Here is a 57671-nt window from a genome sequence, read left to right as displayed (position 1 = left end):
GGCTCCTTGAGCAGGGAAAGCGTGGGGTCTTGCATCAGCGGATGGCTGTCCATCACCCCCGGCGACTTGATCACCGGAAACGCCCGCTGCACCCAGCGCAGCAACTCGATGCCAGGGCTGTTCATCAACAGGCGCACCTGGGGATACAGCCACAGCAGACGGTCGACGTTATCGTTGGGCTCGTAGGCCACATCCCCGAGGCCGTCGTTATTGCGGTCCCAGCCCAGGTAGTCGCTCCAGTAATTGCCGCGACCATCTGCCGACCATTCCTGCAAGCGGGTGGCCACGTACTTGACCTGGCGCTGGTTGCCGACAAAGGCATTGTTGGCAATCCGGTTGTCCTCGGAACCAGCTGTGAGGTGAATGCCCACCGCGCTGCGCCCGAAGTGGTTGTGTTCGATGCTGTTGAACAGCGAGTTGTAGATAAACAACGCCTTGCCTTCGGCCCCGGTGATCATGGTGTCGCCGGTTGTGCCGTCGCGCACGTCGTTGACCACGTTGTCGCGCAAGGTGGAATAGGTGATGTAGTTCATCAGGATCCCGTAGTTCTGATCCTCCTCGGAGCGATTGCCGATTACCGTCAGCTTGCGGCTTTGCATCAGCGCATAGCCGGTGCGGGTGCGGCGGGTGATATTGCCGAGTACCTGGTTGTCATTGGCGAACATGTAGTGGATGCCGTAGCGCAGGTCTTCCAGGGTGTTGCCTTGCAGCAGGTTGCCGTTGGAGGTGTCGATGTAGATGCCATCGCGGGCATCGCGCACCTGGTTGCCGATCACCCGCGCGCCTTTGACTGCGTACAGGTGGATGCCATTGCCCCGGTCCTGGGAGCGCATGGTTGGGTCGCCCTGGATCTGGTTGTCGATCACGCTCACATCCGCCGTGCCATCGACCCACACGCCAAAACCCTGGCCGCGCAGGCGGTTGTTCTTGATCAGGGCGCCGTGGGCCTTGGGCTGGATGAAGATGGCCGCGTTCATCGCGGTGAGGTCATGGCCCCAGTCGAGGAAGGTGCAGCCCTCGACGGTGACGTCGGCAGCGTTGATCAGCAAGCCATTACCCAGGCCCTGGCTGTGGATCACCGCACCGGGTTCGCAAGTCAGTTGCAGGGGTTGGTCGATGCTGAAGGAGCCCTGGTAGTCACCGGCAGGCAGGCGCCAGTGCTGCGGGCCTGCGGCGATCAACGGCAGGTCGGTAATGGGCAGTACAGCAGCGCCGGCGGCGGCCGAAAATAGCAGCCACACACACCCGGTCCATAACGTGCGGGGTCGAGCCACGGAGTCTTCCTTTTGATCAAAGCCCAATCTGTGGAGCGACACAGATCTGGTGTGAGAGCTGGCTTGCCTGCGATGGCGGTGTACCAGCCACCAAAAACAGTGGCTGAACCGCCGCTATCGCGGGCAAGCCCGCTCCCACATTGGTTGGTGCTCGCCGTTAAGTGCGCTCGACCAACATCCGCCCCACCATCTCCATATGCAGCGCATGGCAGAACCAGCTGCAGTAGTACCAATGCAGCCCCGGTTTGTCGGCAATGAAGGTGATGGAAGAGGTCTGCTGCGGGCTGATTTCCATGCTCACGCCATGGTTGGTCATGACAAAGCCGTGGGTCACGTCCTCGATCTGGTCGATGTTGGTGATGGTCACAGTGACCTCATCGCCATGCTTGACGGTGAACTCCGTCAGGCCATAGGTCGGCGCCATGGACGTCATGTACACCCGCACTTTCTTGCCGTCGCGGATCACCTTGTTATCGGTCTCCAGCTTGATCCCGTCCTTGGCCGCAATGGCCACGGTTTCGGCGAAGAAGGGGTCGTTGCGTTCCCAGATTTTCTTGGTCTTGATCTGGTCACGCCGCGCCATGACACAGTCGTGGGGTTCGGCGAAGGTCGGGCCGTCGTGGACCAGTTTCATTTCATCGCCCGAGATGTCGATCAACTGGTCGTTTTCCGGGTGCAGCGGGCCGGTCGGCAGGAAGCGGTCCTTGGAGAATTTGCTCAGGACCACCAGCCATTGGCCGTCGGCATCCCGGGTCTCGGTGAGCGAGGCGTGGTTGTGGCCGGGTTGGTAGTGCACATCGAGCTTCTGCTTGATGTAGTTGACCTTCTCGCCGCCGTAGGCACGGATGGCTTCGGCGATGTTCCACTTGACCACCTGGCTGTCGATAAACAGCGTGGTGTAGGCAAAGCCCCGGCCATCGTAGGTGGTGTGCAGCGGGCCCAGGCCCAGCTCCGGCTCGCCGACCACCACGCCGCGCGGGTCTTTGATCTTGTCGCTGAACAGGTCGTCGAGCTTGTCGATGGCAATGATGGTGCAGGTCGGCGACAGCTTGCCGTTGGCGATAAAGTACTTGCCGTCCGGCGAGGTATTGCAGCCGTGGGGGTTCTTTGGCACCGGGATATAGCGGGTGAATTCGCTGTCCTTGCCATCATCGCCCTTGCGCCCGTCCACCACCGGCACCTTGACGCCGTCGAGGTTGATGAACTTGCCGGCCTTGATCGCCGCCTCGATGCGCGGGATGTTGAACACCACCACCCAGTCGCGCTCGTTGCGCATCATGCCGCCCAGGTCGGAGGCTTTCTCCGAGTTGTAGCAGGTGGCCGCCGCGTATTTGCCGGTGTAGTCCATGTCGGCGTTGTCGAGGTTGCCGTCAACGATGACCTGGAAGGCCATTTCCATCTTCTCGGCGTCGATCGCGTTGAACATGGTGAAGCTGTTCTTGTCCTGCAGGTCGAAGGTGTGGCCGTCATTGGGGTGCGGGATGATGAACTCGGCGTTGCAGAACACGTACTTGGTGTACGGCACCTTTTGCAGGCGCAGGCCGTGGATCGCCTGGGCGTTGGGCACGGTGACGATCTTGTCGCACTTCATGATGTCCAGGCGGATCCGCGCCACGCGGGTGTTGGCCTTGTCGTTGATGAACAGGTATTTGCCGTCGTAGCGGCCATCGGTGGTGGACAGGTGCGGGTGATGGCAATCGCCGTTCTGGTACTTGGCGCCCTCGCCCAGGATGCGCTTGCTCTCGTTGGTGAGGCCCCAGCCGGTGGCGGAATCGACGTTGAACACCGGGATACGCATCAGTTCACGCATCGACGGCACACCGAGTACCCGCACCTCACCCTGGTGGCCGCCGCTCCAGAAACCGTAGTACTGATCCAGCTCCCCTGGGCCCACATGAATCTTCGACTTGGCTTCCTTGGCCGCCGCCGCAAAGGACTCGCGGGTAAACACCGTACCACCGAGGGCCGAGGCCCCTGCCAGCACCGCGCCGGTGACTGCGCCGGTGCCAAGGAAGCCACGCCGGCTCATGCCTTCAGGTTCCGGGGTGGCCCCGGCTTTTTTCGATTCGCTGTCGTTCATGATGTGCTCCAGATGGGAAAAGTGAGTGCCCAAGGCCGTCATTCAGGCACCGCCACCTGCACCACCGGGATCAATTGCCCAGTGACGGGTGCGGCCTTGTTGCGTTTCTTGCGCTGGTTGATCAGTGGCGGGCATTTGTGGTCGTTGTGCCAAGTCATCTGGCAATCCAGGCAGTAGTGGCATTCATTGGCGTTGATATGGCCGTCGGGGTGAATTGCCTGGATCTCGCATTCCTTGGCGCACAACTGGCACGGATCGCCACACTCTTTGCGCCGTTTGAGCCAGTCGAACAGCCTGAACTTGCTGGGGATCGCCAGCGCGGCGCCCAGCGGGCAGATGTAGCGGCAGTAGACTTTGCGCGTGAACAGGTTGATCACCAGCAGCGCCACCGCGTACAGCACGAACCACCACTGGCGGTCGAAATGCAGGGTGATGGCGGTCTTGAACGGCTCCACTTCGGCAAACCGTTCGGCGGTGGCCATCGACTCCAGAGACAAGCCAAACAGCCCCAGCAGGATCAAATACTTGATCGCCCACAGCCGCTCATGCACGGCAAACGGCAGCTCGAACTGGCGTACCTTGAGCCTGCGCGCCGCCTCGTTGATCAACTCCTGCAGCGCCCCGAACGGGCACAACCAGCCGCAGAACACACCTCGGCCCCACAGCAGGATGCTGGCGGCGGTGAATACCCAGAGCATGAAGATCAGCGGGTCGGTGAGGAACAGCTCCCAGCGGAACTGCTGGAACAGCGCATGCACAAAGGTCAGCACATTGACCACCGACAGCTGCCCCAGGGCGTACCAGCCGATAAACACCACGGTAAACAGCAGGTAGCCACGGCGTACCCAATGCAACAGGCGCGGGCGCCGGGCCAGGCTGTCCTGCAAAAACAGAATCACCGTCAGCAGTACCAGGGCGGCGCCCAGGATCAGGATCTGCACGTGTTTCTGGTACCAGATCGTCAGCCACATCGGCCGATTCGCTTCGTCGATGGCAGCCTGCTCGGCGGCAGTCGGCAACGGGCGCTCCAGGTACGCCTCGGGCATCTGGTAGGGCAATTCAAAACTGCTGAAGGTGCCGCTGACCGGGCCGGTCTGGCGCCGTACCAGCAGCTCCAGGGTCCAGGCCGAGCCAGGGTCGAACCCGGCTTGGGGGCGCACGATAAACACCGACATCTCGTCGAACTCGGGTATGCCCTCGGCGAACACGTCATACAGGCGCTGGTGGTCCATATCGCGGAAGCTGATGACATTGCCGAACTGGCGCAATTGCACCCGATCAAAAATCCCGCCGCGCACGTAGCCCGAGCCCTTGAACGAAAACAACCCGCGCCCCAGCACCGCGATGGCCTGCTCGCTGGGCTTGAGGCCCTGCATCAGCACCCGGTATTGCGCGTCTCCCAACAGGTTGCGGCCGATGGTCGGCGCGTTGAGATCGGCCACATACAGGTCAATAAAGGTCTCGTCGACCTGCCCCGGCGCCGCCACTTCCACGCCTTCGGCCTCGGTGCCCTTGAAGGCCGCGTCTACTTGCCCGCGCGTCAGGTGCAGGCGGCGCAACGCGCCGTTGCCGGTCAACTGCGCCCAGTTGGCCGGCTCGAACAGGTCAGCGCGCACCAACGCGACTTTCTGCGCGGTACTGGCCTTGTCCTCGATCAGCTTGAGCGACACCGCCACTTCGTGGGCGGCGCGCATGATCACCTCATTGACCACCATGGCCGTGACAGTAGCGCCGGCCACCGCATCCACGGTCACCGCCTGGCTGTCGCTGGAGTGCCCCACCACCACCCGTTGCTTGACGTTGATCCCGCTGTAGCGGGCGGTGAAGTCATGCAGCTTGGCCTCGGGAATGCCGATCAACAGAATCGGCTCGTGGTGCTCCAGCACATAGGCATCACGGATCACCCCGGCCCGGTCGAGGATCACCTGGGTGTTGATCGGTTTGCCGGAATACGCCGGGATGTCCACCACGTCCAGGCTCTGGAACACATAGCCGATGACCGCGCCTTTGGCCAACAGCGTGCGCACCTTGAACTTGCCTTCGGCGGCGGAAATGGCGTCGGTCTGCGGGAAAATCTTGTCGATGCGCTGTTGTTCAATCGCGCCGTAGGACTTGGCCTGGGCCGGGCCGGCCAGGCTGAACAGCAGCACCAGGACAACCAACCAGGTGACGGGACTTGCGGCCAGGGTAGCGAGGGCCGAGGGCTTGGTGCGGTTCATGGGCTCACTGACTTCAACGGCCGGAATATGAAGTCGATGGTAGGTGGCAGCTGGCCAGTGAGCCCTTGATTGAAATCAAGTCTGGGGGCGGTGCGGCGTTTGGGCGCTGGCTACATACCCAACCACTGCGGCAGCGCCAGTGAGATAAACGGCACGTACGTCACCAGGATCAGGAACGCCAGGAGAATCATCAACCATGGCATCGCCGCGCGGATCGTCTGGCCCAGGGTCAGGCCGGTCACCGCCGAGGTCACAAACAGGTTCAACCCAACGGGCGGATGCACCAGGCCGATTTCCATGTTCACCACCATCACAATCCCCAGGTGAATCGGGTCGATGCCCAGCTTCATCGCGATCGGGAAGAAGATCGGCGCCAGGATCAGCACAATGGCCGAGGGCTCCATAAAGCTGCCGGCAATCAACAGCACCACGTTGACCATCAGCAAGAAGCCAATCGGCGTCAGCCCTTCGGAAATGACCCAGGCCGTGATTTCCTGCGGGATCTGTTCGGTGGTCAACACATGGGCAAACAGCATGGCGTTGGCGATGATGAACATCAGCATGATCGACAGGCGCCCAGACTCCAGCAGCACCTTGGGGCAATCCCTCAAGCGCATGTCCTTGTACACAAACAGCGCGACAAACGCCGAGTACACCGCCGCCACCGCTGCGGCTTCAGTGGGGGTGAACATGCCGCTGTAGATACCGCCGAGGATGATCACCAGCAGCAACAGGCCCCAGAACGCACGGCGCGCACAGCCCAGCCACTGGGCAAAGGTCGCCCGGGGTTGTGCCGGCAGCTTTTTGATCCTCGCCACGATGTAGATCGCGATCATCAGCATCAGGCCCAGCAGCAAGCCGGGGATCACCCCCGCCATAAACAGCTTGCCCACCGAGGTTTCCGTCGCCGCCGAATACACCACCATCACGATGGAGGGCGGAATCAGGATGCCAAGGGTCCCGGCATTACAGATGATCCCCGCGCCAAACTCCTTGGGGTAACCGGAGCGCACCATACCGGCCACGGCAATCGACCCCACCGCCGCCACCGTCGCCGGCGATGAACCCGACAGCGCAGCAAACAGCATGCACGCCAGCACCGCCGCAATCGCCAGGCCGCCACGGATATGGCCGACACAGGCGTTGGCGAAGTCGATCAAGCGTTGCGCCACGCCGCCGGTGGTCATGAACGCCCCCGACAGCAGGAAGAACGGAATCGCCAGGAAGGTGTAGGCATCACTGGTTTCAAACAGCTTGATCGCCAGGGAGCTTAACGAGTCCTGGCTGAACATCAGGATCGACATCGCCCCCGACAACCCCAGGGAAATAGCGATGGGCACGCCGAGAAACATAAACACCAACAGCAGCAAAAACAGACAGAGAATGGCCATCAGTCACGCTCCTTATGGCTGCCGGCCAACTTGCTGGCTTCACCGGCTTCATCGGCCAGCCCCAACCCGACCTGGCGGTGGGTGAACAGGCGGTAGAAAATTTCCAGGTAGCGGATCAGCACCAGGGCGAAGCCGATCGGCACGATCAGCGCGATATGCCCGACCTCAAGACCGAAATGGTCGAGGTCTTCAGCCCCGATCCCGGCCGCCAGCACCGCACTCACCCACTTGTAGCTGGCCACCATGAACAACCCGGCGTAGGCCAGGCAGCACAGACACGCGAGCATCCCCAGCAGGCGCTGGACCCGGCGTGGCGTCAGGCGTACCAGGGCATCCACCCCCAGGTGGCCGGCGGTGCGCACGCCATAGGAAATCCCGAAGAAAATCAGCCAGCCGAACATCGCCTTGGTCAGCGCGACGCTCCAGGTCATGTCCTGGGCCCAGGTCATGGTGCCGTCACCCAGGGCGTTGAAAAAACCGCTGCTCCAGGCCCACTTGTCAGCCAGGGCAAAAAACAGGGTGTAGATGTTGTTGAGCATGACGTAGACAAACGTCACCAGGGTCATGGCGGCCAGCAGGAAGGCGATAAAACCTTCCTCCAGGTGCTCCCAGACGCGCCTTAGGGATTGCATGGCAAAACCTCACGAAGCAGAGATGAGTGGTCGGGGTGGTAACCGGGTCAAAATGTGGGAGCGGGCTTGCTCGCAAAAGCAGTGGGTCAGTCAACATCAATGTTTGCCGGGCCGACGTCTTCGCGGGCAAGCCCGCTCCCCCATTGGATCTTGGTACACCCCGAAATCATTGGTTGGACGCGTCTGCGGCCTTGATCAGGTCAGCGCCAATCGGCCCCTCGAACTTCTGCCATACCGGGCGCATGGCTTCGCGCCACAGCTGGCGTTGCGCGGGGGTCAGTTCGATGATTTCACTGGTCTTGGCGTCGACGATCTTCTGCTTGGCCGACTGGTTCAGCGCTTCGGCCTGTTTGTTCACCTCGACGGTGACCTCGCCCATGATCTGTTCCAGGCTGCTGCGGATATCCGGCGCCAGGCCGTTCCAGAACTTGGCGTTGGTGATCACCATGTAGTCGATCAGGCCGTGGTTGGATTCGGTGAAGTACTTCTGCACCTCGTTGACCTTCTGGCTTTCATAGTTCGACCAGGTGTTCTCGGTGCCGTTGACCGTGCCGGTCTGCAAGCCCTGGTAGACCTCGGCAAAACTCATCTTGCGCGGGTTGGCGCGGATCGCCTTGAACTGTTCCTCCAGCACGCTGGAGGCCTGCACGCGGAACTTCAGGCCGCGGGCATCCTTGGGCTCGTGCAGGGCCTTGTTGGCCGACAGTTGCTTGAGGCCGTTGTGCCAGTAGGCCAGGCCGAGGATGTTCTTGTCCTGCATCGACGTCAGCAGTTGCTTGCCTTCAGCGGCCTGGAACCGGTCGACGGCGGCCAGGTCGTTGAACAAAAACGGCAGGTCGTAGATCTGCACCTGCTTGGTGTATTGCTCGAACTTGGCCAGGGACGGCGCCAGCATTTGCACGTCGCCCAACAGCAGCGCTTCCATCTCCTTGCCGTCACCGAACAGCGACGAGTTGGGGTACACCTCGACCTTGACCCTGCCCGCCAGGCGCTCTTCAGCAAGTTTCTTGAACAGCAGCGCGCCCTGGCCTTTGGGGGTGTTTTCCGCTACCACGTGGGCGAACTTGATGATGATCGGATCAGCCGCCTGGGCCAGGCCTGCGGTAAACAACGTGGCGGCGCACAACAGCGCCCGAGAAAGCTTGAGCATGGGTATCACCTTTTTATTGTTGTGGTGGTTTCAGGCAAGGTGCCTGATGTGAGGCATGTAGTGAATTTCAAATTTTTAAACCCTGCGTTCGGCCAAGCCGAACACCAGCCTTGGGAGCAATACCTATCCAGTGTGGTCACTGGCTTGGTTTGTCAGGGCTGTGCCGCCAGCAGCCTTTGGGCCCGCAGTAACACCGGCGCATCCACCATCTGCCCATCAATCTGGTAGGCCCCTGCCCCATGGGCGCCGGCCTCTACCACCCGTTGTGCCCAGGCCAGGTCCGCCGCGCTTGGCGCCAGGGCTTCATGGATCACCGACACCTGCTTGGGATGGATGCACAGCGCCCCGGCAAAGCCCATTTCATAGGCATGCCGGATCGAATGGCGCAGGCCCTCCGGGTCGTCGATGGCCGGGTGCACACCGTCCAGCGGTGCCACCAGGCCGGCGGCGCGCGAGTGCACGATCAGCGCCAGGCGCGCCTGATCGAGGGCGAAATTCGCCGCCGCCGAGTGGCTGCTCAGGTTCAGGTCCAGCGCCAGGTCCAGGCCACCAAACGACAGGCGCTGCACTTGCGGCGCATGGGCGATTTCTGCGACCGCCAGCAGGCCTCGCGCGCTTTCGATAATCGGCCAGATGACTTTGCCGGTGGCGGCCACCACCGCCACCTGGGCGGCACTTTCCACCTTCGGCAGCAGCACCCCGGCCACGTTGCCGTGGGCCTTGCAGAACGCCACATCGGCAAAGTGCTCGGCGTGTTCCGGGGCATTGATGCGTACCCACACACAGGCATCGGGGTTGGCCGTTAAAAACGCACCGAGGTTATCCCGGGCCTGGCGCTTGAGCGGTTCTTCCACCGCGTCTTCAAAATCCACGATCACCGCATCGGCACCACTGGCCAGCGCTTTGGCAAAGCGCTCCGGGCGGCTGCCCGGCACGAACAAGGCAGAACGAATCAAAGGCATCACTGAACTCCTTTTTAGATAACGCCGCGCGCGCGCAGGTTGTCGATGGCCTCGCCCGAGTAGCCAAGCGCTTGGAGAATCCCCTGGCTGTGCTGACCCAGCCCCGGTACACCGTCCATACGCGGGGTAAACGCGGCGTTACGCGCCGGTGGCAATAACGACGGCAACGGCCCGGCCGGGCTGTCGACGTCACGCCAGCTGTCGCGGGCCTTGAGTTGCGGGTGGTCCCACACGCCTTGCATATCGTTGACCCGCGCACTGGCGATCTGCGCGTGTTCCAGGCGCTGGATCACGGCTTCGGTGTCGAGTTGGGCAAAGCTGTCGACAATGATCTGGCGCAGCACTTCGCGGTTGGCCGAACGCTTGAAGTTGGCCGAGAAGCGCTCATCCGTCGCCAGCGTCGGGGTGAGCAGCACCTTGTCGCAGAACGCCGCCCATTCGCGCTCGTTTTGCAAACCCAGCATCACTGTGCCGCCGTCGCCCGTGGGGAACGGCCCGTAGGGGTAGATCGTCGAATGCGCCGCGCCAGCACGCGGTGGCTGCGGGGCACCGTCGAAGGCGTAGTACATCGGGTAGCCCATCCACTCCACCAGGCTTTCCAGCATGCTCACGTCAATGCGGCTGCCCTTGCCGGTCTTGCCGCGCAGCAGCAGTGCCGACAGGATGCCGCTGTAGGCGTACATGCCGGCGGAGATATCCGCGATGGAACAACCGGCCTTGGCCATCTGCTCGTCACCAGGGCCACCGGTCACCGAAAGAAAACCGCCTTCGCTCTGGATCAGCAGGTCATAGGCTTTCTTCTTCTCGTAGGGCCCGCCGTCACCGTAGCCGGAAATATCGCAGACAATCAGCCGTGGAAAGCGCGCCTGCAGCGCCTCGAACGACAGCCCCATACGCGCCGCCGCGCCGGGCGCAAGGTTCTGCACCAGCACGTCGGCATCGGCCAGCAAGGTGTCGAGGATAGCGCCGGCCTCCTCCTGCTTGAGGTCCAGGGTCAGGCTTTCCTTGGAGCGGTTGGTCCACACAAAATGCGAGGCCAGGCCGCGCACGCGCTCGTCGTAGCCACGGGCAAAATCACCGCTGCCCGGGCGTTCGATCTTGATCACCCGCGCCCCCAGGTCGGCCAGTTGGCGGGTACAGAACGGCGCAGCAATCGCGTGTTCCAGGCTGACCACGGTGATGCCGTCCAGCGGTCGTTGATTAGCAGTCATGACAATTCCTCAAAGCCAATGGGCCATGGATACGGCGCTGCGCAGGTTCCAGACTTTTTCGATCAAGGCGCTGGCCTGGGCCGGTGTGCGGGCGCCGCTGAACTGGCAGAGGCGCTGGAACTTGTCCGCCAACTGCCCACGGTCCAGGGTGTTGCCGGGGTCGCCCTTGGGTTCGTCAATCGCGCCGTGCAACGTGCGGCCATCGACGCTGGTAACGGTGACGCGGCCCAGCCAGCGTTGCGGATAGGCATCGTCGACTTCGCGGTCGAGGCGCATGCTGACCTTGTCGCGGAACGCAGCGACGGCCGGATCGCTCAGGGCCCACTGGTGAAACTCAGTGAGCCCGGCCTTGCCATGCACAGCAATCAGGCCGAGCACGGTGCCCATGGAGAATTTGGCCTGGTGTACGGTGGCCGGCACTGTCACGCGGCCGAGCACATCAATGGCGCCTTGGTAGACGCGGGTTTCGACCTTGGCGATATCCGCAGCGGCCAGCCCTTCGCGCTGCATCAAGTCCAGCAACGCGTCGGCGGCCGGGTGGGTATGGCGGCACGAAGCGTGGAACTTGAACGAGGTTTCCAGCAGCGCCCAGCGGCTACCGAGGCCCGCGGACAATTTGCCCGGCTCGGCGTCAGTGGACATGCCGGCCGCCAAACCCTGGTCGCCTTCGAGGATATTGCGCGCACCGCTCAGGCCATCCGCCGTCAGGTACGCGGCCAGCAAGCCATCCGCGGCAGCCTTGGCAGTGTGCAACTGCTTGGAATCAGCCGCATCGCGCAGGAACTCCCAGAGCCCGGCAGCCTGGGTGCCGGCGCTGCCGAGCAGGTTGATGAATTGCTCTTCGTTGAAGTCCAGCAACTTGCCCACGGCCACCGCCGCCGCCAGGGTGCCGACCGTGGCCGTGGTGTGGAAGATGCGGTAATGGGAACGGCCCATGAACTCGCCGATGCGAATCCCGGCCTCATAACCGGCCACCGAGGCCAGCAACAATTCGCGGCCGGATTTGCCGAGGTCTTGCGCGGCGGCCAGGGCGGCGGGAAACACCACCGTCGCCGGGTGCAGTACCGAGCTGTTGTGCAGGTCATCCTGCTCCACCAGGTGCGACGAGGCGGCGTTGACCAACGCGGCAAAATACGCGCTGCTGCTGCCACCGTTGACGATTATCTGCGAAGGCCCGGTGGCCGGGCCCATCTTTTGTGCATAGCGCTCAAACAAGGGAATCGGGTGCGAGCCTTGGCTGGCCAGCGCCGAGGCCAGCCAATCCAGATACAGTTCTTCGGTACGCGCCAGCACCGCGTCGGGCAATTGCGCGTCATTCAACTCGGCGAGGAACCGGCACAAGGCTTGGGTATGGCTCATGCTCAGGCCCTCAGAAGCTGCGTGGCAGCTCGAGCAGATGCTCGGCCACGTACGACAGGATCAGGTTGGTGGAGATCGGCGCCACCTGGTACAGGCGCGTCTCGCGGAATTTGCGCTCCACGTCGTACTCGCAGGCAAACCCGAAGCCGCCGTGGGTTTGCAGGCAGGCGTTGGCCGCTTCCCAGGATGCCTTGGCTGCCAGGTACTTGGCCATATTGGCACTGGCCCCGGCATTGGCGCCGCGGTCGTATTCCTCGCAGGCACGCCAGCGCATCAGGTCCGCCGCCTCGATTTCGATATGGGCTTCGGCAATCGGGAACTGCACCCCCTGGTTCTGCCCGATGGGCCGGCCAAACACCACGCGGTCGCGGGCATAGGCGCTGGCCTTTTCGATAAACCAGCGGCCGTCGCCGATGCATTCGGCGGCAATCAGCGTACGTTCGGCGTTGAGACCGTCGAGGATGTATTTGAAGCCCTTGCCCTCCTCACCGATCAAGCTGTCGAGGGGCAGTTCTAGGTTGTCGAAGAACAGCTCGTTGGTCTCGTGGTTGACCATATTGGCGATGGGCTGCACGGTCAGGCCGTTGCCGATGGCCGCGCGCAGATCCACCAGGAAGATCGACATGCCTTCGGACTTTTTCTTCACCTCGGCCAGCGGCGTGGTACGCGCCAGCAGGATCATCAAGTCAGAATGCTGCACCCGCGAGATCCACACCTTTTGCCCGTTGATCACGTATTTGTCGCCGCGCCGAATCGCGGTGGTCTTGATCTTGGTGGTGTCGGTGCCGGTGGTGGGCTCGGTGACGCCCATGGACTGCAGACGCAGTTCGCCGCTGGCCAGCTTGGGCAGGTAGAAGCGCTTTTGCGCCTCGCTGCCATGGCGCAACAGGGTGAACATGTTGTACATCTGCCCGTGGACGGTGCCGGAGTTGCCGCCGCAGCGGTTGACCTCTTCAAGGATCACCGAGGCTTCGGCCAGGCCCAGGCCGGAGCCGCCGTATTCCTCGGGAATCATCGCCGACAGCCAGCCGGCGTCCGTCAGGGCCTTGACGAAGGCTTCGGGGAAACCCTTTTCTTCATCGACTTTGCGCCAGTAAGCGGCGTCGAATTCAGCGCACAAGGCACGCACGCCTTCGCGGATGGCGTTGAGTTCTTCGTTGTCATTGGGGTTCATTAACGGCTCTCCGCCTGTTGTTCTTGGATTATTCGAAATGCACTTCAGCCTGCTGCGCCAAGCCAGCAGCGTTACCGGCCCACAGCTGTGCGACACCTGACGCCGTCACCCGCCCGCCCACCTCAAACGGCTGCGGCGCAATCAACGGGCGCACGCCGCGATAGGCAAAACGGCGCAAGGTGGCTTCGGGATGTGTCCGGCAGAAGGCGCGCAGGCTCAAGGTGGCGATCAGCGGCCCATGCACCACCAGCCCTGCATAGCCTTCACTGCCGGTCACGTAGGGGTAGTCGTAGTGGATGCGGTGACCGTTGAAGGTCACGGCGCTGTAGCGGAACAGCAAGGTGGGCGTGGGCTCGATCACCTCAACCCACTCGCCCCGGGCCAGGGCATCGCCGCTGCCGGCCTTGGGCGGTGTGGGCTCGCGGTAGACGATGTCCTGTTCCTCACGGATTGCCAGGCGGCCCTCCTGGGAGTAGTCGTGGCGCACGGTGACAAACAGCAACGAACCGCTGCGCCCTGTCTTTTCCTCGACCTGGGTGATGGTCGACACGCGGGTCGCCGACTCACCGGCACGCAAGGCGTGCAGGAACTCGATACGCCCACCGGCCCACATGCGGTTGCGGTTATCGGCCGGCGGCAGGAACCCGCCACGGGCCGGGTGGCCGTCGGCGCCCAGGGCGGTTTCCGCCAGCGGGTCCTGGAAGAAGCACCACTGCCATAGCGGCGGTAAATCTGCTCCGTCGTCCGGCACCGCCTCGCCGAAGGTGGCGGCAATACGCTTGAGTAGGTTACGGCTCAAATGGTCGTGGGCGGTTTCGCTTCGGCCAATCCAATCAGTGGCGCTCATCGGGGGCAGGTCCTCGGGCAGTGAGTGTCTGCCCCGGATCATGCAAGCGCCTGGCCGTTCTGAGAATTTGCATTTCAATAAACCAGCGTTCGGTTATGCTGAACGCCGCTATCCTCACCTGGGAGCCTTGCATGCACTTCGACCTGGCCGACCTGCGCCTGTTTATCCATATCGCCGAATCCCCCAGCCTGACCCAGGGCGCCAAGCGTGCGTTCCTCTCGCCGGCAGCCGCCAGTGCACGGATCAAGGCCCTGGAGGGCCAGTTGGATACGCGCCTGCTGTACCGTGACAGTCGCGGCGTGGAAGTCACCCCGGCCGGTGAACGGCTGCTGCATCACGCGCGACTGATCATGCGCCAGGTCGATTACCTGAAAAGCGAATTCACCCAATATGGCGCCGACTCAGCCGGGCATATCCGCATCTTTGCCAATACCACCGCAGTCACCGAGTTTCTCCCGGAAATCCTCGCCGGCTTCCTCTCCCAGCGCCCCGGCGTAACGGTCGACCTGCAAGAACGCCTGTCCCGTGACATCGTGCGCGGGGTGCTCGACGGCACCAGCGACATGGGCATCATCGCCGGGCCCGTGCAGGCGCCGGGCTTGCAGGTCTTGCACTTCAGCACTGACCACCTGGTGCTGACGGTGCCGGTGGGCCATCCCCTGGCCAACCAGCCGTCGGTGACCCTGGAGCAGACCCTGGCCTATCAGCATATCGGCCTGCACGAGGGCAGCACCTTGCTCAGTTTCTTGCGTGAACACGTCGAGCGCCTGGGCAAGCAACTGTCCCTGCGCATCCAGATGTCGAGTTTTGAAGCGATCTGCCGGATGGTCGAGGCCGGGGTCGGCATTGGCATCATCCCCGAGTCCGCCGCCGTGCGGCACAGCCGGACCATGCAACTGGTGACCATCAAGCTTGATGAAAGCTGGGCGGTGCGCGAACGCAGCATCCTGGTACGCGAACTGGATGCCCTGCCGGGCGCGATCCGCGCACTGATTGCGACCCTGATGCCAGCCGCTTAACAGTCTTTGACAGTTTCCCGACAAAGCTGTCAAAGACCCCTGCCCACGCCGTCCCTAGGATTTGAGCCTTCCTTGGAATGACGAAGGCCATCATGCGTTCAAAAACGATTTACCTCGCTGCCACTTCTGTGTGCCTGATCACCTGCACCCAACTGTCAGCCGCCGCCGACTGGCAATACAGCCTGCAAGCCGGGGCGGCCAACCTGCCGCGTTACAGCGGCAGCAATGAGCGTATGACCGCGCCATTGCTGGGCGCAAACGTCGTCAGCCCGTGGGGGATTTTTCTCGATACCAACAAGGGGCTGGGCTGGGGTTATGAGGATGACAACCTCAGTTTCAGTGCCTATGTCGGCGCCAGCACTGCGCGCAAGGACCAGAAGAAAAGCACCAGCCTGGGCTCCGACCGGCTCAGGGGCATGGGCCAAATCAAGTCGCGACCGCAGTTCGGTGTGAGTGCCAGCTACACCTTGGGCACGGCCGTGCTGGGCGCGACCCTGGAGCATGCGCTGGAGCAAGACGATAAAAAAGACAGCGGCAAGGCGTTTACCTCCCTGGAGCTGAGCATTGGCACCAACCTGTATGACGGTGACTACGGCACCGTGGACGCCAGCCTCAATAGCCTCTTTGGCGATGGCAACTATGTGCGCACCTGGTACGGCGTCACCCCCGGCCAGGCCCAGCACAGCCGCTTTCGCGCGTATGACGCCAAGGGTGGGATGGTCAGCCGGGGCTTGAACCTCGATTGGAGCGTGCCGCTGGGCGACCACACAACGTTCTCTACCTTGCTGGATGTGCAGTATTTGTCGGGGGATGCCGGCAAAAGCCCGATTGTGGAACGCCGGATGCAAACCTCGGTGATGGGTGTGCTGAACTACAGCTTTTGATTTGCAAACCCGATCAGACAGGGGGGGGCTGGCTTGCCGGTCGCTCCATTGCTGCGATGGTCATTCGCTCTTTTTGGGTTGTTGGGGGGGGGTGTACATATCCGTTGCTGCGGTCACGGCGGCTATTGGTTCCGCCCTTACGGCGGGTCACTTTCGAAGAGCGCGAAAGTAACCAAAGCGCTTTTGCCCCACCACTCGGTGCCTCGCCTAGGCTCGGCATGCCCGCAGTCAGGCATTGCTCCGTGGGCCCGCCGCGATCGGCCATCCCTGGCCGTGTCGCGGCTACCCCGGCATCCATGCCGGGGTGCCCACTGCGCAATACCTGCCTGCGGCCATCGTGGTTTAACGGGGCGCCTGAGATCAAGATCAAAAGCCAGATCAAAAGCAGAGCATCAGCAACAGCAAAGCCGGGGTGCGAAGCTGCATTACCCTGTGGGAGCTGGCTTGCCTGCGATGGCGGCCCATTAGATCGCCACAGAGTGTCAGGTACCCAACGTCATCGTTTACGACCATCGCAGCGAGGCGGCGGCCCGACTAGCCAGCCCCACATTTACAACCTTCATGAGTTTGCAAAAGGTTAGTCGGCGTACGCCCAGGTCATCCGGAACGACGCCCCGCCCCACTGCGAATCCAGCACCTGCACCTGCCCGCCATGCCACTGGCTGACCCGCTGCACCAGCGCCAGGCCCAGGCCAAAGCCGCCGGTGCGGCGGTCGCGACTGGCGTCCAGGCGCATAAAGGGTTGGAAGATTTTCTCCCGGCCGTCCTCGGGTACGCCGGGACCGTCGTCGCAGACGCGTACTTCATAACCACTGCCGAACTTGACCAGCGACACCTCGACCCGATGCTCGGCGTAACGAATGGCATTGCGCAGCAGGTTGATCACCGCGCGTGCCATAAACCGCGGTTCGATCTGGATGAAGTCGACTTCACAGGTGCCCAGGGACAGTTGCACGCCTTCGGCCTCGGCTTCCAGGGCCACGCTGCCGATCACACTGTCGAGCCAGCTGTGGGCCTCGATGTTCTCGCGGGTGACCTGTGTCGCGCCACGTTCAAGGCTGGCGTAGGTCAACAGTTCGGAAACCATGTCCTCCAGTTCGCCTAGGTCGGCGTACATATCGCCGATCAACGCGCGGCTCTGGCGCGGATCGGCCTCCTGTTTGAGTTGGTCGAGTTCAAACGACAAGCGTGCAATCGGCGTGCGCAGTTCATGGGACACCGCATTGGTCAGCTCACGCTGATTGGCGATCAGGTGTTCGATGCGCTCGGCCATCTGGTTGAAGTGCCCGGCCAACTCGCGCACGCTCGAGCGCCGTGGCAGGAGGATGCGCGAACCCAGGTCATTGTCACCAAATCGCTGGGCCGCCAGGCGAATATGCTCCAGGTCGCGCCAGTGCGGGCGCACCCAGAAATACAGGACAATCGCCAGGCACAGGCCCAACAAGCTATAGGCCCACAGGTACAGCCAGCGCGGCTCCACCGGCAGCTTGATCTGAAGCAGCTGCGCGCCACCGTCGATTTCGGTGATGAACTCCATAAAGTCGCCGCGCACCACCAGCTTGCCGTCAGTCAGCAATTGTTGCTCGCGGGAGGTGAGTGCCGCAGCGTCCCGGGCAATCAAGGCCAGGCGCAGGCCATAGTGCTGCTGCAGCTCGGCCAGGCGTGCCTCGCGGGCCACGCCAGCCGGCAGCGGGCGCAACTGCTCCACCAGGCCGTAGGCCGGGCCGCGCATGGCTTCGCGGTTGTAGGTTTCGTTGGCTTCGGGCAGCAATTCGTCGAAGGTGTAGTTCACCAGCCAGATTGCCCCGGCCAGGCCCAGGGCCAGGATGATGTACAGACGCAGAAACAGGCGCAGCATCGGGCTAGGCCTCCCAGGCAAACGGGTTGAACAGGTAGCCCTTGCCCCAGATGGTCTTGATGCACACCGGCTCGCGGGGGTTGTCATTGAGCTTGTTGCGCAGCTTGCTGATATACACATCGACACTGCGGTTGAGCCCATCGAAGGCGATCCCGCGCATGCGGTTGAGGATATCGTCCCGCGAGAGAATCTTGCCCGCGCTGCTGGCCAGCAGCCACAGCAGCTCGAACTCCATGGTGGTCAGGTCGATCTTCTCGTCACCCAGGCTTACCCCCCGACAACTGCGGTCAATCGCCAGTTGGCCGAACGCCAGGGAACCACGCACCGTCGGCTCCGGCAGATGGCGGCGCTGCAAGGCGCGCAGGCGTGCCAGCAACACCGGCGGCTTGATCGGTTTGATCACATAGTCATCGGCGCCGGATTCCAGGCCGAGGATATGGTCCAGGTCGTCTTCCTTGGCGGTGAGGATCACGATGGGGGTGTCGGACACATTGCGGATCTCGCGACACACATGCAGGCCGCTCTGGCCCGGCAGCATCAGGTCGAGCACGACAATCTTCGGTTTGAACGCCAGGAACACCGCCAACGCCTCATCGCCCCGGTGCACCACGCGCACTTCAAAGCCATGCTGTGACAGAAAATGCGCGATCAGCCCTGCCAGCTTCTCATCGTCCTCAACGAGTAGGACCTTGCCCAGACCCAGGTTTTCCATACGTTCTCAGTGTGCAAAAGCGGATTGAAGAGCGAGCATTATAGGTGGCAAGCTGTCCGGCAAAAGCGCCTGGCCAGCAGCGGCTGACGAAGCTTCATGTTTTTAAGAGTTTTTAACAATTAGCCTGCAATGTTTAACGCCACCCACAGGGAGTTGTATGCGCAAGGATTACCTGGCGTTCTTTGTTTCGCTGTTCCTGTCCCGGCTGGCGGACCAGATTCTGCTGTTTATCGTGCCGCTGATCGTATTTCAGACCACCAACAGCGTAGCGTGGGCCGGGCTGGCGTTCTTTATCGAGTCGCTGCCGCGATACCTGGCGTTCCCGGTGTGCGGGGCATTGTGCGACAAGTTTTCGCCCGTGCGCATCCTGCATATCAGCCAGGCCTACCGGGCGCTGGCATGCCTGGTGGCCGTGGCGCTGTACGCGATGTTCGGCGGCATCCATTGGCTGGTGATCCTGTCGGCGCTGTGTGGAGTGCTGACGACCCAGGGCATCATGGCGCGAGAAGTCGTCATGCCGCATATTTTCAAGCATTACACCTACGCCAAGACCCTCTCCTACTCGCAAATCGCCGACCAGAGCGGCCTGGTGCTAGGGCCACTGATTGCTGCGCTGATGCTGGAGGTGTGGGCCTGGCATTGGGTGGTGCTGGGGATTGCCGGGCTGTTTGTGCTGGCAGACCTGGCAATGCTGGTCTGGCAGCGCACTACCACGGTGAATCTCGAAAACCACGCGCAACACCGGGATATCTGGCTGCAACCGCTACGCATCGCGCTCGGGCATATCCGTAACCTGGCGGAGCTCAAGCGCATTATCGCCCTGGCAGTCGGCGTGAATTTGATCATTGGCGTGACGCTGGCCACCTCCGCCGCCATGGTGACCGGCCTCTACGCGGCCGACAAGGATGCCTATGCACTGCTGCAGGCCGCCGGCGCGGTGGTGACCATCGTCATCCTGTTTTACCTGGCGCGCTCGAGCCTGGCGTTGAAAGTGCTGGGCGGGCTGTCGTATTCGGTGATTGCGCTTGGGGCATTGATCATGGCGATCAGTCCCAACCTCTGGCTGTACACCCTGGGCTTTCTGCTGGTCACCGGTTTCGACAAGATGTTCAACGTGTACATGCGCAGCACCCGTCAGCGGGTCATTCCCGTGCAGGATTTCGGCAAGACGGTGGGCGTGATCACCTTGTTCAATAACCTCGCGCAGCCATTGGCGGGCCTGGCAATTGCCGTGCTGGCGGCACCTTTTGGCACGCAAACGGTGATCCTGCTGCTGACCGGGATCACCGCGCTGATCGGCGTGGCCGTGGCCTCAGGCTGGCACGCCACTGTGAAAGCGGAACTCGATATCGGGTGATTCGATCAATTCCTGCTCGGCCGCCCTCACCCGCTCGATGACCTGGGCAACATCCTTGGCATCGCCGTATTGATAGGCCAGCTTCAGATAGCCCTGGAAATGCCGTGCCTCGCTTTTCAGCAGACCAAAGTAGAACTTGCCGAGTTCTTCGTCCAAATGCGGCACCAGTGCTTCGAAACGCTCGCAACTGCGCGCTTCGATAAACGCCCCGACCACCAGGGTGTCCACCAGCTTCACCGGTTCGTGGCTGCGTACCACCTTGCGCAAACCCGAGGCATAGCGGCTGGCATGCAGCTGGCGCAGCTCGATCTTGCGCTTTTTCATCAGGCGCATGACTTGCTCATGGTGCACCAGCTCTTCGCGGGCCAGGCGCGACATCATGTTGATCAGGTCGACATGGGAGTGGTACTTGGCAATCAGGCTCAAGGCCGTGCTGGCGGCCTTGAATTCGCAGTTTTTGTGGTCGATCAGCAGGGTTTCCTGGTCGGCCAGTGCGGCCTGGACCCAGGCATCGGGGGTGCGGCAACCGAGGAAGTCATGGATTTCGGGCAGGTTCATCGGACTCACGAGCAAAGGGTCACAAAAGGCCGCCGATTATACCGACCCCGCCGCAGACCACCAGTCACGGGGCTTGATGTGCATCAACATGCTGTACGGCGGGCAACAACTATAGTTGTTCGAAGCCTTGCCCTTCCCACCCTTGGAGATCTCGCTCATGAACGAAATTGGCAAAATTCTGGTGATCATTGAGCCCGAACACTCGGAAAGCCTGGCCCTCAAGCGCGCCAAGCTGATCGCTGGGGTGACAGGCGCTCATTTGCATCTGCTGGTGTGCGACAAAAAGCATGAGCATTCGGCGCTATTGGCCTTGCTCAAAGAGCAATTGTCGGCCGATGGCTACAACGTCACAACCGAACTGGCCTGGAACAACAACCTGCACGAAACCATCATCGGTGTGCAGCAGGCCGAAGGTTGCGCACTGGTGATCAAGCAGCACTACCCCGACAGCCCGCTGAAAAAGGCCCTGCTGACGCCGGCGGACTGGAAACTGCTGCGCTTGTGCCCGGCCGCTGTGCTGTTGGTCAAGACCGCGACCCCATGGACCGACGGGGTGATCCTGGCGGCCATCGACGTGGGCAACCTGGATAACGAGCATAAAGACCTGCACGCGGCCATCATCGACCATGGCTTTGACATCGCCAGCCTGGCCAAGGGCCAGTTGCATGTCATCAGCGCCCATCCCTCGCCCATGCTGTCGGCAGCCGATCCGGTGTTCCAGCTCAAGGAAACCATCGAGGCGCGCTATCGCGAGCAGTGCAAGGCGTTCCAGGCCGAATTCGACATTGACGACAGCCGCCTGCATATCGAAGAAGGCCCGGCGGATGTGCTGATCCCCCATACCGCCTATAAGTTGAGGGCGGCCGTCACGATCATTGGCACCGTGGCACGCACCGGGATTTCCGGGGCGCTGATCGGCAATACGGCGGAAGTGGTGCTGGATGCGCTGGAGAGCGATGTGCTGGTGCTCAAGCCCCAGAGCATCATCGACCACCTGGAGGAACTGGCCAGCAAGGCACAGTGAAGATCAGACATGTGCGAGCGGGCTTGCTCGCGATAGCGGTGAGTCAGTTGATACATCCCTGACTGAACTGGCGCTATCGCGGGCAAGCCCGCTCCCACAAGGGATCTTGGCAGGGCAGAATATTTTGACCACACCCCAGCTCCCACAAGGGATCTTGGCAGGGCAGGATATTTTGGCCACACCCCAGCTCCCACAGGGGATCTTGGCAGGGCAGGATATTTTGGCCACACCCCAGCTCCCACAAGGGATCTTGGCAGGGCAGGATATTTTGGCCACACCCCAGCTCCCACAGGGGATCTTGGCAGGGCAGGATATTTTGACCACACCCCAGCTCCCACAAGGGATCTTGGCAGGGCAGGATATTTTGGCCACACCCCAGAACAAAAGTGGGAGCTGGCTTGCCTGCGATAGCGGTGGGTCAGTTGATAGATGCCTGACTGACACGCCGCCATCGCGGGCAAGCCCGCTCCCACATGTTGATCGGCGACAGTCAGTGACCTAGTGCATCCTTGAGGAAGCCAGGGGCGATATAGCGCTGGTAATGCGCCTCGGACAGGATAAAAAACTCCCGATCAATGGCATCACGCAGTTCCGGCAGGTTCCAGTCGCGAAACTCCGGCATCAGCACCATGCCATAGGCTTCCAGGTTGTTGATCACCCGCGCGCCCCGGGCGATCAACTGGTAGGCCCAGCAGTATTCGGACTGGTGCGGCACAAAGCGGATTTTTCGCTGTTCGAGTTGCCAGCGCAGCCGTTTGGGGTCGAATACTTCCAGCTTGCCCGCCATGACCTGCACCAGCAGTTGCTCAAGCCGCAGCCATACTGCGCGTTTTTCTTCCTCGCCATAGCCGTTCCACTGGATCACTTCGTGGTGGAAACGCTTGCAGCCGCGGCACACGAGATCGCCGTAAACCGTGGAGCACAGGCCGATGCAGGGGGTCTTGATGGTTTGGTTGGGCATGGGTGACAACGCACAAATCAGCGAAACAGTGGCCCATGTTAGCCCTTTGTCTAAGGTTCATCACCCTGCAAACTTGCTGCGGCAACTTACCTTTAGAAATTTTTTGCCGTAGAATCATCCGGCCTTGTAAGGCGCCAAATAATCCGTTGGAAGCTGTTTTCAAAGCGTCACGAGCACAGTCGTTCCTTCAGAACGGTGTTGGCGCTGGTTATTTACCCTCCAAATGACCAGCACCAACCCTCATCAGCTCCGTTCTGCAGGCGTAAAACTTTGAAAGCAGCTTCTGTGAGAAATGCCGGCAGCGCTGGCTCTACGGCCCAAAAAGCCCCCGAGCGCATGCGTGCCGTGCATGTCTGGATGAGCGTCCCGTGGGACCACTGATGAGGGTAATAACTGTGCTTGAAGCCTACCGCAAACATATCGAAGAGCGTGCAGCCCTGGGTATCGTTCCCCAGCCGCTAAACGCCGAACAAACCGCAGGCCTGGTCGAGCTGCTGAAAAATCCCCCGGCTGGCGAAGAAGAGTTTCTCGTTGACCTGATCACCAACCGCATTCCACCAGGCGTTGACGAAGCTGCCTACGTCAAGGCCGGTTTCCTGTCTGCCCTGGCCAAGGGCGAAGTGTCTTCCCCCCTGATCGACAAAAAGCGCGCGGTTGAACTGCTTGGCACCATGCAAGGCGGCTACAACATCGTGACCCTGGTCGAGCTGCTGGACGACGCTGAACTGGCCGCCGTTGCAGCTGCCCAGCTCAAGCACACCCTGCTGATGTTCGATGCATTCCACGACGTCGCGGAAAAAGCCAAGAACGGCAACACGCACGCCAAGGAAGTGATCCAGTCCTGGGCCGACGGCGAGTGGTTCAAGAACCGCCCGACCCTGGCCGACAAGATCAGCCTGCGCGTGTTCAAGGTCACCGGCGAAACCAACACCGACGACCTGTCCCCTGCTCCCGATGCCTGGTCCCGTCCTGACATCCCGCTGCACGCCCTGGCCATGCTGAAAATGGCCCGTGAAGGCATCGTGCCGGACGAGCAAGGCAAGACCGGCCCGATGAAGCAGATCGAAGAAATGCGCGGCCAGGGCTTCCCGATCGCCTACGTCGGTGACGTGGTCGGTACCGGTTCGTCCCGTAAGTCGGCAACCAACTCGGTACTGTGGTTCTTCGGCGACGACGTCCCGTACGTGCCTAACAAGCGCGCTGGTGGCTTCTGCTTCGGCAGCAAGATCGCTCCCATCTTCTACAACACCATGGAAGATGCTGGCGCACTGCCAATCGAATTCGACGTCACCAACATGCACATGGGCGACGTGATCGACCTGTACCCGCATGCTGGCAAAGTCTGCAAACACGGCACCGACGAAGTCCTGACCACCTTCGAAATGAAGACCCCGGTCCTGTTGGACGAAGTCCGTGCCGGCGGCCGTATCCCGCTGATCATCGGCCGTGGCCTGACCGACAAGGCTCGCGCTGAGCTGGGTCTTGGCCCTACCGACCTGTTCAAGCTGCCTGAAGCACCTGTCGACACTGGCAAGGGTTTCACCCTGGCCCAGAAAATGGTCGGCAAGGCCTGCGGCCTGCCGGAAGGCAAAGGCGTTCGTCCAGGTACCTACTGCGAACCGAAGATGACCACCGTGGGTTCCCAGGACACCACCGGTCCAATGACCCGTGACGAACTGAAAGACCTGGCGTGCCTGGGCTTCTCCACCGATCTGGTGATGCAGTCCTTCTGCCACACCGCGGCCTATCCAAAGCCGATCGACGTGACCACCCACCACACCCTGCCTGACTTCATCATGACCCGTGGCGGTGTATCGCTGCGTCCAGGCGACGGCATCATCCACAGCTGGCTGAACCGCATGCTGCTGCCGGACACCGTGGGTACCGGTGGTGACTCCCACACCCGTTTCCCGATGGGCATTTCGTTCCCGGCCGGTTCTGGCCTGGTAGCGTTCGCCGCAGCCACTGGCGTAATGCCACTGGACATGCCTGAGTCGATCCTGGTGCGTTTCAAAGGCAAGATGAAACCTGGCATCACCCTGCGTGACCTGGTTCATGCCATTCCTTACTACGCAATCCAGTCCGGCCTGCTGACCGTTGAGAAGAAAGGCAAGAAAAACGCCTTCTCCGGCCGCATCCTGGAAATCGAAGGCCTGAACGACCTGACGCTGGAGCAGGCATTCGAGCTGTCCGACGCCTCGGCCGAACGTTCGGCTGCCGGTTGCACCATCAAGCTGTCGAAAGACTCCGTCACCGAGTACCTGAACTCCAACATCACCCTGCTGCGCTGGATGATCGGTGAAGGCTACGGTGATGCGCGTACCCTGGAACGTCGTGCCCAAGCGATGGAAGCCTGGGTTGCCAACCCTGAGCTGATGGAAGCCGATGCCGACGCCGAATACGCCGAAGTCATCGAGATCGACCTGGCCGAAATCAACGAGCCAATCCTCTGCGCGCCAAACGACCCGGACGACGCCCGTCTGCTGTCCAGCGTCGCTGGCGAGAAGATCGACGAAGTGTTTATCGGTTCGTGCATGACCAACATCGGTCACTTCCGCGCTGCCGGCAAGTTGCTGGAACAGGTCAAGGGTCAGCTGCCAACCCGTCTGTGGCTGTCGCCGCCGACCAAGATGGACGCTCACCAACTGACCGAAGAAGGCTACTACGGCATCTACGGCAAGGCTGGCGCGCGCATGGAAATGCCGGGCTGCTCGCTGTGCATGGGTAACCAGGCACGTGTTGAGCCGAATTCGACCGTAGTGTCGACTTCGACCCGTAACTTCCCGAACCGTCTGGGTGATGGCGCGAACGTCTACCTGGCATCGGCCGAGTTGGCGGCAGTCGCCTCCACCCTGGGTCGCCTGCCGACCGTCGAAGAGTACATGGGCTACGCAGCGAAACTGGACACCATGGCCAGTGACGTCTACCGCTACCTGAACTTCGACCAGATCGCCGAGTTCCGTAAAATCGCAGCAAGCGCCAACATTCCGGTGGTTCAAGCCTAACGGTGTGTTGATGTGAAGAACGCCGCGTATCGCAAGATACGCGGCGTTTTTTTATGCCTGGAAAAACCTGCCGGGCACTGGCTGTCGACGGCCTTTCTCCAACGACCTACCAGATCAGGTAGTTGTCCCGCCGCGCCTTGAAGGCCGAAACTCTCCACACCCTGATGCCCGCGTCATGGGATCCGCCTGCTTTGGATGTACTCGCGCTGTATGCCGTACGACTTCTAATAAAAACAGCCAAGCCTCGTCGTCGATGCCCGTACCCGGTGGCAGGGGCGCTCTCACCCGTTTTTAAGTGCTTAATGGAGGTGTGTTATGTGGCGCAATCAATATGTGATCAAGAACGTCTTCAAGGACTATGCGGTGTCGGTGGAACAAATCGGCGATGCCCCCGATAAAAAGAATGTGCTGCTGGTCAATGGCGCCATGGCCACAACCTCGGCCTTTGCCCGTACCAGCAAGTGCCTGGCCGAACACTTCAACGTGGTGCTGTTTGACTTGCCATTCGCCGGAAACTCCCGGGCTCACAACCCGAATCGGTGCCTGGTGACCAAGGACGATGAAGTCCAGATCCTGCTGGCCTTGATCGAAGGCTTCAATATTCACCATCTGGTTTCCGCATCCTGGGGCGGCCTGTCGACCTTGCTGGCCCTCGCCCAGAAGCCGGACAACGTCGAAAGCTCGGTGGTGATGTCATTCGCTCCCGGCCTCAATGGTCCGATGCTCGACTACGTCAGCGGCGCCCAGGCACTCATGGCCCGGGATGACAACGCGGGTATCGGGCACTTGCTCAACCAGACGCTGGGCAAGCACCTGCCGCCCCGCCTCAAGAGTGCCAATCAACAGCACATGGCGCAGTTGATCAACGCCGAGCAGCATCAGGCGCGATTCCATATCGACCAGGCCCTCAAGCTCAATGAAGGGGCGTACCTGCCCCAGCTTTCGAACATCGACAGCCACGTGCACTTTTTGAACGGTGCCTGGGACGAATACACCAGCGCCATGGACGTGCAGCGCTTCAAGCAGTACATCCGCGACTGCAGCTTCTCCACGGCCGAGAGCAGCGGGCACTTTCTGGATCTGGAATCCAGGGCTGCGGCCAACGGCGTGCACCGCGCGTTGCTCGGCCATTTGCTGACGCATCGCGACGCCCGGCCAGAGGCGTTTTGCATGTCGCCTCCTCACCGAGCGCAGTTGAGCTTCGCCTGAGCACTTTTGAACAAGGATGTGGATGATGCGAGTAATCATGATTGCCATCGGTTCGGCCGGTGACGTTTTTCCCTTTATCGGCCTGGGCGCGGCACTGACCCTACGCGGTCATCAGGTAACCTTGTGCAGCATGCCGGCGTTTCAACGCACCATCGAGGCCCGGGGCCTGGACTTCGTGCCGTTATGCGATGAGGCGACCTACAACGCTGCCATGGGCGATCCCCGCCTGTGGGATCCGAAGACTTCCTTCAGCGTGTTGTGGCAAGCCATCGCAGGCCTATTAGAGCCGGTCTACGATTATGTAACCGCGCATAACACTGACGATATAGTAGTGGTCGGCTCGCTGTGGGCCCTAGGTGCACGTATTGCCCATGAAAAATACGGTTTCCCTTACCTCTCGGTCCAAGTGTCCCCTTCAACCCTACTGTCGGCACATTTACCGCCTGTACACCCCACTTTCAACGTATCACGCCGCCTGCCCTTGACGGTGCGCAAATTGCTCTGGCGCGGGATCGAATACCTGAGCCTGGACCGGACCTGTGCCCCACAAATCAATGCACTGCGCCGCAAACACGGATTGCCGGGCGCGGTGAAGAACATCTTCAGCCAATGGATGCATGCCCCCCAAGGCGTGATTTGCCTGTTCCCCGAATGGTTCGCCCCCGTCCAGCAAGACTGGCCGCAGCCCCTGCACATGGCCGGCTTCCCACTGTTCGACGGTGGCACCCTGGGGCTCGATGAACAGACTCGGGCCTTCCTCGATGCCGGACCGGCCCCCGTAGTTTTCACCCAAGGTTCCACTGAGCACTTTGACCAGCAGTTTTATCGCTTTGCCCTGGAAGCGCTGCACAGGGTCGGCGCACGCGGTATTTTTCTGACCAGTGATCGGCCGGTCACCAGCGATTTGCCGCCCACGGTGATGCAACGTCCGTTTTTGCCGATGAGTTCGCTGCTGCCCCGCGCAGCCGGGCTAGTCCACCCCGGCGGCATTGGCGCCATGAGCCTGGCGCTGGCTGCCGGCATCCCACAGATTGTCCTGCCGATCGCCCATGACCAGTTCGATAACGCCGAACGACTGGTGCGCATGGGGTGCGGAATACGTCTTGCCCTGCCCTTGGACAGACAAGACCTGCAAGGGGCGATCACAGCGCTGCTACACGACACCCGATTGCAACAGGCCTGTGCTCGGGCGAGCAGCCTGATGCCCGCCGATGCGGCGTCCTGTGAAACAGCGGTCAAGGCCATTGAACAGTGCCACGCGCACCATTCAATACCTCGCCTGCGCCAAGCGTCATAAACACCGGCCTCTTGGGCAAAAGTGCCGTGCCAGAGCCGTCGGCAAAGCACCGGAAAAGTTTGACAGAAAGATCACGTGGGCTAGATTGCCAAAGGTTCCAGGAATCGAGGCGACTGTCCATGGAGAAGGAAAACGACCTCATCCGCTGGTGGAATCGCTTGCGGATAGAGATGCTCAAGCAACAGGGAGGAGCACAAGTGTTCGCGCTGCTGGAGCGGGAAGTGTTGCAATTGGGGTTCGAGTATTACGCCTATGCCGTACGCCACCTGACCCCTTTTACCCGACCAAAAACCGAGATTCACGGCTCTTACCCCGAAAGGTGGCTGGAACATTACCAGGAGCAAAACTACGCGGCTGTCGATCCGTCGATCCTCAGTGGCTTGCGTTCCACCGAGATGGTGCTGTGGAACGACGCACTGTTTGAAAACAGCCGCAAGCTATGGCTGGAAGCTCGGGATTGGGTCTGTGCATCGGCGCCACGCTGCCGATTCGCAGCCACGATCACTCGCTGCGGGTACTGTCCGTGGCCCGGCGCCAGGATCCTATTTCGCGGGCTGAAAGCGACGAGATTCAATTGCGCCTGCGCTGCATCCTCGAACAGGTGACGCTGCGCCTGACAGATCTGGGCCATAGCGAACGCGCCCACCCGTCGGTCTGCCTCAGCCTGCGTGAGCGGGAAATTTTGCAGTGGACCGCCGACGGCAAGAGTTCAGGCGAGATCGCGCTGATCCTGACCATCTCCATCAACACGGTGAACTTTCACCTCAAGGCCATCCAGAAGAAATTCGGCGCAGCCAACAAGACACTGGCGGCTGCCTATGCCGCCGCACTGGGCCTGATCTAGGCCCGACGATCACGATAAGGACATCCAATGATCAGCATCATCACCCGCCATCACCATGAACTGTCTGCAGCCCTTGAGGACGACCTGGGCCGCTATCGACACGAAGTGTTCATCGAGCAACTGGGTTGGCAGCTGGACTCCACCCACGCCCGGCCCCAACGTGAATTCGATCAGTTCGACCAGGCCGACACGCGCCATATCCTCGCCCTGGACACAAAAGGCCAGGTCTGCGGTTGCGCACGGCTGTTGCCGACCACCCAACCTTATCTGCTGTCGGAAGTCTTCGGGTTTCTGTGCGACCAGCCAAGCCCGCGCAGCCGTGACACCTGGGAAGTGTCGCGCTTTGCCGCCCGCGCCCTGGAGAAAGGTACCCTACCGATGCGCGTCTGGTGGAACAGCCTGCACCATGCCTGGAGCCACGGCGCCAATCAGGTGGTGGCAGTGACCACTCCGGCGCTGGAGCGTTATTTCCTGAAAAATGGCGTGCAATTGAGTCGCCTCGGCGCCCCGCAACGCGTGAACAACGACCATGTGGTAGCACTGAGTTTTCCGGCCTGGCAGAAAAACGGCCGAATCGCGCTGCACGCTGATTCGGCCGTTGCCTAGCTAGAGATATGAGTAACGCCGAGGTCGCCGGCGCTGATCACATCAAGGGATCAGCGAGTAAATCAGCGAGGAGATGGCGACCAGGCCGACCAGGGTCACGAACACATTGGACATCTGCCCACGGTACTTGGCCATGGCCGGCACCTTGCGGATCGCGTACATCGGCATCAGGAACAGGATCGAAGCAATGATCGGCCCACCCAGGGTCTCGATCATCCCCAGGATGCTCGGGTTCAGGGTGGCGATGATCCAGCACACCACCAGCATAAAGCCAGCAGTCATGCGGTCCAGGGCCTTGGCGCCCGGGCGGCGGCCGCTCTTGACGATCAGGCCCTTGAGGCCTTCGCTGGCGCCGATGTAGTGGCCCAGGAAGGACTTGGCAATCGCCACAAACGCAATCAATGGCGCAGCAAAGGCGATGGTCGGGTTATCGAAGTGGTTGGCCAGGTAAGACAGGATCGACAGGTTCTGCGCCTTGGCTTCGGCCAGTTGGGCCGGTGACAGGGTCAGCACACAGCTGAACACGAAGAACATCACCATCGCCACCATCAACAAGTGGGCACGGGACAGGATCTGCGAGCTGCGCTCTTCGGCGTGGGCGCCGTACTGGCGTTTCTGGTCAACGGCGAAGGCCGAGATGATCGGCGAGTGGTTGAACGAGAACACCATCACCGGAATCGCCAGCCACAGGGTGTGCAGCAGCGCCGACGGTGCCGGAACGGTGCTGGCCGTGCTGAGGATGCCGCCATTCCAGTGCGGAACCAGGTACACCGCCAGAAACAGCAAGGCAACAATAAACGGATAGACCATCAGGCTCATGGCCTTGACGATCACCTGCTCGCCGCAACGCACCACGGCCAGCAGGCCCAGGATCAGCACAAACGACAGCAGCGCCCGTGGCGGTGGCTCGATGTGCAGTTGGTGCGACATAAAGCTTGCGACGGTGTTGGTCAGCGCCACGCTGTAGATCAGCAGGATCGGGAAGATCGCAAAGAAGTACAGCAAGGTGATCAAAGCACCGGCCTTGATGCCGAAATGCTCTTCAACCACCTCAGTGATGTCCGAGCCCGCACGCCCCGACAGCACAAAGCGGGTCAGGCCACGGTGTGCGTAGTAGGTCATGGGGAACGCCAACAGCGCGAGGATCAGCAACGGCCAGAAGCCGCCCAGGCCTGCGTTGATGGGCAGAAACAAGGTGCCGGCGCCAATCGCCGTGCCGAACAGGCCAAGCATCCAGGTCGTGTCCTGGCGGCTCCAGCCCGTGAGGGTTACAGGTGTCGTTGCGTAGCGTTCATCGACGCTATTGGCCTGATCATTCATCCGCTCGGTTCTCCACTTTCATACGATCGCGGCGAGTCAGAAAAACCTGACAGGCAGCGCCACGACCGTAACAGGGGCGCGATTGTCCGGGATTCACTTGAATAAGCAAAGACTTAGCTGAGGAATGGTTGTACGGAGCAGAGCCAGTCGATTGACCACAAATTGTTGGAATCAGGAACGTTACGCCCCCATCGCCCACTCAATGCAAGCTCTACTACAAAACCTGGAGATTCAAGCATGACGACTTCAAGCCTGAACATTTTCAACGCTGGCCAGTTGGTCGATAGCGTATCGACCCACATCGCCGATCAAATCGCCGCCCAAGACAAGCCCAAGCAACAACAGTCTGACACCTTCACATTCAACGGCATTGAATACGCCGCCGCGCCCAAGCCTCGCAACACACTGATACCCACCCCGCGAATCGGCTAAAGATTGGCGAAACTGAGGAATGGGGGTGGCGCAAATGCGTTTAATCAGGCAACAACCCTATAGATAGCCGCCCCTTTAAACATAAAATTTATATACCTATCGCAATTTATATCTCACCAGCTTACTTGTAGGAATTCCCCTACTTCACAGCGAGCATTTGAATATTTTTTAAATGATTGCCCGTGGATTTGTTACAAACATATACCCAGGCATTGATAGCACCTGCCAGCACATTTATATTCCGTCACTGCCGGGCCCAAGCAATACCCAACCAAATACAAGAATAAAAACCCACGCCCCATGTAGGAATTATCTAATGCGAAAATGCCATGCCGTTTTTACAGGTCTACTTCTCGCTGGACTGCTCGCTCCACTTTCCAGCCAGGCACAATCGACAAACTCCGACATCCGCGCACTCGCTTCTTCGCCCCAGTGGCTGACCACCAAAGTCTATATAGCAGGCGCCCCGCAAATTGACGTCAAGGACAAGTATCCGGGCGTGGTTGGCATCTCCATGTGGGACCCCGAGCGTAATCGCTATGAGTTTTTCTATGCCGACACCGGGCTGTCAAAGTATGACCATGGCGGTGGCGGTTACTTTCTGGTCACAGGCGACAAAACCACCCATATCCTGGTACCAGACAAGGGCCCTGCCAGAACAGTGGTCAGGCGGCTTGAGGTCCTCAACAACCAAGAGTTCACCTATTCGCGGGAAGTGCCCCGGGACATGGTCGAGACCAACGAGAAAGTTCGTATCTACGTGGTCCATGCGCCTTACAACGGGCCGATCAAAACCTCCACCTCCCACTGAGTATTCTTGACCTGCCAGATACCATCAGGCTTTGACTACGTACTTCAAAAATCCATAAAACAATAAAAAGACGCCTCTTATGAAAACTCAACTCAAGTCGTTATTAATATCCACCGTATGGTTGTCCGCCCTTCTTTCCAGCGGCGCCAATGCGCAACCCTCAGCCCCCGCGACAGCAAAAATACCGCACGCCACACCCGAAAATGCAATTATGTTGACGGTATTTCTCAAACATGATCAATCCCGCCCATTAAGCGAACTAAGGGCGCAACTCGCCAAGCAGGATTTCTACAAAGTATTTCCACCGGAGGGAGTAGAAGTCGTCAGTTGGAACATCACCATGGGAATCGGCCAAGTCATCGTCCTGCGCCTACCCGCCTCTCGGTTGTCAGCGGTCAATCTGGCACTGGAAAATGCTGCATGGGGCACCTACCGGACCGAGTTTTTCCCCACCTATGATTTCCGGGAAATCGCCCAGGCAGAACAGAACAAGGTACGACAAACCCAGTAACGCCCCCCACGGATGCCCAGCGTCTGCAGCCTGCGCCGACGCTGGCATCCCCATGCCAAGGCCTCCCATCGAGGAATCATCTTTCATCTGCGGGCATTCGTACTACAAAAAATACCGCATACTCCAGAGATCAAACCCCACAACAAGAGCTGCCCCATGCCCGCCACTGTTCTGGTCCTGGTTGAAACCATCAATGAATACCTGCCCATCATCGAGAGCAACGACTTTCATGTGATTCTGGCGCCAACCCCCGCAGAACGCGCCCAGGCGATCAAGACCCATGGCGGGCAGATCCGTGCCGTGCTGACCCGTGGTCCACTGGGGTTGTATGCCGAGGAGATCGCCGCCCTGCCACTGCTGGAAATCATCTGCGTGATCGGTGCCGGCTATGAGCATGTCGACCTGCAGGCGGCGAGCAATCGCAAGATTGTGGTCACCAACGGTGCCGGGGTAAACGCGCCCTCAGTGGCCGACCACGCCATGGCCTTGTTGCTGGCGCTGGTACGCGGCATTCCCCAGACAGACGCGGCCGTGCGACGTGGCGAATGGCCCAAGGTGATGCGCCCGTCCCTCGCCGGCAAACAGCTGGGCATCCTCGGCCTCGGCGCGGTAGGCCTGGAGATCGCCAGGCGCGCCGCCCTCGGGTTTGGCATGGAAGTCAGTTATCACAACCGCCAGCCCCGCGATGACGTGGACTACACCTACTGCGCCAGCGCCGTGGAACTGGCGCGTAACTCGGACTTCCTGGTGCTGGCCACCCCCGGCGGCGTCGGCACGTACCACCTGATCGACCGCCAGGCCCTGGACGCCTTGGGACCCCACGGCTACCTGGTGAACATCGGCCGCGGCAGCGTGGTGGTGACCGCCGACCTCGTCGCCGCCCTTGAGCAACGCCGTATCGGCGGCGCGGCCCTGGATGTGTTCGACGACGAGCCCCAGGTGCCCGACGCCCTCAAGCGCCTGGGCAATACGGTGCTCACCTCCCATGTCGCCGGCCTGTCGCCCGAAGCGGCCCATGACACCGTGCAAAGGGTCGCCGAAAACCTCGTGGAACACTTCGCCGGGCGCCAGGTACTCACACCGGTTGCCTTGCCCCCGCCCGAAAAATGACCGATCAGGCACGCTGATTGTCGTCCAACACGCTAGCCTATTAAGCCACCACAGCCTTGTGGCAGGTTGGCTGTGCGCATTAGATTAGCCAATAGTCCAAGGCCTCAAGAATAAGCAAAAGGGATAAGCATGGCGCTCAATGACCAATCCACCCAGATTCGCCCAGGCGAAGAACTGGATGCCAGCCTCATCGACCCCTACCTCAAGGCCCATATCCCAGGCCTGAGTGGCAGCGCCAGAATCAGCCAGTTTCCAGGCGGCGCCTCCAACCTGACCTACCTGCTGGAATACCCCGAACAGGAATTCGTCCTGCGCCGCCCGCCGTTTGGCCACAAGGCCAAGTCGGCCCATGACATGGGCCGTGAGTTCCGCATCCTCAACCAGCTCAAGGATGGCTTCCCCTATTGCCCCAAAGCCTACGTGCACTGCACCGACGAATCGGTGATCGGCGCCGAGTTTTACGTGATGGAACGGGTCAAGGGCATCATCCTGCGCTCGGACCTGCCGCCGGAGCTGGGCCTGGACGCGGCGCGCACCGAAGCCTTGTGCAAGAGCTTTATCGACAAGTTCGTCGAACTGCACCAGGTCGACTACACCGCGTGTGGCCTGGCCGACCTGGGCAAGCCTGAAGGTTATGTGCAACGCCAGATTCGCGGCTGGAGCGAGCGCTACGAAAAAGCCCTGACCCCCGACGCCCCGAAATGGGAAGCCGTGCGTGCCTGGCTCAACGACAAGATGCCGGACGATCATCCGACCTCGAGCATCGTGCACAACGACTATCGCTTCGACAATGTGATCCTCGACCCCAACAACCCGATGCAAATCATTGGCGTGCTGGATTGGGAGCTGACCACCCTGGGCGACCCGCTGATGGACCTGGGCAACAGCCTCGCCTACTGGATCGAAGCCGCCGACCCGGCGCCCGTGCAACTGATGCGCCGCCAACCGAGCAACGCCCCCGGCATGCTGACCCGCCGCCAGTTTGTCGATTACTACGCCGAGCGCTCCGGCATCCAGATCGACAATTTCGACTTCTACTACACCTACGGCCTGTTCCGTCTGGCCGGCATCGTGCAGCAGATCTACTACCGCTTCTTCCATGGCCAGACCCAGGACAAACGTTTCGCGCAGTTCATCCACATGAACACGCTGCTGGAACAGATGAGCCTGAACGTCATCCACAAATCCACCCTCTGACCCGACAAGGAACCACCATGTCCAAGACTCATCTGTTCGACCTCGATGGCAAGATCGCGTTTGTTTCCGGGGCCAGCCGTGGCATTGGTGAGGCCATCGCCAAGCTGCTGGCCCAGCAAGGTGCCCACGTGATTGTCTCGAGCCGCAAGATCGACGGCTGCCAGCACGTGGCCGATGCAATCATCGCCGCCGGCGGCAAGGCCACGGCCATTGCCTGCCACATCGGCGAGATGGAGCAGATCAGCGAGGTGTTTGCGGGCATTCGCCAGCAGTTCGGGCGCCTGGACATCCTGGTCAACAACGCCGCGACCAACCCCCAGTTCTGCAACGTGCTGGACACCGACCTCGGCGCGTTCCAGAAAACCGTCGACGTGAACATCCGTGGCTACTTCTTCATGTCAGTGGAAGCCGGCAAGCTGATGCGTGACAACGGTGGCGGCAGCATCATCAACGTGGCCTCGATCAACGGCATTTCCCCGGGGCACTTCCAGGGCATCTACTCGGTGACCAAGGCCGCCGTGATCAATATGACCAAGGTGTTTGCCAAGGAATGTGCGCCGTTCGGCATCCGCTGCAACGCCCTGCTGCCGGGCCTGACCGACACCAAGTTTGCCTCGGCCCTGGTGAAGAACGAGTCGATCCTGAACATGGCCCTGGCCCAGATCCCACTCAAGCGCGTGGCCGACCCCAGCGAAATGGCCGGCGCGGTGCTGTACCTGGCCAGCGATGCCTCGACCTACACCACGGGCGTTTCGCTGAATGTGGACGGTGGCTTCCTCTCCTGACCCACGCTTGTGTGGGAGCGGGCTTGCTCGCGAAGACGTCGGCCTAGCAAACATTGATGTTGACTGACCCACTGCTTTCGCGAGCAAGCCCGTTCCCACATTTTTGATCGGCGCGGCCTGTACATACGAGTAACCTTGGCAGAATTGGCCGCCTCGGAATGAAACATGGAACTGCACGTCGTCATCCAGGGCCGCAAGGACCTGGCCGAACAGCTTTACCAGCAACTGCGCGACGCGATTGAATCAGGACGCCTGGCCGCTGGCGCGCAGTTGCCCCCCAGCCGCTTGCTGGCCGAGCAGTTGGGGGTGTCGCGCAAGACCGTGTCCGACACCTACACCACCCTGACCTACGAAGGCCTGCTGATCGGCAAGATCGGCCGTGGCACCTTCGTCACTCCCCATGCGCTGCGGCCAAAGGGCCTGCAAAGTGCGGCCGACCTGGCCTGCGCCGCCAACCTGGCCAAGTGGCAGGCCCTGCCCTCGCCCATGCGCCATCCGACACGCGAAAGCACGTTGCGCTGCGAGTTCATCGGTGGCGCCACCACCCGCAGCCTGTTCCCCCAGGACGAATGGCGACGTTGCACCCAGGACGCTCTGCGCCGCATTGCCAAAAACAGTGGTTTCTACGGCCAGCCCGAGGGCTTGCCGGCCTTGCGCAATGCGATTGCCGGGCATATCGCCTTTTCCCGTGGGGTCAACTGCCGCGACGACGACATTGTGGTGTGCAACGGTGCCCAGCAGGCACTGGACCTTATCGCCCGCGTGGTGCTGGAACCGGGCAGCATCGTCGCCATGGAAGACCCCGGCTACGCCCCGGCGCGCCTGCTTTTCGAAGCCATGGGCGCCACGGTGGCCGGCGTGCCGCTGGACGCGCAAGGGATCCAGGTCGAGTTGATTCCCGAAGGCACCCGACTGATCTACGTCACCCCGTCCCACCAGTTTCCATTGGGTATCCCCATGAGCCTGCAGCGCCGCGAAGCGCTGCTGAAACGGGCGCTGGCGCTGGGCGCAATTGTCATCGAGGACGACTACGACAGTGAGTTCCGCTACGAAGGCCGCCCCACTGACGCCCTGCAAAGCATGGATACACGAGGCATCGTCGCCTATGTCGGAACCTTCTCCAAGACCCTGCTCCCAGAGCTGCGCCTGGGCTACACGGTGCTGCCACCGGCCATCCGCGGCGCGGTACTCAAGGCCAAGCAACTGAGCGACCAGCACAGCTCGACACTGCCGCAATGGGCCCTGGCCAAGTTCATCAGCGAAGGCTATCTGCTCAAGCACATCCGGCGTTGTCACGCGGTCTACACCACCCGCCGCGAACGCATCCTCAGCCGCCTGGCCGGCGACCTGTCGCCCTGGTTCGAAGCCGTGCCCAGCGTGGCCGGGTTCCACTTGGCCGCACTGTGCAAAGTGCCCGTGAACATCCCCCTGCTGATCGAACGGGCGCGCCAGGTGGAAGTCGGCCTGTATCCACTGGACGTGTTTTTCCATCAGGCGCCGGTGCGTAGTGGCTTGATCTTCGGCTTCGGCGCCATCGAGACCCTGGATATCGACCCATCCCTGGACAAGGTGCGCGATATCCTGTTGCAGATTGGCTGAGGAGTAAGGAGGCCCTGCCAGTTCAGGACTCAGGGGCGCCTGAACTGGCGGCGCAGGTCTTCAATTGGCTGCCGACAGGCGCAGCCTTCCAGGTGGTCATTGACCATCCCCATCGCCTGCATGAATGCATACATCGTCGTCGGCCCGACGAATGTCCAGCCGCGCTTCTTCAAGGCCTTGGACAAGCGTACCGACGCCGGCGACGTCGGGTTGCCCGTCCAATAGGCCATGTCCACCACCGCCGGGCGCTCGTCGGCCGCCGGCTCGAATGCCCACAACCAGGCCGCCAGCGAGCCGTATTCATCCACCAGCTCGCAGGCCCTGCGCGCATTGTTGAGGGTCGAGAGGATTTTCGCCCGGTTGCGCACAATGCCAGGGTCGGCCATCAAGCGCTGGATATCCTGCTCGGTGTACTGCGCCACCCGGCGAAAATCAAAACCCTCGAACGCCCGGCGAAAATGCTCGCGCTTGCGCAGAATGGTGATCCACGCCATGCCGGCCTGGAAGCCTTCCAGGCAGATTTTCTCGTACAGCGCCCTATCATCGGCAACCGGTACACCCCATTCGTGATCGTGGTAATCGGGGTACTCGGCAGCGGCCGTTCGCCATGTACAACGGGTCAGTCCCGTTTCATCGGTTGTCAGTCCAGGCTTGTCCATGCATCACCTCAGCAGCCAAGCCGGGGATGATAAGCGAAAAATTTTCCAGACCGCCAACCGCTCAAGCATCACGGTTACCGAGCAACTGGTAAGACCGGACAACCTAAACAGCCCCTCCCCCCCTTGTAGTTTGCAAAAAACCGAGCGTAGACTGGCCGCGCACTGGACTTACCGGTAAGACCACAACAATTAAGCCCTGGACCCACCAGGGCACCGAATAGAGATCCTTCCCATGCTCAGATGGTGCTCGCGTTCGATTTTCCTGCAAGTCGTCATAGGCCTGATGCTCGGCATCGCGTGCGGCTTGGCCCTTCCCGAATTCTCCTCACAACTCAAACCCCTGGGTGACGGCTTTATCAAGCTGATCAAGATGCTGATCGGCCTGATCGTGTTCTGCGTGGTGGTCAGCGGCATTTCCGGTGCTGGCGACCTGAAAAAAGTCGGGCGCATCGGCCTCAAGTCGGTGATCTATTTCGAAATCCTCACCACCATCGCCCTAGTACTGGGCCTGGTGCTGGCCTTCAGTACCGGGATCGGTAGCGGGGCCAATATCCATCTGGAACAGCTGTCTTCCGCCGGCCTCAATGAATTGGCGGATCGTGGCCAACATATCAAGGGCACTAGTCAGTTCCTGATGGACCTGATCCCCAACTCGGTGATCGGCGCCTTTGCCGACAACAACGTACTGCAAGTGCTGTTGTTCTCGGTGCTGTTCGGCAGTGCGCTGAACCTGGTAGGGGAAGCGGCGTCGGGCATTTCACGACTGATCAACGAACTGAGCCATGTGATCTTCCGCATCATGGGCATGATCGTGCGCCTGGCGCCCATCGGCGTATTCGGTGCCATCGCCTTTACCACCAGCACCTATGGCCTGGATTCGCTACAGCACCTGGGCAGCCTGGTGGGTCTGTTCTACCTGACCTGCATCGCGTTTGTCGCGCTGATCCTGGGCGCGGTGATGCGCCTGTCGGGCCTGCGCATGCTGCCGCTGCTCAAATACCTGCGCGAAGAGCTGCTGATCGTGATGGGCACCGCGTCATCCGATGCAGTGTTGCCACAGATCATGCGTAAACTGGAGCACCTGGGCATCGGCAGTTCCACCGTCGGCCTGGTGATCCCCACCGGTTACTCGTTCAACCTCGATGGTTTCTCGATCTACCTGACCCTGGCCATTGTGTTTATCGCCAACGCCACCGGTACGCCGTTGTCGATGACCGATCTGCTGACCATCCTGCTGGTGTCGCTGATCACCTCCAAGGGGGCCCACGGCATACCGGGTTCAGCCCTGGTGATTCTGGCCGCGACCCTCACCGCCATTCCCGCCATCCCGGTGGTGGGCCTGGTGCTGGTGTTGGCCGTGGACTGGTTTATGGGGATTGGCCGTGCACTGACCAACCTGATCGGCAACTGCGTGGCGACCGTGGCCATTGCCCGCTGGGAAAAGGACATTGATCTGCAACGGGCCAACAAGGTGCTGGAGGGGCAGCAAGGGTATGCGTTCCAGGCCAAGAAGCCGGTGTTGCCGGCTCACCAGGAGTTCTAGCGCAGATCGAGTGTGGGAGCGGGCTTGCTCGCTCCCACCGTTAATCGTCGCCATTTTTACCGTTTGTGTTTGCAACATAAGGAGCCCGGCGTGATCAGCACCTCAACCGTCGTCAATTCAGTCGTAGAAAAACTACGCGCCGCCCTGGCCCGAGGCCAATGGCGGCGTGGCGAAATGCTCCCCGGCCAGCGCGAACTGGCCGAACAATTGGGCATCAGCCGCCCGAGCCTGCGCGAAGCCGTGATCGTCCTGGAAACCCTCGGCCTGGTGCGCTCGATGCCCGGCAAAGGTGTGGTCGTGCTGGAAACCAGCGTCAACGAGCCCCAAGCCCATGATGCCGTGGCCGACGCCAGCCTCGCCGACATCCTGCAACTGCGCTACACCCTGGAGCCGTTTATCGTCGGCCTGGTGGCCCAGTCCATCACCAGCAAGGAAATCGGGCAACTGCGCCTGACCCTGATGGACATGCGCGAAGCCCTGGACGCCAACGACAGTGAAGCGGGGATGAACGCCTACATCGCCTTCCACGAAGAACTGTTCGCCCTGACCTCCAACCCGATCTTCCAGAACGTGGTGCAGCAGACTAGCAACGCCCTCAAGCAAAGCGCCCAGGTGTTGCGCAACTCCCCCGAACACCTGGCCGAGCGCCTGCAGGAAAACGAAGCGGTGGTGCGCGCGATCCGCAGCAAGAACAGCGCCCAGGCCAGCGCCGAAATGCGCCGCCATATCCTCAACGAAGGCCAGCGCATGGGGACCGCCCTGAACATTCCCGACGACCATCTCGGCAACTGACTCTGGAGGCTGGCCATGAGCGCTCATGCCCTGCAACGCACTAACGTTGTCACCGCCCCGCCCCCCATGCGCCTGGTGCCCGGTAAACGGCCCTCGGTGGATGACCTCTACCCACGGCTGTTCGATGCCATCCTCGAACAGCGCATCGTGCCCACCAGCCGCTTTACCGAAGAAGGCCTGGCCGAACAATTTGGCGTCAGCCGCAGCGTACTGCGCCGGGTCCTGGCGCGCCTGGCCGAGCAGCAAGTGATCATCCTGCGCCCCAACCTGCGTGCCCAGGTGGCGGCGCCCGATGCGCAGCAGGTGCAACACATTCTCGAGGCGCGGCGCTTGATGGAAGTGACCGTGGTGCAATTGGCGTGCGCACAGGCCAGCCCCGGCCAGGTGCGGCGCTTGCGTGAACTGGTGGCGCGCCAACGGGCGTGCGTCGAACAGGGCCAGCAAGGCCCGGCCATCCGCCTGTGTGGCGAGTTTCACCTATTGCTGGCGAGCATTGCGGGGAATCGGCCACTGGCGCAGTTTCTCAATAGCCTGGTGCCGTTGACCTCGCTGGTCATTGCGCAACAGGGAACGTTCGCCGGGACCTGGCGTGAGCAGTCGGCGATGATCGAGGCACTGGAGCGCAGGGATGGGGGCACGGCCGTAAGCCTGATGACCCAACATCTGGATCATCTGCAAGCACAACTCTCGTAAGCCAATGGAGATTCAACTGTGGGAGCTGGCTTGCTTGCGATGGCGGTGGGTCAGCCGCCAGCAACAGTGACTGGACTGCCACTATCGCGGGCAAGCCCGCTCCCACAGGGGATCTGCGCGGCGCAGAGAATGTTGGTACCACCACAAATCAAATGTGGGAGCTGGCTTGCCTGCGATGGCGGTAGATCAGTTGCCAGAAACAGTGACTGGACTGCCGCTTTCGCGAGCAAGCCCGCTCCCACAGGGGATCTGCGCGGGGCAGAGAATTTTGGCCCCACCACAAATCAAATGTGGAAGCTGGCTTGCCTGCGATGGCGGTGGATCAGCCGCCAGCAACAGTGACTGGACTGCCGCTATCGCGGGCAAGCCCGCTCCCACAGGGGATCTGCGCGGGGCAGAGAATGTTGGCACCACCACAAATCAAATGTGGGAGCTGGCTTGCCTGCGATCGCGGTGGGTCAGCCGCCAGCAACAGTGACTGGACTGCCGCTTTCGCGAGCAAGCCCGCTCCCACAGGGGATCTGCGCGGGGCAGAGAATTTTGGCCCCACCACAAATCAAATGTGGGAGCTGGCTTGCCTGCGATCGCGGTGGGTCAGCCGCCAGCAACAGTGACTGGACTGCCGCATTCGCGAGCAAGCCCGCTCCCACAGGGGATCTGCGCGGGGCAGAGAATGTTGGTACAACCACAAATCAAATGTGGGAGCTGGCTTGCCTGCGATGGCGGTGGGTCAGCTGCCAGCAACAGTGACTGGACTGTCGCTATCGCGAGCAAGCCCGCTCCCACAGGGGACCTCACTGGCGCAGAGAATGTTGGTACCACCACAAATCAAATGTGGGAGCTGGCTTGCCTGCGATGGCGGTGGGTCAGTTGCCAGAAGTAGTGACTGGACTGCCGCTATCGCGGGCAAGCCCGCTCCCACAGGGGACCTCACTGGCGCAGAGAATGTTGGTACCACCACAAATCAAATGTGGGAGCTGGCTTGCCTGCGATGGCGGTGGATCAGTTGCCAGAAGTAGTGACTGGACTGCCGCTATCGCGGGCAAGCCCGCTCCCACAGGGGACCTCACTGGCGAAGAGAATGTTGGTACCACCACAAATCAAATGTGGGAGCTGGCTTGCCTGCGATGGCGGTCGATCAGTTGCCAGAAGTAGTGACTGGACTGCCACTATCGCGAGCAAGCCCGCTCCCACAGGGGATCTGCGCGGGGCAGAGAATGTTGGCACCACCACAAATCAAATGTGGGAGCTGGCTTGCCTGCGATGGCGGTGGGTCAGTTGCCAGAAGTAGTGACTGGACAGCCGCTATCGCGGGCAAGCCCGCTCCCACAAGGGGCACCAGGGGCAGCAAATTTTGCATACACCCCACATTGAATCGAGTGAAAACAAAAAGCCCCGTCTCTCGCGAGACGGGGCTTTGTTTTAACGCGCTAGCAGCCGATTACAGCACCGCTTGACCACTCATGGCCAGGTCCAGCAGTTCCCGGTTGGCCACCGCGTACATGGCGTAGTCCGTGCCGACCGCAGCCCGGATTTCCACCATCATCGCGCGCCAGCGTTCGACCATGCTCGCGTTCTGCTCAAGCCACAGGGCCACGCGGGCTTCCATGTCTTCTGGCGCATCGGCCATTTGCAGAACCTTGATGGTGATCGCCCGTTGCTGCCAGTCCACGTCATCGCGGAAGGCTTCGCGGGCCTGGGCCTGCCAGTTGTTACCCACCGGCAGATCGCTGATCTGCTGCAGGTACCACGGCAAGTCCAGGGCGCTGCCCACGGCGAAGTAGGCCTTGGCCACATCGGCAGCGCTCTGACCGGTAACGTCAGCAGCCTCGATGATCGGCAGCAAGGTGTACAGGTGCGTGGTGCCGGCAACCATGCGCGCCAACAGCTCAGGCACACCGGCTTCGACATAGGCCTGGTAACGGTTCTGCCAGCCTTCGCGGGTCGGGCCTTCCAGCAGTTCGTCGAGCTTGAGGCCCAACGCCGCCAAGTGCGGACCGAAGTGCGCCACATCACGCGCGGCATCCTGCTCGTTGCGACGGCTGCGCAGGAACCAGCGGGTAGCCCGACGGCCCAGGCGCATCAGTTCGTCCATCAGCGCCAGTTGCACTTCAGCCGAGACCTGGTGATCCAGGGCTTCGATCTGACGGAACCAGTGCGGGAGGTGGAAGATGTCGCGCACGATCACATAGGCGCCCGCCACGTTCGCCGGGCTCATGCCGGTCGACTCTTTGAGGCGTTGCACGAAGGTGATGCCCATGTGGTTGACCAGGTCGTTGGCGATCTGGGTGCTGACGATCTCGCGCTTGAGGCGGTGGCGACGCATGGCCTCGCCGAACTTGGCCACCAGGCTCGGCGGGAACGCGGTCTCCATGTCGCGGGTCAGGTAGTCGTCATCCGGTACCAGGGACTTGAGCAGCGCTTCCTTGAGGTCGATCTTGCTGTAGGAAATCAGCACCGACAGTTCCGGACGGGTCAGGCCCTTGCCGCTCGCGGCGCGCTCGACGAGCTGCTCCTCGGTCGGCAGGTACTCGATGGCGCGGTCCAGCTTGCCGCGGCCTTCCAGGTCGCTCATCAGACGCTTGTACTCGGCCGCACGCTCGTAGGCTTTGCGCGCCGCCAGGGACAGGGCCTGGGTCTGCTTGTAGTTGTTGCCCAACACCAGGCTGCCGACTTCGTCGGTCATGCTCGCCAGCAACTGGTTGCGTTGCTTGTCGGTCATGTCGCCAGCCTGCACCACTTCGTTGAGCAGGATCTTGATGTTCACTTCGTGGTCGGAGCAGTCCACACCACCGGCGTTGTCGATAAAGTCGGTGTTGGAACCGCCGCCATTGAGGCCGAATTCCACGCGACCCAGCTGGGTCATGCCCAGGTTACCGCCCTCGCCCACTACTTTGCAGCGCAGCTCGTTGCCGTTGACGCGCAGCGCGTCGTTGGCCTTGTCGCCGACATCGGCGTGGCTTTCGGTGCTGGCCTTGACGTAGGTGCCGATACCGCCGTTCCACAACAGGTCCACCGGCGCCTTGAGCAAGGCGTTCAGCAGCTCGGTCGGGGTCAGCTTGTCGGCCTGGATGTCGAAGCGTTCTTTCATCTGGGGCGAGATGGCAATGCTTTTGGCGCTGCGTGAGAAGATCCCGCCACCTTCAGACATGATGCTGGTGTCGTAGTCCGACCAGGCCGAACGCGGCAGCTCAAACATACGCTGGCGCTCGATGAAGCTGGTTTCCGGGTTCGGGTTTGGATCGATAAAGATATGCAGGTGGTTGAAGGCCGCGACCAGTTGCAGCTTGTCGGACATCAACAAGCCGTTGCCGAACACGTCACCGGCCATGTCGCCGACGCCGACCACGGTAATGCTGTCTTTCTGCACATTGATGCCGCGCTCACGGAAGTGACGCTGCACACCGACCCACGCGCCCTTGGCGGTGATGCCCATTTTCTTGTGGTCGTAACCGGCCGAACCACCAGAGGCAAACGCATCGCCCAGCCAGAAGCCGTAGTCGATGGCGATGCCGTTGGCGATATCGGAGAAGGTCGCGGTACCTTTGTCGGCCGCCACTACCAGGTACGGGTCGTCGTTGTCGTGGCGGACCACGTTCAACGGCGGCACCAGGGCACCGTCTTTCAGGTTGTCGGTAATGTCCAACAGACCGGAAATGAAGATGCGGTAGCAGGCGATGCCCTCGGCCGCGATCTCGTCCCGGCTGCCGCCCAATGGCAGGCGACGCGGCAGGAAGCCGCCCTTGGCGCCGACCGGCACGATCACCGAGTTCTTCACCTGCTGGGCTTTCACCAGGCCCAGCACTTCGGTGCGGAAGTCTTCTTCACGGTCGGACCAGCGCAGGCCGCCACGGGCAACGTTACCAAAGCGCAGGTGCACGCCTTCGACCCGCGGCGAGTAGACGAAGATTTCAAACTTCGGCACTGGCTTGGGCAACTCGGGAATAGCGTGGGGGTTGAACTTGAAGCTGAAGTACGACTTGTTCTGGCCGTTGGCATCCGCCTGGTAGAAGTTGGTGCGCAGGGTGGCCTTGATCAGGTCCAGGTAGCGCCGCAGGATCCGGTCTTCGTTAAGCACCTGCACATCGTCCAGGGCGTTGAGGATCGCTTGCTCCAGGCGCTGCTGCTTGTCTTCCAGGTCGTCGGCAGTCAGCTTGCGCGCCAGGTAGAAGCGCGTCTTGAACAACCGGGTCAACTCGCGGGCGATGTCGGTGTGGTTGTTCAGGGTGCTGGCGATGTAACCCAGGTCGAAGCCCAGGCGGATCTGCTTCAGGTAACGGGCATAAGCACGCAGCAGCGCCACGTCACGCCATGGCAAGCCGGCAGTCAGTACCAGGCGGTTGAATGCATCGTTCTCGGCATCGCCATTGACGATGTGCACGAACGCATCCTGCAGGGTGTCGTTGAGCTGCTGGATATCGAGGTTCAGGCCTTCGGCGGCGGTGAACGCAAAGTCATGGATCCAGAACTCGCGGCCATTGGCGTGGCGCAGGCGGTACGGGAACTCACCGAGCACGCGCAGGCCGAGGTTCTCGAGGATCGGCAGTACATCCGACAACGCCAGCGGGGTGTCAGCGTGGTACAGCTTGCAGTGCAATTCCTGCTGGCCGGTCACGTGGCCCAAAGGCTGGTAGAAGCTCATCACCAGTGGCTTGGCTTCGGTCAGGTTCAACAGGTGCTGCATGTCGACTACGGCCGAGTGCGCGGCAAAGCGCTCGCGGTAGCCTGCCGGGAAGCCTTTCGGGAAATCCGCCAGCACGTTGGTGCCGTGGGCTTCGCCGAAGCTCTCGACCACCAGGCTCGCGTAGTCGTCCTGCCAGCTGCGGCAGGCCTGCACCACTTCTTTTTCCAGGAGCAGCGGGTCGATATCCAGGCGGTTCTTCGGATCGACCCGCAGAATCAGCTGGACACGGGCCAGTACGGACTCGGAGAAAAACGTCCAGAATTCGCAGTCCGAGGCTTTCAGGCGATCCATCAGCACTTGCTGGATCTTCTGGCGCACTTCGGTGGAGTAGATATCGCGCGGCACGTAGGCCAGGCAGTAGCAGAAACGGCCGTACGGGTCTTTGCGCAGGAACACGCGGATCTTGTTGCGTTCCTGGATCTGCACGATCGACATCACGGTGCTGAACAGCTCGTCCACCGGGGTCTGGAACAGGTCGTCGCGGGGCAGCACTTCAACCACCTGGGCCAGCTCCTTGCCCAGGTGCGCCTTGGCCTGGAAGCCCGAGCGGCGCTCGATTTCCGCGACCTTGCGGCGGATATAAGGAATCACCCGCACGCTTTCGCCGTACACCGAGGAGGTGTAGAGGCCCATGAAGCGGCATTCCTTGACGACCTTGCCATCAGCATCAATCTGGCGGATCGACACGTAGTCAGGGTAAGCCGGACGGTGTACACGGCTTGGGTGCGCGGCCTTGGCGAACGACAACACGGTCGGCTCGCGCAGGTAGGCCACGGCGTAATCTTCGATGCGCAGGTCTTCAGCGGTGAGGCCGGCGCGCAGCAGTTTGGTCAGGCCGAGGAAGGAGTTGGCGTCATATTCCAGATGACCGCCGTCCTTCTCGTCACGTACCACAAATTCTTCATAGCCGAGGAAGGTGAAGTGGTTGCCCACCAGCCATTCCAGGAAACTCTTGATCTCGGCCTTTTCTTCACCGTCGATGGTCAACGGGCTGTTGTCGATGCTGTCCAGCAGCTCCTGGACCTTGGCTTTCATCGGCTCGAAATCAGCCACGGCCACCCGCACTTCGCCCAGTACCTGCTCAAGTTCCTTGCTCAGGACGTTCAGCTCGGCGGCGTTGGCGCAGCGGTCGATCTCCAGGTACATCAGGGATTCTTGCAGGACGTCTTCGCCCTGGGTGCCCTTGGGCAGGATTTCCAGCAACTCGCCCTTCTTGCCACGGCGCACGCTGAGTACGGTGGTTTGCAGGGTATGGATGCTGTAGCCGCGACGGTTCAGCTCAGTGCGCACCGAATCCACGAGGAACGGCAGGTCATGGTGCAAGACCTCGACCGCAGTGTGGGTCGACTGCCAGCCGTGGCGTTCGTAGTCGGGGTTGTAGACCCGCACTTGCGGCTGGGTGTGATCAAAGCGCTCAAGCAGGCGCCAGGCAGACAGGGTGCAACCGGCCAGGTCGGACATGCGACGCTGGGTCAGCTCGTCCAGGGAAATGATGCCGAAGAATTGTTCAGCGAACAGCGCCACTTGTGGCAGTGCCTGTTCACTGATGTGCTGCGCCAGTGCCGCTTGCAGTTGATGCTGGAAGTCGGCTTTGCTGGCTGCGGTGAAGAACGCCATCTGTGGTACTCCGCTTGGGCTTGTTATTGATGGAAGCGTCGCGTGTTGTCCCCTGATGGGGAGGCCGTCATGTCTGTTCGCAGGTGCTGATGATAAGCACCATAGACGAATCAGGGTGACAGGTGGGTGAAGCTGGACAAGACCCTGAGGTCACATTCGACGTCCACTGGATGCACCACCGGCGGATGACGACACGACGGGCAGGCCAGAGTCACGCAGAAGGTACACCCGTTGCGCAGCTTAACGAGTGCGGCGAGCAGGCTGCTTACTGCACTGCGACATATTCGGTCAACACCCGGCAATGGGCGGTTGCACCAAGAGCAACCCCTCCCGCCAGTCAAGGGGTGGCTAGCGATTGAAAGTGGGCGGCCATGCAGGCTCGGCGAGAGTGCTGACAGGTAAATATTCATACACTCGTACAATCTAATTCCCAGCTCCACGCAGGAACCGTATTTCAAAATTCAGTCACTTAGTGTGCGTAGGCAGTCATGCCCATAAAGGCCCTATTACCACTCAACGAGGCTCAATTGAACGTACACTCTTCCTCCCTTAACGTCCCACCCGGTGGGAACCGTGGCTCTTTCTTCCAGCCCACTGCACGATCAAGTTCGGACAATGCCCCCGCTGCCTCCACGCCGCACTTTCCGGCGCCCTATTTCAAAGCGCCCCTATCCAGCAACAAGGCCGTCGAACAACTCATCAGCCAGTACAAGCAGCCCAAGACGGCAGATGAAATTACATCCATGGAAGTAAAGCGTCAGATAAAGGAAAAGTTCGGTAAAGATATTGACCCCGATAATACCTACTTAGTGAGCATTCAGTATGATCACCGCACCAATACCCCACCTTACAGCGGGGTCATTGTTCAAAAAATATCCCTGACTCAGGCAGCGAGGCTCAACCAGCAGGAAGAGCCTGACTTCCACGGGGCGATACGTTCAAAAGAGGACGGCCCTTTTGAAATAAGGAAAAGTTCAAAACATACAGATAAGCCTGACGCCTTTGGTAGGTTCCCGCGCCCAAATGAGACGGGGTTCACCAGCCACTTTCAAGGGATTTACACGGAGCCGCAACAGGGGTCTGCGAATACCTATGATGCGAGCAAGAGGGTCGATATCCCGGCAACTGAGTTCAAACAGATGGTATGGGATAACAGTTATAAATCCCCTTATGACCAGTACCTTAACAATTACTGGAACGGCAACTCCCGCCATGCCTACTCCGAAGCGGCGAGAGGCGCGTTTTTGAAAGCGTCACACGTTCAACACCATGACAAGTCTCTTACCGAAAACGATCGCCAGATTGCCATGGGTGTCGCGGGCATGCCGGCCGACAAAAGTTACCTATCCCTTAATCAAAATGACCTGACACAGCCCTACAAGGCTGACCCGAATCTGGAAACCAAATTCCTCACATTCAAAGGTTTCCCCATGCGCGCTTTTTACACCCAGGATAAGACCACCGGCAGGGTCTTGTTGTATCTACCTGGCCAGGCGTCTCCGTTGAAAGGCTTCGACTCCAAGAAAGAAATGAATAAATGGCTGGCCGAGCAAATGAAAGATCCGCAATTCGTCGAAAGTTTCAAACTTTACTTCCGCCCCGAAGACCTCGGTAATGAATTCCTGTCCAAAGGCATTGATGCACTCGTAGACAACACCCGCGATGTACTTAACGGTGACCTTCCTGCCTCCACGCAAGAAAAGCTCGGTTATTTTGACGAGGGTGGCCTATTCGATGGCCAGGTTGTCCAGGGAAGTTCATTCGAGGAACTCCAGCATCGCACCGAGGTAGACCTGAAAAGCGCCACTCGTTTTCAATTCGTCCTCAATCGCGACGTCAACGCAAAGACTGCGTTCAAGTACTTGAACTGGGCAAAATATGGGCTACTTCTTTTAGCCCCACTCGGAATCGCTTTCCCGCCGCTGGGCATTGCCCTGACGGCCACAAGCACAGCGGTGGGCACCGCGCAACTCGGCATTGGCATAGACAGCTATATCCACAGGCGCCCTGGGGCAGACAAGCTCATTGGCGAAGGTTCCGTGAAAACCCTTCTTCCTGTGTTCACCAGTGGTTTGGGGAATGCCTTTAAACCGTTAAGCAGCGCAATCAGTGCCTGGGCCTCCAAAACCTGATGCCCGCTTGATACAAAAGCCGACACAAAGCCCGATGCAATGGCAGAATCAAGGCCTGCCGGCCTTGAAGCCGCCTTTCCAGACAGGACTCTACATGCAACTGACCACCACCCACCTGCTCGCCACCCCCTGCGACGACGAAGAAGACAACATGGCCATGCTCTGCTGCCACGGTACCCATGGCGAGATGTTCATGCTGTCGCGTTATCCAGATGAGGACGAAGTTGAACTGACCTGGGACTACGAGCCTTCGACCCTGGAAGGCTTGAAGATCACCCTGAGCGCGACCACCCTCCTGGTGGAAATCGGTGCGGCGGACAAGGACGCATTGGGCGGCAGCGACCACCTGCAGATCAATCACGGTACCGCTGAGGCGGACCTGGCCGAGGTAGAAGAAACCCTGCAGAACATTCTCAAGGGCACTGGCACTTATATCCGCACGCCTTGATGGGCACCTGCTAAATCGCCATCGCGGCAATGCGGCGACCCGACAAGCCCGCCCCCACCTGTGGGAGGCCGGGCTTGCCCGCGATGAGACCCTTATAAACGCCAAAAACCTCAGACCTTTCCTACAGATCGCAAAAAAATACCCCCTGGTTCATTAGTCGCCAGCCCCTCCAATGCATTAAAGTAGGCCCCCCAGGCCTTGGCATTTTTCCCAATCCCCAGGCTCATCTTTCCAGGAACCGTCTTTGATGGAACATCGTGAAGCGCTGCTCGCGCTGCGAACCTTTCTTTCTACGCAGATTCTCGGCCAGGAAAAACTCATCGAGCGTTTGCTCATTGCCCTGCTCGCCGACGGCCATATGCTGGTAGAGGGCGCTCCCGGCCTGGCCAAGACCAAGGCCATCAAGGAGCTTGCCGAAGGGATCGAAGCACAGTTCCATCGTATCCAGTTCACCCCCGACCTGTTGCCCGCCGACATCACCGGCACCGAGATCTATCGTCCGGAAACCGGCAGTTTCGTGTTCCAGCAAGGGCCGATCTTCCACAACCTGGTGCTGGCGGACGAGATCAACCGTGCTCCGGCCAAGGTCCAGTCGGCCCTGCTCGAAGCCATGGCCGAGCGCCAGGTCAGCGTCGGGCGCAGCACCTACGAGCTGTCGCCGCTGTTTTTGGTAATGGCCACGCAGAACCCCATCGAGCAGGAAGGCACCTATCCCCTGCCCGAAGCCCAGCTCGACCGCTTCCTGATGCACGTCAAGATCGGCTTCCCCGATGCCGCCGTGGAGCGGCGCATCCTGCAACAGGCCCGTGGCGAAGCGCTGAATGGCGAGACAAAGCCCGAGCGGCGGGTCAGCCAGCAGGCGATTTTCGCCGCGCGCAAGGAAATCCTCGGCCTGTACATGGCCGACGCCGTGGAGGAATACCTGGTGCAACTGGTCATGGCCACGCGCACCCCGGCCAAGTTCGACGCGGAAATGGCCGAGTGGATTGCCTATGGCGCCAGCCCCCGGGGCTCGATTGCCCTTGATCGCTGCGCCCGCGCCCACGCCTGGCTGGCCGGGCGTGACTTTGTCAGCCCGGAAGATATCCAGGCGGTGCTGTTCGATGTACTGCGCCACCGCATCATTCTGTCGTTCGAGGCCGAAGCGGCCGGCATCGACCAGGACCGCGTGGTGCAGCGTATTCTCGACGTCGTAGCCGTCGCTTGATCTCCATGAATGCCGACGACGGGATCCATGTCAGCCTCAGCGAATTGATCGAGATGCGCCATCGCGTGCGCGAAGTACAGCTGTTTTCCACGCCCAGCCAGCGCAGCCCGTTGATCGGCCTGCACCACTCCAAACTGCGCGGGCGCGGCGTGGACTTCGATCAGGTGCGGGTGTACCAGGCCGGCGACGATGTGCGCACCATCGACTGGCGCGTCACCGCCCGCACCCAGGAGCCCCACACCAAGCTGTTCCACGAAGAGCGCGAACGGCCGATCTTTATCATGGTGGAGCAAAGCTGCCGGCTGTTTTTCGGCTCCGGGCTGATGTTCAAGTCGGTCCTCGCCGCCCAGGCCGCAAGCCTCATCGGCTGGGCCGCGCTGGGCCACAACGACCGGGTCGGCGGCCTGGTGTTCGGCGATAACGAGCACTACGAAATCAAGCCCCGGCGCAGCAAGCAAAGCCTGCTGCAACTGCTCAACCGCCTGGTACGGGTCAACCAGAGCCTCAACACCGAGAGCCGCCCCGAAGCCGACGCCCTGGGCATGGCCCTGCGCCGAGGCCGCGAAGTGCTGCGCCCCGGCAGCCTGGTGATTGTGATTTGCGACGAGCGCGCCCTGACCGAGGGCGCGGAGCAGCAACTGAGCCTGTTGTCGCGCCATTGCGACCTGTTGCTGCTGCCGGTCTCAGACCCGCTGGACCACGCACTGCCCGCCGCCGGGCTGCTGCGTTTCGCCGAGCGCGGCGCGCAATTGGAAATCGACACCTTGAACTTCGAGCTGCGCCAGGCCTACAAGGCCCAGGCCGAAGCACGCATCGCCCGCTGGGAATTGCTCGCGCAAAAACTGCGGGTACTGCTGATGCCATTGAGCACCCAGAGCGAAATGGTCGAGCAACTGCGCGAATACCTCAACCCGCAACGCCCGGTGAAAAAGCCATGAGCAGCCTGGACCAGTTGCAACCGCTGATCGCCCCACCGGCCATTGGTTTCTGGCCGCCGGCGCCGGGCTGGTGGCTGTTGCTGGCGCTGATCCCCCTGGCGGGCTGGGGCTTGTGGCGGCTGCGGCGCTTCCTGCCGAGCAAACGCCCCCTGGCCCGGGCCGAACAGCCCCTGGACCCGCTGCGTATTGCCGCCCTCGCGGAACTGGCGCTGATGCCCAAGCCCTACGACGGCGCACCGGCCGGCGCCTGGCTGCAGCAGCTCAACGGCCTGCTCAAGCGCCTGTGCCGCAACGACTACCCCTACAGCCAGAGCCACACCCTCAACGGGCGCAAATGGCTGGCCTTTCTCGACAACCGCTGCCCGGCCGCCGGCCTCACGCGCTGGATGGTCCTCGTCGAGGGCGCCTACAAACCCGAATGCAAGCTCGACGACAAGGCCATCGCCGGCCTGACGCAAGCGGTCGACACCTGGATTCGCAAACATGTTTGAGTTCGCCTGGCCGTGGGTCTTTGCCCTGCTGCCCCTGCCCTGGCTGATGCGGCTGATCCTGCCGGTGGCCGACAGCGGCGAGCCGGCCTTGAAAGTCAGCTTTCTGGGCGACCTCGAAGGCCTGGCCCGGCGCCGCGCGCGCATCAACCTGCCAGGCTGGCGCCAACAAGCGCCGTTCGTGGTGCTGTGGTTGTTGCTGCTGACCGCCGCCGCCCGCCCGGAATGGCTCGGCGAACCGTTGCCGATTGCCGCCAGCGGCCGCGACCTGTTGGTGGCGGTGGACGTGTCCGGCTCCATGGACTTCCCCGATATGCAATGGCAGGACGAAGACGTCAGCCGCCTGAGCCTGGTCAAGCACCTGCTTGGCGACTTTCTCGAAAGCCGCGAGGGCGACCGCGTTGGCCTGATCCTATTTGGCAGCCAGGCCTACCTGCAGGCACCGCTGACCTTCGACCGGCGCACCGTGCGCACTTGGCTGGATGAGGCACGCATCGGCATCGCCGGGAAAAACACCGCGATTGGCGACGCCATTGGCCTGGCCCTCAAACGCCTGCGGCAACGCCCGGCACAAAGCCGGGTGCTGATCCTGGTCACCGACGGGGCCAACAATGGCGGCGAAATCGACCCATTGACCGCCGCCCGCCTGGCCGCCGAAGAAGGCGTGAAAATCTACCCCATCGGCATTGGCGCCAGCCCCGAACAGACCGGCAGCCTGGGCATGCTCGGCCTCAACCCCAGCCTGGACCTCGACGAGCCGGCGCTCAAGGCCATCGCCCAGACCACCGGCGGGCAGTATTTCCGCGCCCATGACGGCGCCGAGTTGCAAGCGATCAAACAAACCCTCGACCAGCTGGAGCCGGTGGCGCAACAACCAACCCAGGCCCGCCCGACCCAGGCGCTGTATAGCGGGCCGCTGGCCCTGGCGCTGTTTCTCAGCCTGCTGCTGGTGATCCAGGAACGCTGGCCGGACAACGCCCTGCAACGGCTGCTCAACAAACTCTCGACCAAGGGCCATTTCCTGCAACAGCACCCGCAATGGCGGCAACGCCTTAAACGCCTGCGCTTGCGGAGGCGTCGATGATCGCTTTATGGCCGCACTGGTTCCGCCCCTGGTGGCTATTGCTGCTGCCCGTCCTCGGCTGGTTGCTGTGGCAACTGTGGCACCGGCAAAAACGCGCCGGGCGCTGGCAGATGATCCTGCCGCCGGCCTTCCACGCCGCCCTGCTCAGTGGCGGCAATGGCCGGGAAAGCAAGTCACCATGGCTGTTGCTGGGCCTGGCCTGGCTGCTGGCGGTGCTGGCCTTGCTCGGCCCCGGCTGGCAACGGGTCGAACAGATCAGCCAGAAGCCCGCCGACCCGCTGGTGGTGCTGCTGGAGCTGACCCCAGAGATGCTTGCCACCGACAGCCCGCCCAACCGCCTGGAGCAGGCGCGGCGCAAGCTGGTGGATCTGCTGCAGGCGCGCAGCGATGCGCAGACCGCCATCGTCGTGTATGCCGGCAGCGCCCACACGCTGGTGCCACTGTCCGACGACCTGGCCACCAGCCGCAACCTGCTGGAAGCCCTGCGCCCGTCGATCATGCCCGAGGCCGGCCATCGTGCCGACCTGGCAGTGGAAAAAGCCCTGGGCCTGCTCAAGCACGGCGGCCTGGGCCAGGGTCGCCTGTTGTTGATTGGCTCGTCGCTGTCCAAGCAGGAACGCCAGGGCATTCGCCTGCTGCTGCAAGGCCAGGCGCCGAGCCTGTCGATCCTCGGCATCGGCAGCCGCGAAGGCACGCCAGTGACCCAGGAAAGTGGCGAGTTCCTCAAGGACGAACAAGGCGCGATCCTGATCCCGCGCCTGGACAGCCCGACGCTCAAGGCCTTTGCCAGCGAAATGGGCGGCCGCTATCGCCAGGCCCGCCTGGACGACAAGGACCTGCGTGGCCTGGGCCTGCTGGACGGCCCGCAAAACCTGCGCGACGACGGTCAGCGCCTGCAACTGGACACCTGGGCCGACCAGGGTTACTGGCTATTGCTGCCCTTGCTGCTGCTTGCCGCCTGCGCCGGGCGCCGTGGCTGGCTGTTCTGCCTGCCGTTGCTGCTCCTGGCCGCGCCGCAGCCGAGCTACGCGTTCAGCTTTGACGACCTATGGCTGCGCCCCGATCAACAGGGCCAGTACCTGCTCAAGCACAAACGCCCGGCCGAAGCCGCCGAACACTTTGAAAACCCGCAATGGCAGGGTGTCGCCCTGTACGAGGCGGGCAACTATGCCGAGGCGGCCCGGCGTTTTGCCGAAGGCAGTGATGCCTATTCCCACTACAATCGTGGCAATGCCCTGGCCCGCACCGGTGAGCTGGAAGCCGCGATAGACGCCTATGAGCAAGCCCTGGAAGCCCAGCCGGACTTGCAGCCCGCCCTGAAAAACAAAGCCCTTGTCGAGAGCCTGCTGCTGGAAGAGCCAGAACCTGAGCCGCCCGCACCGGAAAAAAACGAGGATGACGAATCCACCCAACCCGGCCAAACTGCACAACCGGGCGACAGCGGCCAACAGGCCAACGGCGGCGAACAATCGCCCCAGGGCGCGGGCCAGGCAGGCACGGCTGACACACAAACCGGCACCCCGCCCGTTGCCGGCAACAACGAAGTACCCGGCAGCGAACTGGGCGACGAACAAACCACGACGCCGCCCTTGCGCCCCACCGAGAGCAACCTCGACGAGGAGCACCGCCAGGCCCTGGAACAGTGGCTGCGACAGATCCCGGACAACCCCGGCGAGTTGTTGCGACGCAAATTCTGGTACGAACAGCAACAAAATCAGGACAAGACTCGATGAGCCGCTGCACCCCCTTTGTCTTATTGCTAGCGCTGTGGGCCGGTCACGCCCAGGCGGCCGACCTGGCCGCCAGTATCGACCGCAGCCGCGTCAATTCCGGGGAAACGGTGGAGCTGACAATCGAGTCCAACGACGTCACCCAGTTCGGCAAGCCGGACCTGGCGCCCCTGGACCCGCTGTTCGACGTGCGTGGCACCCGCCAGATCAACCAACTCACCACCCTTGACGGCAGCAACCACGCCACCACTCGCTGGATCATCACCTTGCAGCCCAAGACCACCGGCACCGTGGTGATCCCGCCGCTGCAACTGGGCGAACTCAAGACCCAGGCGATCAGCCTGCAAGTGGACGAAACCCTGGGCCAGGACAGTGACAATCAACTGGAACCGGTATTCATCGAAGCCAGCCTCGATGAGGGCAGCGTCTATGTGCAGGCCCAGGCCCTGCTGACGGTGCGCATCTACCACTCGGTGGCGCTGTATGACGACAGCAGCCTGACGCCGTTGCAGTTGTCTGACGCGCGGGTCGAGCAGGTGGGCGATTCGCGCACCTATGAAAAAGTCATCAACGGCGTGCGCCACGGCGTGATCGAAATGCGCTATGGGATCTACCCGCAACACAGCGGGCAACTGCTGATCCCGGCGCAAATATTCAGTGCCACCCAAGTCGAACCGCGCCCGGCCCAGGGCACCACGCCCCAGGCACCCAGGCCCGGCAAGCTGTTGCATGTCAATTCCACCGAAATCCCCCTGACGGTCAAGCCCAAGCCGGCCCTGTACCCCGCAGACGCCCCCTGGCTGCCGGCGCGCAGCCTGAGCCTGGGTGAAAGCTGGAACCCGGAACCTACGAACGTGCAGGTCGGCGACTCCCTGACCCGCATCCTCACCCTCAAGGCCGAAGGCTTGGCCAGTGCCCAGTTACCGGCGCTGCCGAGCACCGAAATCGCCGGCCTGCGGCGTTACCCCGACCAGCCGGTGTTGAGCAACCAGAGCAGCGAGCGCGGGGTGATCGGCAGCCGCGAAGACCGCGAGGCCCTGGTGCCCAACCGCGCCGGCGCCCTGGAGCTGCCGGCGGTGGAGGTGGTGTGGTGGAACACCCATGAAGACCATCTGGAACGCACCAGCCTGCCGGCCCGCACCCTGCAAGTGGCGGTCAACCCGAGCCTGGTGGTCGACACCCCGGCCACCCCCACCGTAATCACCGCACCGGACGATGGCCGCCTGTGGATCTGGCAACTTACCAGCCTGCTCCTCGCCGGCACCACCCTGCTCGGCTTCGGCCTGTGGTGGCGGGCCCGCTCCCGCCCGGCAATCCAGCGCGCCGCCCAGACCGGGCCCAGCCCCCGCACCTTGCTCGACGACCTCAAGCGCGCGAGCCAGGCCAATGACCCCCAGGCCACACGCCAGGCGCTGGATGCCTGGGCACGCCAACAACCGGAAACCCTGGCGGACATGGCGGCGCGGTTTGTGCCCTTGTCCGATGCCCTGGATGGGCTGAACGGCGCGCTCTACAGCGAAACCGGCCAGTATTGGCAGGGTGAGGAGCTGTGGCGGGCGATCAAGGCCATTCCCATGGCCGAGCGCGAACAGGCGCCGGTGGCCGACAGCACCAGCTTGCCGCCGCTGTATCCCAAGTAACTGGCCATGCTGTAGCGACATTGAGCTCGGCGCAGGCATATTCGTTGGGGCATGCGTGGACTGCTGTGGGAGCTGGCTTGTCGGTGATGGCGGGGTTGTGTACATATCCGTTGCTGCGGTTACGGCGGCTATTGGTTCCGCCCTTACGGCGGCTCACTTTGGAAAGCCCCAAAGTAAGCAAAGGGCTCTTGCCCCACCACTCGGCACCTCGCCTAGGCTCGGTGTGCCCGTCATCCGACATTGATTTGGGGGGCCGCCGCGATGGGCCATCCATGGCCCAGCGCGGCTAAACCGGCGTCCTGCCGGTTTACCCCCCAAATCAAAATCGGATAACGGCCAGCGTGGTTTAACGGGGCGCCTCAGATCAAAAGCAAAGCGAGGCGGCCTGACAGCCGACCTGATCGTCAAAGCCAGCTCCCACAGGGGAATGCAGCTTCCCGCTCTGGCTTTGCTGTTGCTCTGTTTTTGATCTGGCTTTTGATCTTGATCTCAGGCGCCCCGTTAAACCACGATGGCCGCAGGCAGGTATTGCGCAGTGGGCACCCCGGCATGGATGCCGGGGTAGCCGCGACACGGCCAGGGATGGCCGATCGCGGCGGGCCCACGGAGCAATGCCTG

At 61.5% G+C, this 57671-nt stretch carries 44 protein-coding genes and 1 pseudogene (1 of these 45 running past the window's edge); 27 read left to right on the top strand and 18 right to left on the bottom strand.

The window, feature by feature from the left end:
• The 11 genes from HBO24_RS27250 to HBO24_RS27200 form a co-directional block, all read right to left on the bottom strand.
• Positions 1-1241: the 5' portion of a nitrous oxide reductase family maturation protein NosD gene (locus HBO24_RS27250; protein WP_170060715.1), read on the bottom strand. Its footprint begins 7 nt before the window's first position; the window shows 1241 of its 1248 coding nt (coding positions 1-1241); the start codon lies at positions 1239-1241; its stop codon lies beyond the left edge, outside the window.
• 190 nt (positions 1242-1431) lie between these two features.
• The gene (gene nosZ / locus HBO24_RS27245) at positions 1432-3354 is read right to left on the bottom strand and encodes a TAT-dependent nitrous-oxide reductase (protein ID WP_057439642.1); all 1923 of its coding nucleotides are present in this window, start codon (positions 3352-3354) and stop codon (positions 1432-1434) included.
• 38 nt (positions 3355-3392) lie between these two features.
• Positions 3393-5573: a NosR/NirI family protein gene (locus tag HBO24_RS27240; RefSeq protein ID WP_170060713.1), complete on the bottom strand. Its 2181-nt coding sequence runs from the start codon at positions 5571-5573 to the stop codon at positions 3393-3395.
• Positions 5574-5683: 110 nt separating this feature from the next.
• Entirely contained in the window at positions 5684-6964 is a 1281-nt protein-coding gene (gene dctM / locus HBO24_RS27235; protein ID WP_057439643.1) for a C4-dicarboxylate TRAP transporter large permease protein DctM, read from the bottom strand.
• Positions 6964-7596, bottom strand: coding sequence for a TRAP transporter small permease (locus HBO24_RS27230; RefSeq protein ID WP_057439644.1), 633 nt, complete (start codon positions 7594-7596; stop codon positions 6964-6966). The genes dctM and HBO24_RS27230 overlap by 1 nt, the downstream gene beginning before the upstream one ends.
• A 166-nt stretch (positions 7597-7762) precedes the next feature.
• The gene (locus tag HBO24_RS27225) at positions 7763-8746 is read right to left on the bottom strand and encodes a TRAP transporter substrate-binding protein (protein WP_057439645.1); all 984 of its coding nucleotides are present in this window, start codon (positions 8744-8746) and stop codon (positions 7763-7765) included.
• A 152-nt stretch (positions 8747-8898) separates the two neighbouring features.
• Positions 8899-9708: a CoA ester lyase gene (locus HBO24_RS27220; RefSeq protein ID WP_057439646.1), complete on the bottom strand. Its 810-nt coding sequence runs from the start codon at positions 9706-9708 to the stop codon at positions 8899-8901.
• 14 nt (positions 9709-9722) lie between these two features.
• Positions 9723-10919: a CaiB/BaiF CoA-transferase family protein gene (locus HBO24_RS27215; RefSeq protein WP_170060712.1), complete on the bottom strand. Its 1197-nt coding sequence runs from the start codon at positions 10917-10919 to the stop codon at positions 9723-9725.
• A gap of 9 nt (positions 10920-10928) precedes the next feature.
• Complete coding sequence (locus HBO24_RS27210; RefSeq protein ID WP_057439648.1) at positions 10929-12278, bottom strand: MmgE/PrpD family protein; 1350 nt, start codon at positions 12276-12278, stop codon at positions 10929-10931.
• 10 nt (positions 12279-12288) lie between these two features.
• Entirely contained in the window at positions 12289-13452 is a 1164-nt protein-coding gene (locus HBO24_RS27205; protein ID WP_057439649.1) for an acyl-CoA dehydrogenase family protein, read from the bottom strand.
• A 28-nt stretch (positions 13453-13480) separates the two neighbouring features.
• Positions 13481-14299, bottom strand: a complete 819-nt coding sequence (locus HBO24_RS27200) for a MaoC family dehydratase N-terminal domain-containing protein (RefSeq protein WP_057439650.1) — start codon at positions 14297-14299, stop codon at positions 13481-13483.
• Positions 14300-14430: 131 nt separating this feature from the next.
• Between HBO24_RS27200 and HBO24_RS27195 the strand changes: the two genes are divergently transcribed.
• Complete coding sequence (locus HBO24_RS27195) at positions 14431-15318, top strand: LysR family transcriptional regulator (protein WP_057439675.1); 888 nt, start codon at positions 14431-14433, stop codon at positions 15316-15318.
• A 92-nt stretch (positions 15319-15410) separates the two neighbouring features.
• A complete protein-coding gene (locus tag HBO24_RS27190) occupies positions 15411-16202 on the top strand; it encodes a MipA/OmpV family protein (protein ID WP_057439676.1) in 792 nt (263 codons plus the stop codon).
• A 577-nt stretch (positions 16203-16779) separates the two neighbouring features.
• Here HBO24_RS27190 and HBO24_RS27185 read toward each other — a convergent pair.
• Complete coding sequence (locus HBO24_RS27185) at positions 16780-18060, bottom strand: ATP-binding protein (protein WP_057439651.1); 1281 nt, start codon at positions 18058-18060, stop codon at positions 16780-16782.
• Between the two features lie 4 nt (positions 18061-18064).
• Positions 18065-18772: a winged helix-turn-helix domain-containing protein gene (locus tag HBO24_RS27180; RefSeq protein WP_057439652.1), complete on the bottom strand. Its 708-nt coding sequence runs from the start codon at positions 18770-18772 to the stop codon at positions 18065-18067.
• A 157-nt stretch (positions 18773-18929) separates the two neighbouring features.
• On the opposite strand from HBO24_RS27180, the gene HBO24_RS27175 reads away from it, so the two are divergent.
• Positions 18930-20129, top strand: coding sequence for an MFS transporter (locus HBO24_RS27175; protein ID WP_057439653.1), 1200 nt, complete (start codon positions 18930-18932; stop codon positions 20127-20129).
• On the opposite strand, the gene miaE is transcribed toward HBO24_RS27175, so the two are convergent.
• Positions 20085-20687 (bottom strand): tRNA isopentenyl-2-thiomethyl-A-37 hydroxylase MiaE, encoded by a 603-nt coding sequence (gene miaE, locus HBO24_RS27170; RefSeq protein ID WP_057439654.1) that lies wholly within the window; start codon positions 20685-20687, stop codon positions 20085-20087. The two genes, HBO24_RS27175 and miaE, sit on opposite strands and share 45 nt — an antisense overlap.
• Positions 20688-20844: 157 nt before the next feature.
• On the opposite strand from miaE, the gene HBO24_RS27165 reads away from it, so the two are divergent.
• On the top strand, positions 20845-21711 hold the full coding sequence (locus HBO24_RS27165; RefSeq protein ID WP_057439655.1) for a universal stress protein: 867 nt from the start codon (positions 20845-20847) through the stop codon (positions 21709-21711).
• Between the two features lie 490 nt (positions 21712-22201).
• Here the strand turns inward: HBO24_RS27165 and HBO24_RS27160 are convergent, their stop codons facing one another.
• Positions 22202-22672 carry a DUF1289 domain-containing protein gene (locus HBO24_RS27160; protein ID WP_057439656.1) on the bottom strand — a complete coding sequence of 157 codons (471 nt, stop codon included), beginning with the start codon at positions 22670-22672 and terminating at the stop codon, positions 22202-22204.
• 395 nt (positions 22673-23067) lie between these two features.
• Between HBO24_RS27160 and acnB the strand changes: the two genes are divergently transcribed.
• The 5 genes and pseudogenes from acnB (at position 23068) to HBO24_RS27130 (ending at position 29633) form a co-directional block, all read left to right on the top strand.
• A complete protein-coding gene (acnB, locus tag HBO24_RS27155; RefSeq protein WP_057439657.1) occupies positions 23068-25677 on the top strand; it encodes a bifunctional aconitate hydratase 2/2-methylisocitrate dehydratase in 2610 nt (869 codons plus the stop codon).
• Positions 25678-25992: 315 nt separating this feature from the next.
• Complete coding sequence (locus tag HBO24_RS27150; RefSeq protein ID WP_057439658.1) at positions 25993-26886, top strand: alpha/beta hydrolase; 894 nt, start codon at positions 25993-25995, stop codon at positions 26884-26886.
• Between the two features lie 25 nt (positions 26887-26911).
• Entirely contained in the window at positions 26912-28183 is a 1272-nt protein-coding gene (locus HBO24_RS27145; protein ID WP_057439659.1) for a glycosyltransferase, read from the top strand.
• Between the two features lie 119 nt (positions 28184-28302).
• Positions 28303-29027: pseudogene (locus HBO24_RS29795) on the top strand (autoinducer binding domain-containing protein).
• A gap of 27 nt (positions 29028-29054) precedes the next feature.
• A complete protein-coding gene (locus HBO24_RS27130) occupies positions 29055-29633 on the top strand; it encodes an acyl-homoserine-lactone synthase (RefSeq protein WP_057439660.1) in 579 nt (192 codons plus the stop codon).
• A 42-nt stretch (positions 29634-29675) separates the two neighbouring features.
• Here HBO24_RS27130 and HBO24_RS27125 read toward each other — a convergent pair whose 3' ends face one another.
• Positions 29676-30953 (bottom strand): HAAAP family serine/threonine permease, encoded by a 1278-nt coding sequence (locus HBO24_RS27125; RefSeq protein ID WP_057439661.1) that lies wholly within the window; start codon positions 30951-30953, stop codon positions 29676-29678.
• Positions 30954-31190: 237 nt separating this feature from the next.
• Between HBO24_RS27125 and HBO24_RS27120 the strand changes: the two genes are divergently transcribed.
• The 7 genes from HBO24_RS27120 (at position 31191) to HBO24_RS27090 (ending at position 37398) form a co-directional block, all read left to right on the top strand.
• Positions 31191-31385, top strand: a complete 195-nt coding sequence (locus tag HBO24_RS27120) for a hypothetical protein (RefSeq protein ID WP_057439662.1) — start codon at positions 31191-31193, stop codon at positions 31383-31385.
• 316 nt (positions 31386-31701) lie between these two features.
• Complete coding sequence (locus HBO24_RS27115; protein WP_057439663.1) at positions 31702-32196, top strand: DUF4822 domain-containing protein; 495 nt, start codon at positions 31702-31704, stop codon at positions 32194-32196.
• A 79-nt stretch (positions 32197-32275) separates the two neighbouring features.
• Positions 32276-32707, top strand: a complete 432-nt coding sequence (locus HBO24_RS27110) for a hypothetical protein (protein ID WP_057959823.1) — start codon at positions 32276-32278, stop codon at positions 32705-32707.
• A 156-nt stretch (positions 32708-32863) separates the two neighbouring features.
• Entirely contained in the window at positions 32864-33817 is a 954-nt protein-coding gene (locus HBO24_RS27105; protein ID WP_170060710.1) for a 2-hydroxyacid dehydrogenase, read from the top strand.
• A gap of 129 nt (positions 33818-33946) precedes the next feature.
• Positions 33947-35014, top strand: coding sequence for a phosphotransferase family protein (locus tag HBO24_RS27100; protein WP_170060709.1), 1068 nt, complete (start codon positions 33947-33949; stop codon positions 35012-35014).
• A 17-nt stretch (positions 35015-35031) separates the two neighbouring features.
• The gene (locus tag HBO24_RS27095; RefSeq protein ID WP_057439666.1) at positions 35032-35799 is read left to right on the top strand and encodes an SDR family oxidoreductase; all 768 of its coding nucleotides are present in this window, start codon (positions 35032-35034) and stop codon (positions 35797-35799) included.
• A gap of 165 nt (positions 35800-35964) precedes the next feature.
• The gene (locus HBO24_RS27090; protein WP_120732622.1) at positions 35965-37398 is read left to right on the top strand and encodes a PLP-dependent aminotransferase family protein; all 1434 of its coding nucleotides are present in this window, start codon (positions 35965-35967) and stop codon (positions 37396-37398) included.
• 29 nt (positions 37399-37427) lie between these two features.
• Here the strand turns inward: HBO24_RS27090 and HBO24_RS27085 are convergent, their stop codons facing one another.
• Positions 37428-38057, bottom strand: a complete 630-nt coding sequence (locus HBO24_RS27085) for a DNA-3-methyladenine glycosylase I (protein ID WP_057439667.1) — start codon at positions 38055-38057, stop codon at positions 37428-37430.
• Between the two features lie 217 nt (positions 38058-38274).
• On the opposite strand from HBO24_RS27085, the gene HBO24_RS27080 reads away from it, so the two are divergent.
• The 3 genes from HBO24_RS27080 (at position 38275) to HBO24_RS27070 (ending at position 41085) form a co-directional block, all read left to right on the top strand.
• Positions 38275-39600: a C4-dicarboxylate transporter DctA gene (locus HBO24_RS27080; RefSeq protein ID WP_169961414.1), complete on the top strand. Its 1326-nt coding sequence runs from the start codon at positions 38275-38277 to the stop codon at positions 39598-39600.
• A gap of 90 nt (positions 39601-39690) precedes the next feature.
• Entirely contained in the window at positions 39691-40392 is a 702-nt protein-coding gene (locus HBO24_RS27075; protein WP_057439669.1) for a FadR/GntR family transcriptional regulator, read from the top strand.
• Positions 40393-40407: 15 nt separating this feature from the next.
• Entirely contained in the window at positions 40408-41085 is a 678-nt protein-coding gene (locus HBO24_RS27070) for a GntR family transcriptional regulator (RefSeq protein WP_170060708.1), read from the top strand.
• 1441 nt (positions 41086-42526) lie between these two features.
• On the opposite strand, the gene HBO24_RS27065 is transcribed toward HBO24_RS27070, so the two are convergent.
• Entirely contained in the window at positions 42527-47386 is a 4860-nt protein-coding gene (locus tag HBO24_RS27065; RefSeq protein ID WP_057959829.1) for an NAD-glutamate dehydrogenase, read from the bottom strand.
• Between the two features lie 527 nt (positions 47387-47913).
• Between HBO24_RS27065 and HBO24_RS27060 the strand changes: the two genes are divergently transcribed.
• The 8 genes from HBO24_RS27060 (at position 47914) to HBO24_RS27025 (ending at position 57053) form a co-directional block, all read left to right on the top strand.
• Positions 47914-49518 (top strand): DUF6543 domain-containing protein, encoded by a 1605-nt coding sequence (locus HBO24_RS27060; protein WP_170060707.1) that lies wholly within the window; start codon positions 47914-47916, stop codon positions 49516-49518.
• A gap of 94 nt (positions 49519-49612) precedes the next feature.
• Complete coding sequence (locus HBO24_RS27055; protein ID WP_057959831.1) at positions 49613-49966, top strand: hypothetical protein; 354 nt, start codon at positions 49613-49615, stop codon at positions 49964-49966.
• 247 nt (positions 49967-50213) lie between these two features.
• On the top strand, positions 50214-51173 hold the full coding sequence (locus HBO24_RS27050) for a MoxR family ATPase (RefSeq protein WP_057959832.1): 960 nt from the start codon (positions 50214-50216) through the stop codon (positions 51171-51173).
• A 5-nt stretch (positions 51174-51178) separates the two neighbouring features.
• Positions 51179-52111 (top strand): DUF58 domain-containing protein, encoded by a 933-nt coding sequence (locus HBO24_RS27045; protein ID WP_170060706.1) that lies wholly within the window; start codon positions 51179-51181, stop codon positions 52109-52111.
• Entirely contained in the window at positions 52108-52602 is a 495-nt protein-coding gene (locus HBO24_RS27040) for a DUF4381 domain-containing protein (protein ID WP_057438644.1), read from the top strand. The genes HBO24_RS27045 and HBO24_RS27040 overlap by 4 nt, the downstream gene beginning before the upstream one ends.
• Positions 52595-53683 (top strand): VWA domain-containing protein, encoded by a 1089-nt coding sequence (locus tag HBO24_RS27035; protein WP_057444734.1) that lies wholly within the window; start codon positions 52595-52597, stop codon positions 53681-53683. Before HBO24_RS27040 ends, HBO24_RS27035 begins: the two co-directional genes overlap by 8 nt.
• A complete protein-coding gene (locus HBO24_RS27030; RefSeq protein WP_170060705.1) occupies positions 53680-55416 on the top strand; it encodes a tetratricopeptide repeat protein in 1737 nt (578 codons plus the stop codon). Before HBO24_RS27035 ends, HBO24_RS27030 begins: the two co-directional genes overlap by 4 nt.
• Positions 55413-57053 carry a BatD family protein gene (locus HBO24_RS27025; RefSeq protein WP_057959835.1) on the top strand — a complete coding sequence of 547 codons (1641 nt, stop codon included), beginning with the start codon at positions 55413-55415 and terminating at the stop codon, positions 57051-57053. Before HBO24_RS27030 ends, HBO24_RS27025 begins: the two co-directional genes overlap by 4 nt.
• Positions 57054-57671 lie beyond the last annotated feature (618 nt).

Origin of the sequence: Pseudomonas sp. WS 5410 (assembly GCF_012985645.1) — a bacterium.
In the GTDB taxonomy this organism is placed as follows: domain Bacteria; phylum Pseudomonadota; class Gammaproteobacteria; order Pseudomonadales; family Pseudomonadaceae; genus Aquipseudomonas; species Aquipseudomonas shahriarae.
The sequence above is the reverse complement of the archived record's forward strand: the minus strand, read 5'-3'. Positions and strand labels throughout refer to the sequence as shown.

Coding starts and splice junctions, on each gene's coding strand:
- nosZ (WP_057439642.1), bottom strand. CDS start 3,354: ATGAACGACAGCGAATCGAAAAAAGCCGGGGCCACCCCGGAACCTGAA.
- HBO24_RS27240 (WP_170060713.1), bottom strand. CDS start 5,573: ATGAACCGCACCAAGCCCTCGGCCCTCGCTACCCTGGCCGCAAGTCCC.
- dctM (WP_057439643.1), bottom strand. CDS start 6,964: ATGGCCATTCTCTGTCTGTTTTTGCTGCTGTTGGTGTTTATGTTTCTC.
- HBO24_RS27230 (WP_057439644.1), bottom strand. CDS start 7,596: ATGCAATCCCTAAGGCGCGTCTGGGAGCACCTGGAGGAAGGTTTTATC.
- HBO24_RS27225 (WP_057439645.1), bottom strand. CDS start 8,746: ATGCTCAAGCTTTCTCGGGCGCTGTTGTGCGCCGCCACGTTGTTTACC.
- HBO24_RS27220 (WP_057439646.1), bottom strand. CDS start 9,708: ATGCCTTTGATTCGTTCTGCCTTGTTCGTGCCGGGCAGCCGCCCGGAG.
- HBO24_RS27215 (WP_170060712.1), bottom strand. CDS start 10,919: ATGACTGCTAATCAACGACCGCTGGACGGCATCACCGTGGTCAGCCTG.
- HBO24_RS27210 (WP_057439648.1), bottom strand. CDS start 12,278: ATGAGCCATACCCAAGCCTTGTGCCGGTTCCTCGCCGAGTTGAATGAC.
- HBO24_RS27205 (WP_057439649.1), bottom strand. CDS start 13,452: ATGAACCCCAATGACAACGAAGAACTCAACGCCATCCGCGAAGGCGTG.
- HBO24_RS27200 (WP_057439650.1), bottom strand. CDS start 14,299: ATGAGCGCCACTGATTGGATTGGCCGAAGCGAAACCGCCCACGACCAT.
- HBO24_RS27195 (WP_057439675.1), top strand. CDS start 14,431: ATGCACTTCGACCTGGCCGACCTGCGCCTGTTTATCCATATCGCCGAA.
- HBO24_RS27190 (WP_057439676.1), top strand. CDS start 15,411: ATGCGTTCAAAAACGATTTACCTCGCTGCCACTTCTGTGTGCCTGATC.
- HBO24_RS27185 (WP_057439651.1), bottom strand. CDS start 18,060: ATGCTGCGCCTGTTTCTGCGTCTGTACATCATCCTGGCCCTGGGCCTG.
- HBO24_RS27180 (WP_057439652.1), bottom strand. CDS start 18,772: ATGGAAAACCTGGGTCTGGGCAAGGTCCTACTCGTTGAGGACGATGAG.
- HBO24_RS27175 (WP_057439653.1), top strand. CDS start 18,930: ATGCGCAAGGATTACCTGGCGTTCTTTGTTTCGCTGTTCCTGTCCCGG.
- miaE (WP_057439654.1), bottom strand. CDS start 20,687: ATGAACCTGCCCGAAATCCATGACTTCCTCGGTTGCCGCACCCCCGAT.
- HBO24_RS27165 (WP_057439655.1), top strand. CDS start 20,845: ATGAACGAAATTGGCAAAATTCTGGTGATCATTGAGCCCGAACACTCG.
- HBO24_RS27160 (WP_057439656.1), bottom strand. CDS start 22,672: ATGCCCAACCAAACCATCAAGACCCCCTGCATCGGCCTGTGCTCCACG.
- HBO24_RS27150 (WP_057439658.1), top strand. CDS start 25,993: ATGTGGCGCAATCAATATGTGATCAAGAACGTCTTCAAGGACTATGCG.
- HBO24_RS27145 (WP_057439659.1), top strand. CDS start 26,912: ATGCGAGTAATCATGATTGCCATCGGTTCGGCCGGTGACGTTTTTCCC.
- HBO24_RS27130 (WP_057439660.1), top strand. CDS start 29,055: ATGATCAGCATCATCACCCGCCATCACCATGAACTGTCTGCAGCCCTT.
- HBO24_RS27125 (WP_057439661.1), bottom strand. CDS start 30,953: ATGAATGATCAGGCCAATAGCGTCGATGAACGCTACGCAACGACACCT.
- HBO24_RS27120 (WP_057439662.1), top strand. CDS start 31,191: ATGACGACTTCAAGCCTGAACATTTTCAACGCTGGCCAGTTGGTCGAT.
- HBO24_RS27115 (WP_057439663.1), top strand. CDS start 31,702: ATGCGAAAATGCCATGCCGTTTTTACAGGTCTACTTCTCGCTGGACTG.
- HBO24_RS27110 (WP_057959823.1), top strand. CDS start 32,276: ATGAAAACTCAACTCAAGTCGTTATTAATATCCACCGTATGGTTGTCC.
- HBO24_RS27105 (WP_170060710.1), top strand. CDS start 32,864: ATGCCCGCCACTGTTCTGGTCCTGGTTGAAACCATCAATGAATACCTG.
- HBO24_RS27100 (WP_170060709.1), top strand. CDS start 33,947: ATGGCGCTCAATGACCAATCCACCCAGATTCGCCCAGGCGAAGAACTG.
- HBO24_RS27095 (WP_057439666.1), top strand. CDS start 35,032: ATGTCCAAGACTCATCTGTTCGACCTCGATGGCAAGATCGCGTTTGTT.
- HBO24_RS27090 (WP_120732622.1), top strand. CDS start 35,965: ATGGAACTGCACGTCGTCATCCAGGGCCGCAAGGACCTGGCCGAACAG.
- HBO24_RS27085 (WP_057439667.1), bottom strand. CDS start 38,057: ATGGACAAGCCTGGACTGACAACCGATGAAACGGGACTGACCCGTTGT.
- HBO24_RS27070 (WP_170060708.1), top strand. CDS start 40,408: ATGAGCGCTCATGCCCTGCAACGCACTAACGTTGTCACCGCCCCGCCC.
- HBO24_RS27065 (WP_057959829.1), bottom strand. CDS start 47,386: ATGGCGTTCTTCACCGCAGCCAGCAAAGCCGACTTCCAGCATCAACTG.
- HBO24_RS27055 (WP_057959831.1), top strand. CDS start 49,613: ATGCAACTGACCACCACCCACCTGCTCGCCACCCCCTGCGACGACGAA.
- HBO24_RS27050 (WP_057959832.1), top strand. CDS start 50,214: ATGGAACATCGTGAAGCGCTGCTCGCGCTGCGAACCTTTCTTTCTACG.
- HBO24_RS27045 (WP_170060706.1), top strand. CDS start 51,179: ATGAATGCCGACGACGGGATCCATGTCAGCCTCAGCGAATTGATCGAG.
- HBO24_RS27040 (WP_057438644.1), top strand. CDS start 52,108: ATGAGCAGCCTGGACCAGTTGCAACCGCTGATCGCCCCACCGGCCATT.
- HBO24_RS27035 (WP_057444734.1), top strand. CDS start 52,595: ATGTTTGAGTTCGCCTGGCCGTGGGTCTTTGCCCTGCTGCCCCTGCCC.
- HBO24_RS27030 (WP_170060705.1), top strand. CDS start 53,680: ATGATCGCTTTATGGCCGCACTGGTTCCGCCCCTGGTGGCTATTGCTG.
- HBO24_RS27025 (WP_057959835.1), top strand. CDS start 55,413: ATGAGCCGCTGCACCCCCTTTGTCTTATTGCTAGCGCTGTGGGCCGGT.